Source organism: Thermoleptolyngbya sp. C42_A2020_037, assembly GCF_015272455.1.
Lineage (GTDB): Bacteria > Cyanobacteriota > Cyanobacteriia > Elainellales > Elainellaceae > Thermoleptolyngbya.
The window spans coordinates 1-57,671 of record NZ_JACYLP010000054.1; the positions used below are offsets into that span (position 1 = coordinate 1).

At 57.5% G+C, this 57,671-nt stretch carries 44 protein-coding genes and 1 pseudogene (1 of these 45 running past the window's edge); 26 read left to right on the plus strand and 19 right to left on the minus strand.

Annotated elements, in window-relative coordinates; translation table 11 throughout:
• The first annotated feature begins 90 nt into the window (after window positions 1-90).
• The 4 genes from IGS16_RS19170 to IGS16_RS19185 all read left to right on the plus strand — a co-directional run bounded on the left by IGS16_RS19170 (window position 91) and on the right by IGS16_RS19185 (window position 4,044).
• Complete coding sequence (locus IGS16_RS19170) at window positions 91-582, plus strand: hypothetical protein (protein WP_297088209.1); 492 nt, start codon at window positions 91-93, stop codon at window positions 580-582.
• 144 nt (window positions 583-726) lie between these two features.
• Window positions 727-1,383, plus strand: a complete 657-nt coding sequence (locus IGS16_RS19175) for a V4R domain-containing protein (protein ID WP_297088211.1) — start codon at window positions 727-729, stop codon at window positions 1,381-1,383.
• Window positions 1,384-1,514: 131 nt separating this feature from the next.
• On the plus strand, window positions 1,515-3,482 hold the full coding sequence (locus tag IGS16_RS19180) for a serine/threonine-protein kinase (protein WP_297088213.1): 1,968 nt from the start codon (window positions 1,515-1,517) through the stop codon (window positions 3,480-3,482).
• 205 nt (window positions 3,483-3,687) lie between these two features.
• On the plus strand, window positions 3,688-4,044 hold the full coding sequence (locus IGS16_RS19185; RefSeq protein WP_068509707.1) for a Spx/MgsR family RNA polymerase-binding regulatory protein: 357 nt from the start codon (window positions 3,688-3,690) through the stop codon (window positions 4,042-4,044).
• 60 nt (window positions 4,045-4,104) lie between these two features.
• Here the strand turns inward: IGS16_RS19185 and IGS16_RS19190 are convergent, their stop codons facing one another.
• Window positions 4,105-4,734 carry a DNA-3-methyladenine glycosylase gene (locus tag IGS16_RS19190; RefSeq protein ID WP_297088216.1) on the minus strand — a complete coding sequence of 210 codons (630 nt, stop codon included), beginning with the start codon at window positions 4,732-4,734 and terminating at the stop codon, window positions 4,105-4,107.
• A gap of 884 nt (window positions 4,735-5,618) precedes the next feature.
• On the opposite strand from IGS16_RS19190, the gene IGS16_RS19195 reads away from it, so the two are divergent.
• The 8 genes from IGS16_RS19195 to lysS all read left to right on the plus strand — a co-directional run bounded on the left by IGS16_RS19195 (window position 5,619) and on the right by lysS (window position 15,844).
• A complete protein-coding gene (locus IGS16_RS19195) occupies window positions 5,619-6,695 on the plus strand; it encodes a toll/interleukin-1 receptor domain-containing protein (protein WP_297088218.1) in 1,077 nt (358 codons plus the stop codon).
• Between the two features lie 81 nt (window positions 6,696-6,776).
• Window positions 6,777-8,855 carry a caspase family protein gene (locus IGS16_RS19200; protein ID WP_297088220.1) on the plus strand — a complete coding sequence of 693 codons (2,079 nt, stop codon included), beginning with the start codon at window positions 6,777-6,779 and terminating at the stop codon, window positions 8,853-8,855.
• Between the two features lie 370 nt (window positions 8,856-9,225).
• The gene (gene pgsA, locus IGS16_RS19205; protein ID WP_297088222.1) at window positions 9,226-9,717 is read left to right on the plus strand and encodes a CDP-diacylglycerol--glycerol-3-phosphate 3-phosphatidyltransferase; all 492 of its coding nucleotides are present in this window, start codon (window positions 9,226-9,228) and stop codon (window positions 9,715-9,717) included.
• 124 nt (window positions 9,718-9,841) lie between these two features.
• Entirely contained in the window at window positions 9,842-11,824 is a 1,983-nt protein-coding gene (locus tag IGS16_RS19210; protein WP_297088224.1) for a DUF3685 domain-containing protein, read from the plus strand.
• 36 nt (window positions 11,825-11,860) lie between these two features.
• Window positions 11,861-12,487, plus strand: coding sequence for a hypothetical protein (locus IGS16_RS19215; protein ID WP_297088227.1), 627 nt, complete (start codon window positions 11,861-11,863; stop codon window positions 12,485-12,487).
• Between the two features lie 172 nt (window positions 12,488-12,659).
• Window positions 12,660-13,241 (plus strand): thylakoid membrane photosystem I accumulation factor, encoded by a 582-nt coding sequence (locus tag IGS16_RS19220; RefSeq protein ID WP_367185827.1) that lies wholly within the window; start codon window positions 12,660-12,662, stop codon window positions 13,239-13,241.
• Between the two features lie 207 nt (window positions 13,242-13,448).
• The gene (locus tag IGS16_RS19225) at window positions 13,449-14,273 is read left to right on the plus strand and encodes an ABC transporter permease (RefSeq protein ID WP_367185828.1); all 825 of its coding nucleotides are present in this window, start codon (window positions 13,449-13,451) and stop codon (window positions 14,271-14,273) included.
• Window positions 14,274-14,335: 62 nt separating this feature from the next.
• Window positions 14,336-15,844 (plus strand): lysine--tRNA ligase, encoded by a 1,509-nt coding sequence (lysS, locus tag IGS16_RS19230; RefSeq protein ID WP_297088230.1) that lies wholly within the window; start codon window positions 14,336-14,338, stop codon window positions 15,842-15,844.
• Window positions 15,845-15,936: 92 nt separating this feature from the next.
• On the opposite strand, the gene dps is transcribed toward lysS, so the two are convergent.
• Together dps and IGS16_RS19240 are read right to left on the minus strand one after the other, a co-directional pair.
• Window positions 15,937-16,536, minus strand: a complete 600-nt coding sequence (gene dps / locus IGS16_RS19235; RefSeq protein ID WP_297088232.1) for a DNA starvation/stationary phase protection protein Dps — start codon at window positions 16,534-16,536, stop codon at window positions 15,937-15,939.
• A 203-nt stretch (window positions 16,537-16,739) separates the two neighbouring features.
• Window positions 16,740-16,973 carry a hypothetical protein gene (locus IGS16_RS19240; RefSeq protein WP_068509692.1) on the minus strand — a complete coding sequence of 78 codons (234 nt, stop codon included), beginning with the start codon at window positions 16,971-16,973 and terminating at the stop codon, window positions 16,740-16,742.
• Window positions 16,974-17,271: 298 nt separating this feature from the next.
• Between IGS16_RS19240 and IGS16_RS19245 the strand changes: the two genes are divergently transcribed.
• The 5 genes from IGS16_RS19245 (at window position 17,272) to IGS16_RS19265 (ending at window position 27,791) form a co-directional block, all read left to right on the plus strand.
• Window positions 17,272-19,395, plus strand: a complete 2,124-nt coding sequence (locus IGS16_RS19245; RefSeq protein WP_367185830.1) for an NAD(P)/FAD-dependent oxidoreductase — start codon at window positions 17,272-17,274, stop codon at window positions 19,393-19,395.
• A gap of 748 nt (window positions 19,396-20,143) precedes the next feature.
• The gene (gene hpsA, locus IGS16_RS19250; RefSeq protein ID WP_297088237.1) at window positions 20,144-25,066 is read left to right on the plus strand and encodes a hormogonium polysaccharide biosynthesis protein HpsA; all 4,923 of its coding nucleotides are present in this window, start codon (window positions 20,144-20,146) and stop codon (window positions 25,064-25,066) included.
• Between the two features lie 18 nt (window positions 25,067-25,084).
• Window positions 25,085-25,888: a type II secretion system protein gene (locus tag IGS16_RS19255; protein ID WP_297088239.1), complete on the plus strand. Its 804-nt coding sequence runs from the start codon at window positions 25,085-25,087 to the stop codon at window positions 25,886-25,888.
• A 266-nt stretch (window positions 25,889-26,154) separates the two neighbouring features.
• Window positions 26,155-27,177 carry a type II secretion system protein J gene (locus tag IGS16_RS19260; protein ID WP_297088241.1) on the plus strand — a complete coding sequence of 341 codons (1,023 nt, stop codon included), beginning with the start codon at window positions 26,155-26,157 and terminating at the stop codon, window positions 27,175-27,177.
• 68 nt (window positions 27,178-27,245) lie between these two features.
• The gene (locus tag IGS16_RS19265) at window positions 27,246-27,791 is read left to right on the plus strand and encodes a Tfp pilus assembly protein FimT/FimU (RefSeq protein ID WP_297088243.1); all 546 of its coding nucleotides are present in this window, start codon (window positions 27,246-27,248) and stop codon (window positions 27,789-27,791) included.
• A gap of 16 nt (window positions 27,792-27,807) precedes the next feature.
• Here IGS16_RS19265 and IGS16_RS19270 read toward each other — a convergent pair whose 3' ends face one another.
• From IGS16_RS19270 to IGS16_RS19285, 4 genes are all read right to left on the minus strand, one after another.
• Entirely contained in the window at window positions 27,808-28,488 is a 681-nt protein-coding gene (locus tag IGS16_RS19270) for an HAS-barrel domain-containing protein (RefSeq protein ID WP_297088245.1), read from the minus strand.
• Window positions 28,489-28,681: 193 nt separating this feature from the next.
• A complete protein-coding gene (locus IGS16_RS19275) occupies window positions 28,682-28,879 on the minus strand; it encodes an NAD(P)H dehydrogenase subunit NdhS (protein ID WP_068516242.1) in 198 nt (65 codons plus the stop codon).
• Window positions 28,880-28,983: 104 nt separating this feature from the next.
• The gene (thyX, locus tag IGS16_RS19280) at window positions 28,984-29,709 is read right to left on the minus strand and encodes an FAD-dependent thymidylate synthase (protein ID WP_297088247.1); all 726 of its coding nucleotides are present in this window, start codon (window positions 29,707-29,709) and stop codon (window positions 28,984-28,986) included.
• A 53-nt stretch (window positions 29,710-29,762) separates the two neighbouring features.
• Window positions 29,763-30,131, minus strand: a complete 369-nt coding sequence (locus IGS16_RS19285; RefSeq protein WP_297088249.1) for a hypothetical protein — start codon at window positions 30,129-30,131, stop codon at window positions 29,763-29,765.
• Between the two features lie 55 nt (window positions 30,132-30,186).
• Here IGS16_RS19285 and IGS16_RS19290 point away from each other — a divergent pair, with 55 nt between their 5' ends.
• Complete coding sequence (locus IGS16_RS19290) at window positions 30,187-31,005, plus strand: tetratricopeptide repeat protein (RefSeq protein ID WP_367185831.1); 819 nt, start codon at window positions 30,187-30,189, stop codon at window positions 31,003-31,005.
• Window positions 31,006-31,259: 254 nt separating this feature from the next.
• Here the strand turns inward: IGS16_RS19290 and IGS16_RS19295 are convergent, their stop codons facing one another.
• Together IGS16_RS19295 and IGS16_RS19300 are read right to left on the minus strand one after the other, a co-directional pair.
• Window positions 31,260-31,376 carry a photosystem II protein Y gene (locus IGS16_RS19295; protein ID WP_068509668.1) on the minus strand — a complete coding sequence of 39 codons (117 nt, stop codon included), beginning with the start codon at window positions 31,374-31,376 and terminating at the stop codon, window positions 31,260-31,262.
• A gap of 173 nt (window positions 31,377-31,549) precedes the next feature.
• The gene (locus IGS16_RS19300; protein ID WP_297088253.1) at window positions 31,550-32,848 is read right to left on the minus strand and encodes a sugar ABC transporter substrate-binding protein; all 1,299 of its coding nucleotides are present in this window, start codon (window positions 32,846-32,848) and stop codon (window positions 31,550-31,552) included.
• Window positions 32,849-33,644: 796 nt separating this feature from the next.
• On the opposite strand from IGS16_RS19300, the gene pilM reads away from it, so the two are divergent.
• From pilM to cobD, 6 genes are all read left to right on the plus strand, one after another.
• The gene (gene pilM, locus IGS16_RS19305) at window positions 33,645-34,757 is read left to right on the plus strand and encodes a type IV pilus assembly protein PilM (RefSeq protein WP_172355206.1); all 1,113 of its coding nucleotides are present in this window, start codon (window positions 33,645-33,647) and stop codon (window positions 34,755-34,757) included.
• A gap of 1 nt (window position 34,758) precedes the next feature.
• Window positions 34,759-35,574 (plus strand): PilN domain-containing protein, encoded by an 816-nt coding sequence (locus IGS16_RS19310; RefSeq protein WP_297088256.1) that lies wholly within the window; start codon window positions 34,759-34,761, stop codon window positions 35,572-35,574.
• Window positions 35,571-36,413, plus strand: a complete 843-nt coding sequence (locus tag IGS16_RS19315) for a hypothetical protein (protein ID WP_297088258.1) — start codon at window positions 35,571-35,573, stop codon at window positions 36,411-36,413. The genes IGS16_RS19310 and IGS16_RS19315 overlap by 4 nt, the downstream gene beginning before the upstream one ends.
• 92 nt (window positions 36,414-36,505) lie before the next feature.
• On the plus strand, window positions 36,506-38,722 hold the full coding sequence (locus IGS16_RS19320; RefSeq protein ID WP_297088259.1) for an AMIN domain-containing protein: 2,217 nt from the start codon (window positions 36,506-36,508) through the stop codon (window positions 38,720-38,722).
• A 348-nt stretch (window positions 38,723-39,070) separates the two neighbouring features.
• Window positions 39,071-39,346 carry an HU family DNA-binding protein gene (locus IGS16_RS19325; RefSeq protein ID WP_068509653.1) on the plus strand — a complete coding sequence of 92 codons (276 nt, stop codon included), beginning with the start codon at window positions 39,071-39,073 and terminating at the stop codon, window positions 39,344-39,346.
• Window positions 39,347-39,393: 47 nt separating this feature from the next.
• Entirely contained in the window at window positions 39,394-40,581 is a 1,188-nt protein-coding gene (gene cobD / locus IGS16_RS19330) for a threonine-phosphate decarboxylase CobD (protein WP_297088324.1), read from the plus strand.
• A gap of 50 nt (window positions 40,582-40,631) precedes the next feature.
• Here cobD and IGS16_RS19335 read toward each other — a convergent pair whose 3' ends face one another.
• The 6 genes and pseudogenes from IGS16_RS19335 to IGS16_RS19360 all read right to left on the minus strand — a co-directional run bounded on the left by IGS16_RS19335 (window position 40,632) and on the right by IGS16_RS19360 (window position 48,338).
• The gene (locus IGS16_RS19335; protein ID WP_367185832.1) at window positions 40,632-42,755 is read right to left on the minus strand and encodes a thioredoxin domain-containing protein; all 2,124 of its coding nucleotides are present in this window, start codon (window positions 42,753-42,755) and stop codon (window positions 40,632-40,634) included.
• A gap of 158 nt (window positions 42,756-42,913) precedes the next feature.
• Window positions 42,914-43,627 (minus strand): aspartyl/asparaginyl beta-hydroxylase domain-containing protein, encoded by a 714-nt coding sequence (locus IGS16_RS19340; protein ID WP_068509649.1) that lies wholly within the window; start codon window positions 43,625-43,627, stop codon window positions 42,914-42,916.
• A 63-nt stretch (window positions 43,628-43,690) separates the two neighbouring features.
• The gene (locus IGS16_RS19345) at window positions 43,691-45,388 is read right to left on the minus strand and encodes a GH3 auxin-responsive promoter family protein (RefSeq protein WP_297088263.1); all 1,698 of its coding nucleotides are present in this window, start codon (window positions 45,386-45,388) and stop codon (window positions 43,691-43,693) included.
• Window positions 45,389-45,581: 193 nt separating this feature from the next.
• A complete protein-coding gene (locus IGS16_RS19350; protein WP_297088265.1) occupies window positions 45,582-46,481 on the minus strand; it encodes a transporter substrate-binding domain-containing protein in 900 nt (299 codons plus the stop codon).
• Window positions 46,482-46,678: 197 nt separating this feature from the next.
• Window positions 46,679-47,386, minus strand: a pseudogene (locus IGS16_RS19355) (amino acid ABC transporter permease); the annotation flags it as partial.
• A 121-nt stretch (window positions 47,387-47,507) separates the two neighbouring features.
• The gene (locus tag IGS16_RS19360; RefSeq protein WP_297088269.1) at window positions 47,508-48,338 is read right to left on the minus strand and encodes a basic amino acid ABC transporter substrate-binding protein; all 831 of its coding nucleotides are present in this window, start codon (window positions 48,336-48,338) and stop codon (window positions 47,508-47,510) included.
• A 408-nt stretch (window positions 48,339-48,746) separates the two neighbouring features.
• On the opposite strand from IGS16_RS19360, the gene IGS16_RS19365 reads away from it, so the two are divergent.
• Window positions 48,747-49,535, plus strand: coding sequence for an amino acid ABC transporter ATP-binding protein (locus IGS16_RS19365; protein WP_297088271.1), 789 nt, complete (start codon window positions 48,747-48,749; stop codon window positions 49,533-49,535).
• Between the two features lie 108 nt (window positions 49,536-49,643).
• Window positions 49,644-50,669, plus strand: coding sequence for an isochorismatase (locus IGS16_RS19370; RefSeq protein WP_297088273.1), 1,026 nt, complete (start codon window positions 49,644-49,646; stop codon window positions 50,667-50,669).
• A 41-nt stretch (window positions 50,670-50,710) separates the two neighbouring features.
• On the opposite strand, the gene IGS16_RS19375 is transcribed toward IGS16_RS19370, so the two are convergent.
• The 4 genes from IGS16_RS19375 to IGS16_RS19390 all read right to left on the minus strand — a co-directional run.
• A complete protein-coding gene (locus tag IGS16_RS19375) occupies window positions 50,711-51,391 on the minus strand; it encodes a shikimate kinase (RefSeq protein ID WP_297088275.1) in 681 nt (226 codons plus the stop codon).
• 75 nt (window positions 51,392-51,466) lie between these two features.
• Window positions 51,467-52,888 carry a hypothetical protein gene (locus IGS16_RS19380; protein WP_297088278.1) on the minus strand — a complete coding sequence of 474 codons (1,422 nt, stop codon included), beginning with the start codon at window positions 52,886-52,888 and terminating at the stop codon, window positions 51,467-51,469.
• A gap of 117 nt (window positions 52,889-53,005) precedes the next feature.
• On the minus strand, window positions 53,006-54,286 hold the full coding sequence (gene hisS / locus IGS16_RS19385; protein ID WP_297088279.1) for a histidine--tRNA ligase: 1,281 nt from the start codon (window positions 54,284-54,286) through the stop codon (window positions 53,006-53,008).
• A 207-nt stretch (window positions 54,287-54,493) separates the two neighbouring features.
• Window positions 54,494-57,671: the 3' portion of a GUN4 domain-containing protein gene (locus IGS16_RS19390; protein ID WP_297088281.1), read on the minus strand. Its footprint extends 488 nt past the window's final position; the window shows 3,178 of its 3,666 coding nt (coding positions 489-3,666); its start codon lies off the right edge, out of view — the gene reads right to left on this strand; it ends in the stop codon at window positions 54,494-54,496.

Here is a 57,671-nt window from a genome sequence, read left to right on the forward strand (position 1 = left end):
CTCTTCCCTCTTCGTTCTTCCCTCTTCCCTCTTCGTTCTTCCCTCTTCCCTCTTCGTTCTTCCCTCTTCCCTCTTCCCTCTTCCCTCACCATGCACCCACAAATCGACGCACTCTTCGACGAAGCCGAAAACCGCTACCTCAAGCCCGAAGAACTGGCCGTGCTGAGTCAGTATGTCGAGTCGCTGCCCGCCCGCCTGGATGCCTATTGCAGCCTGCGCGACCGCGAAATCACCATCATGCAGCAAGCCGCCGATCGGCTGGTGGCAGAACTGCCCGGCGAATCGACCGAAACCCTGGAGCGCAGCATCAAAAACGCGCTGCTGGTGCTGCGTCACTGCGCTACGGCCATGCTGATGAACGATGAGCCGTTCCTCAAAGACCGCCTGCAACCCATGGCCCAAATGATTCAGGCCTACGACAGCCAGCGCATCGACTCGGCACTGTTTCGCCTGCTGAACCAATCCCTCAGCCAGCACCTCGCGCCCCAGCAGGTCAAGTTTCTGCTGCCGATGCTGGCGATCGCCCAGAGCGATTTGCACCTTTCGGGCGAAGCACCGCTCACCGCAGCTGCCCTGTTTTAGGCATTAAGAGTCAAAGGGGGCAGCGATCAGATAGTTCAGCTAAAGAATTGCTCCAATCCAAAAATCTTGCGTCCTGCCCTGCGGACTCCCTTTTGACCCCCACCCCCCAGTCCTCAATCCCCAATCCCTGACCCCTACACACCTATGATCTCCGTCGCTGATTTACTGGTTAATAACCGCATTCCCAGCAGCTACTTTGCGACCGATGCCTACGTCCGCAGCGATCTGGAAATGGGGCTGCTGGAAAACCGTCAGGGCGATCGCCTGATTGCCCTTCCCGAAACGCTGATTCAGGCAATCTACAGCGGGCTGGACAAAGAAACTGGCCAAGCCTCTCGCCTAGTGCTGTACAATTGCGGGCGCTGGTGGGGCAAGACTTTCTACAGCCGCTTTTCGGAAGAACTGACCGACTATTACGGCACGCCGCTGTCGAATATGCCGATGGTGGAGTTTTTGCAGAGTCTTCAGCAGTGCTGGATTACTCACGGCTGGGGCAAGATTGACCTGGATCAAACCTATCAGCATCGCGGCTTCTTGGTGGTGAAGACGTGGAACTCGCCCTTTGCGCGATTGGCTCCCCGCAAAGACCAGCCCGTGTGTCATCTGGAAGCGGGTGTTCTGGCCTCTTTCTTTAGCCAGATTACGGGGCGAGAGCTGCATTGCGTGCAAACAACCTGCGAGTCGATGGGCGCAGACTGCAATCGCTTCGTATTGGGGCTACCCAAACGGCTGGAGCCAGCCGAAACGATGGTGACCAATCTCGACCACGAGGCGATTATGCAGCAGCTTTGCAATGTCTAGCGAATGTCGTCCAGCGCTTTATCCGTAACTGATTTGAGAGCCAAAGCTGTTGCAGCCTACCCAGTTCTCCAGGGAACCTGAATCCTCTTCGGGTTCCTATTGTGTTTCAACCCTTCTTTTCCGCGTGATCCGTGGCCAGCTTTTCCAAAAGAGAGCAGCAGCGCTCTAGATATCGCCAGTTAGGGCTGATTGGGCAGGGGCAATTCGGTCGGGTGTTTTGCGCGGTGCATCGGCAAACGGGGCAACTGGTCGCCCTCAAAAACCTGGAGCGAGAGCGCTTCCCGACCCATAAGTTTCTGCGCGAACTGCGCTTTTTGCTGACGCTTCAGCACGAAAACATCGTCACCTGTCAGGCATTGGAACACACCGCCACAGGGCGCTATCTGGTGATGGACTATTGCGAAGGCGGCACGCTCCGCAGCTTGCTGGGTGAAGACCATCGGCTGCATCCGGCTCAAAGCTTGAAACTGGTGGCGGATATGCTGGCGGGGCTGGAACATGCCCACAGCCAGGGCATTGTGCATTGCGACATCAAGCCCGAAAATATCTTGCTTAGCGTCGAGCGGTGGGGCTGGACGGCTCGCATTTCAGACTTTGGCATTGCGCGGCTGCGACAGGAATTGGCAGAGTCGCCATCAGGTGGCGGCAACACAGGGTCGCCCGCTTACATGGCTCCGGAGCGATTTTACGGACAATATTCCCCTGCGGCAGATCTCTATTCCGTCGGCATTTTGCTGTTTGAACTGCTGGCGGGCTATCGTCCATTTTCAGGCACGCCGACGGAGCTAATGTCGGCTCATCTGAATCGGCCGCTGGTGCTGCCGGACTCGATTCCTGCTGTCTTTCATCCGCTGCTGTCGAAAGCGCTGCAAAAGCTGGCAGCAAGGCGATTTCAGAATGCGGGCGAGATGTGGCGATCGCTCGTGCAGGCTGCGACCGATTATGGGTTGGGCAATCTCAACTGGGACGGGCGATTCCCGCAGGGATCGCTTCGCGAATCGCGCTCGATGACGATTTCTCCTGCACTGCCCACCGTTTCCCCCGTCAAGCTCCTAAACCTCCTGCCGTGGCGATCGCGCTCCGTTGTGACCCTGAACCAGCCAACCTCCGCACTGGCGATCGCTCCCAATCGGGGAACGCCACTGTTCCAGCCTTTTCCAGAAAGGGTAGAAACCTACCGAGCCAGTGGCGATCGCGTCACGTTCCAGACCCACCTCACCGAGGTCTGGCCCAGCACCCTGGCAGACGTTGACCCACTGGCTGCTGTGCAATTGCCGCAGCCTATTCGGGCATTGCAGGTGCGGCCGCAGGGCTGTTTTGCGATCGCCGCTCAGGCTATCTATCTGCTAGATGTGCCGTCTGGTGATGCAAATCAGCCCTGGCGTTATCAAACCATTGCCCAGACGGAACAGGACTGTCTGGTGGCAATCGAAGCGGCGGGGCGATGGCTGGCGATCGCCCTGCCGCCAGGGGATGGCGCAGAGGGTTCCCTAGCACTGCGATCGCTGCCTGATGAAGCCGCGTCGGTTCACCGTCCAGCATCTCTGTGGACTGCCCCAAGCCCTATCCGGCTATCAATGCCCACCGATTATCGTCGGCAATTGCTGTATCTGGCGGCGGTGGATGGGCGGCATGTGGTGCTGGTGTCGCAGATTTTGAGAGGCGAGAAGTACCTTGAAACCTGGCTAGAGGTGTTTAACCGACGGGGCGATCGCCTGGGCTGCCTGACGCTACCTGTGCGTTTGGGCTATATCACCGCCGCCTCCGACCCCTATCGCTTGGTCGCTTGCGATGCAGACGACCCCAACGCGCTGCTGATGATCGACCTGAAGCCATTTCGGGTGGTGCGACTGGGTGTGGAAATTGTGCCGAAGTTGCTTGCGGCGGCGAACTGGGGCTATGTGCTGGCCAGCGCTGCGGGCGAGCTGCTGCTGCTGGACGACCTGGGGCAACCCGTTGGACGGTTTCAGGGCCCTGCCTCACCCGTGGCGATCGCCCTGTTCGCCACCACGGGCATCCTGCTGGCAACTCAGACCGAAGCCCAATCCCAACTTCACCTTTTGAACCTGAAGGAAATGGACACTGACCTGATGTTCTGAATGTTCTGAATCTGATGTTTTGCAGAGGACTGCCAGCCGGAGCCTGCTAGTCTAAAATCTTGAACACCATATCAGCGTGGCTGAAAGGCGCTGTGGATAAAATTTGCCGCAGTCCCGAAGACGCTGAATTGGTAATCCAAAATCGATATCAAAGGCACTCAGAAAGTCAAATCGATATCAAAGGCACTCAGAAAGTCAATCAGTAATGGCGCTCCAGGTTTACGGAATTCCCAACTGCGGAACCTGCAAAAAGGCGATCGCCTGGCTCGATCGCAACGGGGTCGAGTATGAGTTCATCAACACTAAGGAAACCCCACCCACCCAAGCGCAAATTGAGGACTGGATCGCGGCGCTGGGGTCAAAACCGATGCGAAATACCTCAGGGCAATCCTACCGGGCGCTGGGCGAGAAAAAAGACACCTGGGGCGACGCAGACTGGGCCAAAGCCTTTGCCGCAGATGCCATGCTGCTGAAGCGACCGCTGTTTGTAAAAGACGGCAAAGCGGTCATGGTAGGGTTTCGGGATGCAGAGGCGGTGGTGAGAGAGAAGTTGGGCGTGTAAAAGAGTAAGGGAGCGGGTTGAAGCAAGCTGCTCAGCATCTCCCTTCCCGATGTGCCGCTATCATGCCTTCCCCATCGCTTTGATATCCACACTGCGCCACAGATACCAAGCGGCGATCGTGCGGTAGGGTCGCCACGGTTCGGCGATTTGCAGCATGGTTTTCTTGTCGGGCAGAGCTGGCAGGGCGTAGAGCAGGCGCATTCCGTTGCGGATGCCCAGGTCGTCTACGGGCAGCACGTCCCAGCGGTGTAGCCGGAAGATCAGCAGCATTTCCGCCGTCCATTTGCCGATGCCTTTAACCTGGGTCAGCGTGCGGATAATCGCATCATCGTCCAGGTGTTCCAGGTCTTCCAGGCTGGGCAGCCCGTCCAGCACCTTTTGTGCCAGGTCTTTGACATACAGCGTCTTGGCACGAGATAGCCCCGCACCGCGCAGCAGTTCGTCTGGGGTAGCCAGAATTTCGGCAGCGGTGGGGTGCGGCGTGTGGGGGTAGAGTGCCAAAAAGCGGCGGTGAATGGTGCCTGCGGCTTTGCCGGAAAGCTGCTGGTAAATGATGGATTCCGCTAGAGATTCCAGCAAATCGCCTGTCTGTCGATCGTGCCAGAGGGTGCAGGGGCCGCTGCGCTCGATCGCCGCTGCCAGGATGGGGTCGGCTGCTTGCAGATGGGCGATCGCCCTTGAATAGTCCATCTTAATAGTTTCCTTGTGTACCAAGCTCGGCAGTGGCAAACCACACGCTGTCCTTACTTGTGCGTATCTACAACATCAGGCAAGAGTATAGAGCAAATGTACTGAGTTGAAAATCTCTGGCTCGAAGTCAAAGCTGTAGATAGCATTTTTTAGTATCGAATTATCTGCTATAGTAAATTTGCGGGCAGCATCATAATTGCAATGTTGCAAGTTGAGAACTGCTTGTTAAAACCAGGACTGATAAGGCAGCGTTACCAGCAAGAAATTATTCCCCCAAAGGGTAATCTTGGCCAGGTTTCCCGAAATAGATGATGGAAAGCAGGTTTTATAGAGCAGGGTCAGACTCGATTTGCTGCTGTCAAATGATTTTTCTGGGCCTGACTGTCAGGTAGCTACCTGTCCTCGCCGAATCATCGGTTTTATCAATGAGGAGCTTCAGTTAAACGCTAGCGCTTTCGATTTCAGCCGCCACGCCAGTCAAATTACTGCGTAATTGTAGAAAATTTGGCTGAAATGTGTTTAGTGGCTTGATGCGCTCAGGAATTTCTTGACTTTTTACGTTTTCAACAACCAATCGCCGCTTGGGAATCAATCGTCGCTTGGGCAATGCCTGGGCGCGAATTCGGAACTTCGGATCATAGCCCTCTCCGAGAGTTGCTCAGCGTGGGCGATCGCCCCTCAAAACCAAAATTATCTTTGGTATAGAAATGTGGCGATCGCCCGCTTTGGCAAACTTCTAAAAATAAAATCAAGTTGGGAGGAATAAATACTCATCTTCCCAACCTTTAAGTTCCTGAAATCAGGGAAACCCGGAGAGCAGGTTTTCGACCGCGAGAACCCCGTCGGAACCGAGTTCGCGTCATGGCACTCCTGGAGAAGTGGACATGGCAGAGGCATCGACCGTCAAATTTGTTCTAAATTTTGCTGACCCTGAGCTAGATGCAGACGAGCGCGAGAACGAAGCGCAACGGCTGCTGATTCAGCTCAGAGATCTGGACGAAGTAGAGTCGGTGGAGCGCCTGCCCGATCCCCACCCGCCTGCTGGAAACAAAGCGTTTGGCGGATTTTTGGCGGGGGCGCTGGCAGCCAATGTCAAGGCAGTAAACCTGGCCCCGATGCTGCAATTTTTGGGCGATCGCCTCTCGCAAAAAGCGGTTGAGCTAGAGATTGAGGTAGACGGGCGCAAGCTAAAACTCAAAGCGGCAGGACAACAAGATTTACTCAGTCTGTTGCCAGTGTTGCAAAAGTTTGTTGCTGGAACGGAAGCAGGCGAGAACCAGCTTGAGAACTCGTTCGAGAATCCATTCGAGAACACATTCAAGAACTCATTTAAGAACTCGCCAGAGAACCTGTTCGAGAACCCGTTTGAGAATGCGTTTCAGACTGCATTTCAGAGCTTTCATGCGAATGCTCTAAGCAACGGCAGCAGCATAAAGCAGACACCTGCATCGGGGGCGATCGCGCCTGCAACTCGAACCCTAGCCTCTCCCGTCAGCCCCACGCCGCGTCCTGTCTCGGTGTTCTTCTCCTATTCCCACAAAGACGAAGATCTGCGCGACGAAATTGCCACGCACCTGAGCCTGCTCAAGCGCCAGGGACTGATCACCGCGTGGCACGACCGGGAGATCACCGCCGGAGCCGAATGGAGCGGCGAGATCGACGCGCACCTCAACACGGCGCAGATCATCTTGCTGCTGGTGAGCGCCAACTTTCTCGCGTCGGACTATTGCTATGACGTGGAGCTGACGCAGGCGATCGCCCGCCATGAGCGCGGCGAGGCCTGCGTCATTCCCATCATCCTCAAGCCGTCGGATTGGACAGGCGCACCCTTTGGCAAACTCCAGGCCCTACCCAAAAACGCCAAACCCATCACCACCTGGGAAAACCGCGACGAAGCCCTGCTCAACGTGGCGCAGGGCATCCGAACAGCCGTACAGCGGATGGCAGCACGCCCGACCTAGCGATCGCCCCTCTAAAATCCAAAATCCAAAATCCAAAATCGCCCCCAACCCCCAATCCCCAACCCCTACCGAGGTGTACCCATGTCCAAGGTCGCCCTGTTAATCGGAGTCACAGACTATCAAGCCGGACTCACCCCGCTGCCCGGTGCCGAGCGCGACGTGCAGGCGCTGCACCAGGTCTTGAAAACGCCAGAGATTGGCGGTTTTGACCAGATCACGCCGCTGATCAACCCGGAACCGCAAGAAATGCAGGAAGAGATCGAAGCGCTATTTCGCGATCGCGATCGCGACGATCTGGTGCTGCTCTTTTTCAGCGGCCACGGCATCAAAGACGACAGCGGCCGGCTCTACTTTGCTACGCGCAAAACCCGCAAAACGCCACGCGGAGAACTGGTGAAATCGACCGCCGTGCCCGCCAGCTTTGTACATGAAATCATGAGCAACAGCCGCTCGAAGCGGCAGGTGATTGTGCTGGACTGCTGCTTTAGCGGAGCCTTTGCCGAAGACATGCGAGCCAAAGACGACGGGCGCGTGGATGTGCAAAAGCAACTGGGCGGCGAAGGTCGTGCCGTGCTGACTTCTTCCACCTCAACGCAGTATTCCTTTGAGCAAGCTACGGCTGATTTGTCTGTGTATACGCGATACCTCATCGAGGGCATGGAAACAGGTGCAGCCGATCGAGATAATGACGGGGCGATCGCCGTAGATGAGCTGCACGAATACGCCAAACAGCGCGTCCAGGAAACCGCCCCCGCCATGAAGCCAGAAATCTTCACGTCCAAAGAAGGCTTTCGTATCAAGCTGGCGCAGGCAATGGTTGGCGATCCGAAGATACGCTATCGGCGGGAAGTAGCTCGCTTTACTGAGCGCGGCGAAATCTCTGAAATTGCCCGACTGGCGCTAGAAGCCCGCCGCCAAGGATTAGGGCTGTCTCGCGAAGAAGCGACGGCGATCGAGTCGGAGGTGCTGATGCCGTCGCGTACCTATCGCTCGAACCTGCGCCAGTATGAACAAAAGCTGCTGGAAGCGGTGATACGCGAGTTTCCGCTGAGTGAAGCCACCCGCAACGACCTGGATTACCTGAAGCTGGCACTGGCGCTGCGTGATGAAGACGTAGAGCCGATCGAAGCCCGCATCGAAGCCCGACAGCACGAATTTGGACAACTGTTTTCGACTGCAAATCCGGTGGTAAGCAACTGGCCAGTCCCCTCTGCGCCAGAGACCATACCAGTTGTGGAAACGGGCACGCCGAAACTGGTCAGGCAGCCAACCCCGAAGGCTGCCCCGCCTACCCAACCGTCTCCTCAACCGCTGTATGCGCCCGTACCTGCCATCCGTAAAAGGGGGCAGATGCTCTGGGGCGTGCTGGCAGCGAGTCTCCTCCTCATCGCCAGTGGCGCTGGCGTGTATGTCTATCGCCAGTTTTCGTGGAGCCACAAGCTGAATCAAGCCACAGAGCTAGCCAATCAGGATAGGCATGGAGAAGCCATTATCTTACTTGAACAGATCCCAGAAAACAGCTCTTATGGAGATAAAGCCCAGGAATACCGAGAAGCCTGGTCAAAACAACTCATTGACCGTGCCCAAGAACGCTACGACGCAGGCAGCTTGGAAGAGGCGAGAGAACTGGCTCAGGCAGTGCCGCTGACTAGCTCGCTGCACGATGAAGCACAAGCAGCGATCGCCCAGTGGGAAGCTGCGTGGAATCGTGACCAGGCACTGCTGGCTGAGATCAATGATGTACTCAGCAACTATTGGGACATCGAAGGCGCAAAGGCACGGATGAGCCAGATCAGCCATCCCAAACTAAAGCAAGACGCGCAGGCGGCGATCGCCGAATATGCCGACAAGGTTACCAAAGATCAGCAAGAAAAACTGCGCCAGGAGCAGATCCTGCGAGAACAAGCCGAGCGCAGACGCATCGAAGCCGAACGTCAGCGTGCCGAAGCCGAGCGGCGTCGCCAGGAAGCCGAGTGGCAACGGATTGAAAGTGAACGTCGGCAAGCCGAAGAAGCCCAACGTGAGGAGCAAAGAAGACGCGAACAGGAGCAACTGCCAAATCAGAACCAGACACCGCACTCACCAGAGACTCCCTCAAATCCGCAGAGCAATAATCAGCAAAGCAATAATCCGCTGATGGATCTGCTCAGGCTACGCTGAGTCCCAGCGAGCAAGGAAGAATTTGGGCTAAAAAATTCGGGCTAACAGTTTGGCCTGGTTCCCCTTTTTTAAGGGCGCTGACATCCTTGAAATGGCAAACTTACTGCCCTCATCCCCCAACCCCTTCTCCCACACGGGGAGAAGGGGAGCCAGACCCTTTCTGGGAAAGGGATTTAGGGTGAGGGCTGAAATTGCTGCGTGAAGTATATTAGTGACCTTTTTAGAGGGGTTAGAGGGGATAACAGGATTTTAAAGCACGCCCTAGCATTGCCTTTGGGGGGAATCCTCGCGCATCTAGCCGCGATACAATCGGCCGCATCGTTTGAAACCTCGTTTGAAACCTCTGTAAGCCCAAAATTCTCCTCCCACCATGAACCTCCCCACCTGGATCACCGTTTCGCGGCTGCTCGGCGTGCCGCTGCTGCTGGTGCTGCTGCATAATCCCACCGAGCGATCGCGCTGGATTGCCCTGGCGATTTTCCTCGTCGCAGCAGGCACCGACTGGCTCGACGGCTACCTGGCCCGCAAGCTGAATCAGGTGACGGATTTGGGCAAATTTCTCGACCCGCTGGTGGACAAGCTGCTGGTGCTGGCTCCCCTGCTCATGCTGATCCAGCTTGGACAGGTGCCCGCCTGGGCGGTGTTTCTGATTTTGGCGCGAGAATTGGCGATCGCCGGATGGCGCGTCAGCCAACCCACGATTTCTGGCGCAAACCTTTGGGGCAAGCTAAAAACCGTCAGCCAGATCGCAGCGATCGCCCTCTTGATCTGCCCGCCGACGATGAATATGCCTGGAGCGGCGATCGCCTTTTGGCTCTCCGTCGTGCTGACGCTGGTATCTGGCGCAATTTATGTGCGGTGAGGGCGTGAGAGAGCGGATGAGCCTTAATCCCGAACTTGTCTCTGCCGAACTGAAACTCGGTAGGGCGATCGCCTAAACTATGCCTTAAAGTTTATTAAGCTTCCCCCATCCTCTCGCCCTGCCCATGACCCCGCGCTCTGCCGATGTGTTTTTCACCCGCCCGCTCCAGCTTGCATTGATCAGCGATGATGCGGTGTTTCGCGGTGGGCTGCGGCTGTGGCTGGAGCAGTTTCCAGAATTTCGGGTGGCGATCGAGTCCAGCACGGGGGAAGATGCGCTATCGCTGATTCGGACGCGCCTGGACACCGGGACGAGTCGGGGCGAAACGGTGGATTTGGTGTTGCTGGATTTGGAATTGGGACGCACGAATCCGGCGCGGGTGCAGGGTTTGGCGTTGTGTCAGCAGTTGCGGGCGACGTTTCCGCAAGTGCCCGTGCTGGTGCTGGGTTCCACGGCGGAGCCGATTTTGGTGGATGCGGTGCGGCGGGCGGGGGCGCAGGGCTTTTGCCTGAAGGGGGCGGAACCTGGGGCGATCGCCAAATGCCTGCGGCAGGTGGCCGCGGGGGAACCCTACTGGATGGCTTCCTCTGGGCTGGCGGGTGGTGGCGCAACGGCAGCTCGCGGGCCGGTGCCGTCGCGTCGCGTGTCCCAAGCTAGCTATCTAAAGCGGACGCTGCGCCAGTCGGGGCTAGAGCAAATCGATCAGGCGCTCGCCCTGATCACTGCACAACTCCGCAGTCGTCGCCTGTCCTTTTTGCAGCGGCAGGTGTTGCTGGGGCGCAGGCGAGAGCTGCGGGCGGCTCGGTGGATCGTGCTGCGGATGCTGGCCACGCCGGAACTGCTGGAAACCGTCTCGGAGCCTTCGCTGCCCACGGTTCCTACCCCCCTGGATGCTGTGTCTCCAGACCCCGTGCCCAGCCTCAGTGTCCCTGCTACACCAGCGGCGATTCGCGAAGCGACCCCTACGGGAATCCCCCGTCCCGCATCTTCGTCGCGCCCTGGCCGCTCCCAGCCCGCATCTGGTGCGTCTGTGGGTCAATCGGTTCCTGAGGGAAATCGCCCCACGGCTCTGGCGGCCACACCCCAGCCCGCGCTGACCACGGCCACGGCCCAAGCCTCTCGTGAAATGCGGGCTGTTTTATTTAACCGGGTGCTGGCGACGCTGGAAGGCAATTTGGACAACCTCACCGATTTGCCCCTGGAAACAGACATTTTGCGGAGCGATCGCAAGCGCGAATTGTTTGGGCTGGTGCTACGCAAGCTGGACGACCTGCTGGATGACCTGCGGGTGGCGGAAGTGCCAGAGCAGCGATTGTCAGATATGCAGCCCCAACTGCTGGCAGATTTGTGGCAGGCGACGACAGTGGAGTTTTTTGGTCGCTATCGGACGCTGGCGCTGTCGGGTCAGGAGGTGGAAATCGCACCCTACCTGCTGGCCGACCAGGCCATTGTGCAGGCGGATATTCTCAGCAAGATTCCGCTATTCAGCGACCTGCTGGCGCATTTGCTGGTGCAGGCTCCGCTGGTCATTGATGGTGTACCTTACACAGCAGGAACCCCCGAAGCCGTGCGCCGGGCCGGCCTGTTGCTCAGCCACACGATGATTCAGATTGCCAATGCCGTCGTGCAGCCGTTGCTCAATCGCTTTGCCGATGTAGAAGACATTAAGCAGTCGTTTTACGACCGTCGGCTGATGTCCAGTCGGGGCATTGAGCGGTTTCGCAATGACCTGTCTTGGCGCTACCGGATGCAGCGCTATTTTGCAGAACCGAAGGATATTTTTGAAAGTCAATATCGCCTGTTTGTGCTGCGGCTGCGGGGCATTGAACAGGAATCGATCTACGCGCCCCGCCGCGACGAGCTAGAACAACTGTCGGGATTGCCCTATGCAGTCACGCTGGCGCTGGAAACGCGGGATGCGATCGCCCCTCGGCTGCGTTCGGTTATCTCTGTGCTGGGCAGCGGCGTGATTTACGTGCTGACGGAGGTGATCGGGCGCGGCATCGGGCTGATTGGGCGCGGCATCATCAAAGGCGTGAACAACGTTGTGCAGGATGGGCGCTATGATCGCCAAGAGCGACGGTATGGACGGAGCCGGGGACGCTAGCTTGGCGAGTTTAAGCAAGATGAGGACGTAACGCATTTGAAAGATATTCCAAGATGGGTAAAAGGAAGCGTGCCGCTGGCGCTGCTGAGCGGGCTGGCGATCGCCGCAACCCTGGTTCCCACGCCCCCCCCTCCAGAGAAAGAGCCGCAGCCAGAGGAAATCGTGCTGACGCTGCCGCCGCCTCCGGCGAATTTGCCGCTGCCGACGCAGGACAGGCTGATTTCCGATGACGGACAGATTGCCATTACGCTGCCATCGGGCTGGGTCAAGGACGATGAGCTGAACGATCGCGCTCAGCTCGAAGCGTCCAACCGGGCAGCGCAGATGTATCTGATTGTGCTGACCCAGCCTAAGGCAGAGTTTCGCGGAATGCAGCGTGAGACCTATGCAGAAATTACTCGCGGCTACCTGACGCGGCGACTGGATAAATCCGAAGTCAGTGGCCCAACAGATGTTTCTCAGGTGGGCGGCAACCCGGCCGTGCAGTATCAGGTACGCGGCTCGCTCAACAACATTGACGTGCTGTATCTGCATACGGTGGTGGAAACGCCGACCCGCTTTGCCCAGATCCTCGCCTGGACACCGCCTACCGATTTCGAGAAAAATCAGCCGACGCTGCAACAGGTAATTCAGAGTTTTCAGGAACAACAGGCAGGTGGGTAAGCAGGGCGATCGCACTTCAAATGCATCACCCCAGACACGCCACGCCCTCGCCGCAGCGTCACGGAACGTCACTCGATGTCACAATAGGACAGGATATTTCGGAACGTTAAAAGACGTTAAACGTGCGATGGGTTTTAGAAGCGGTTTGAAAAGCATTTTGAAAAGCATAATGATGCGTCCGGCAATTGCTCGACTTCGGAGGCTTGTGTGGGCAAAGCGATTGCTCTTACTGGCGCTAGTCTTGGCGGGTGTGCTGCTGCTGGGCGGCAATCCGGCGATCGCCAGCCTCACAGATGATCACTACGACGGCAACATCTTCCCGCTCTACGCAGGCAACGGCTCCCTGGTGCCGCCCAGCCTCAAGCTGTCTGACTCGCTCCGCACCCATACGCCTGCCATCCTGGTGCTATACGTAGACGACAGCGCCGACTGCAAGCAGTTTGCCCCCGTCATTTCCCAACTCGATGCCTTCTACGGCCGCGCTGCCGACATCTTGCCCATCAGCATCGACTCTATTCCTGTCAAAGATCAATACGACCCCAGCGAACCCGGCTATTACCTGACGGGCTATGCGCCCCAAACCGTCGTGTTCGACAAGGCAGGCAAGGTCGTGCTGAATGAGTCGGGGGTCATTCCCTACGAGCGCATTGACGACGTGCTGCGGGAAGTCTTCGACCTGTTGCCGCGTTCCGAATCCGTTGAGCTAAAGCGCCGCATCGTCAACGAAATCAACACCGAGCTAGTTCCTCAGTAAGCTAAGACAATCATAGGAACCGACTAGCAGCCCACCGTTGATGCTCCAGCGGGAAGCGCGATCGGCTCCCGAAACCCCCTGATCACATCGCTGAACGTGCTACAGCGGCTTGGGTTGACAGCCCAAAATCGCCAATCGAAAATCCAAAATCAGATCGGGAAGTCCTAAGAAATGTAAAATTTAGGGGTAACCTTCACCCAAGCTGCTGTGACCGCGCAACCCTCTTTGGAATTTGGGCAAATTCGTAAAACGTCGCTTGCGAGCAATATCTTGCAGGACGCACTCACCGTGTTTTGGGGCGACTGGCTCGATCTGCGAGTCCGGATTGCCCAGGTTGCCGCATCGGGTCTGGTTTCTCCGCTGATCTACATTCTCGCCTTTGGGCTGGGGCTGGGCAGCGCCCTCGACTCGGCAATGAAGCCTCCCGTCGGCAATACCTACCTAGACTTCATCTTGCCGGGAATGGTTGCCCTGTCCTCCATGACCATCAGCTTCGGCGGCACAACGTTTTCCATTTGCGGTGAACGGCTCTACAGCAAAACCTTTGAAGAAATCCTGCTGCTGCCCGTACATCCGCTGGCGCTGTTCCTGGGCAAGATGATGGCGGGCGTGCTGCGGGGGCTGATGACCTCGGCTTCAGTGATTCTGATTGCGCTGCTGTTTACCCGCAATCTGGGCTTCATCAGTCCGCTGTTTTTGCTGGTGCTGGTGCTGAACTGCGCTGTGTTTTCGGGGCTGGGCGTGATCGTCGGGCTGAATGTGAAATCGCTGGAGGGCGTGGGGCTGCTGAATAATTTTCTGATTGTGCCCATGTCGTTTCTCGGCGCAACTTTTTTTGATCCGCAAACCCTGCCTGCAATCCTCAAGTTCATCGTTTATCTGCTGCCGCTGACCTACACGAGCACTGGACTCCGCGCTGCCGCCTATCTGCCGCTGAGCCAGTTTCCCTGGTACAGTATTCCGGTGCTGCTGACGGTGGCGATCGCCCTCTCTGCCATCGGCGCGTACCAGTTCTCCCACCAGCGAGACTAGCGTCTAGAAACAAACGCCACATCCTGAATTCTTTCTCAACCTCCTAACCCCTGTATCTCCTAATGTCGTCCGACGATCTCCGCGCTGCCCGCCTCGAAAAAGCTAACCAACTCCGCGCTCTGGGCTTCAACCCCTACGGCTATCGCTGGGATGTCACGCACCACGCCGCCGAGTTGCAGGAAAAATATGCCGATTTGGCGGCGGGGGAAGAGGCGGAGGTCGTCGTGTCGGTGGCGGGGCGCGTCATGAATCGTCGCGTCTTTGGCAAACTGGCTTTCTTTACGCTGCAAGACGAAACGGGCACGATCCAGCTCTATCTCGACAAGAAGACTATCGAAGCGGGCATGGCAGATATTGACCCGCAGGCGTTTGACCATCTAAAGACTTTGACGGACGCAGGCGATATCCTGGGTGCAACGGGCACTGTCAAGCGAACTGAGAAGGGCGAATTGTCCGTTAACGTGCAGCGCTATTCCATCCTCACCAAGTCGCTGCAACCCCTGCCCGACAAGTGGCACGGGCTGACGGATGTGGAAAAGCGCTATCGCCAGCGCTATGTAGATTTGATTGTAAATCCAGAGGTGCGGGAGACGTTTCGACGGCGATCGCTCATCACCACTGCCATCCGTCGCTTTCTCACCGACCGGGGCTTTATTGAAATTGAAACGCCTGTGCTGCAATCGGAGGCGGGCGGAGCCGAGGCCCGGCCGTTCATCACGTATCACAACACGCTGGAGATGGATTTGTATCTCCGCATCGCCACCGAGTTGCATCTAAAGCGGCTAGTGGTAGGCGGCTTCGAGAAGGTGTTTGAAATCGGGCGCATCTTCCGCAACGAAGGCGTTTCGACCCGGCACAACCCGGAGTTCACCTCCATCGAGGTCTACCAGGCCTACGGCGACTACGAGCAGATGATGACGCTGACGGAGGAGATGATCGTCGCCGCTGCCAAATCGGTTCTCGATGATTTGAAAATTACCTACCAAGGGCAAGCCATTGACCTGACCCCGCCCTGGCGCAGAGTCACGATGCACGAGCTAGTGCAGGAACACACGGGGCTGGATTTTTCCCAGTTCACGACGCTGGAGGAGGCAAAAGAAGGGGCGATCGCCGCTGGTCTCAAAGATTTAGACAAATGCGACTCGATCGGCCGCCTGCTAGTGGAAGCCTTTGAGCAAAGGGTCGAGGCGACGCTGATTCAGCCCACCTTTGTAACCGATTACCCGGTCGAAAATTCGCCACTAGCCAAGGCCCACCGCAGCAAACCTGGTCTGGTGGAGCGATTCGAGCTATTCATCGTGGGGCGCGAAACGGCAAATGGCTACTCTGAGTTGACCGACCCGATCGATCAGCGGCAGCGCCTCGAAGCCCAGGCAGCCCGCAAAGCCGCAGGCGATCTGGAGGCCCACGGCGTAGACGAAGACTTTCTGATGGCGCTGGAATATGGGCTGCCGCCCACGATGGGCATGGGGACGGGTATCGACCGCCTGGTTATGCTGCTGACCGATTCTGCCAGCATCCGCGACGTGATTGCCTTCCCGCTGCTGAAGCCAGAGGCAAAAGAGGAATAGTGGGGAGATGGGGCAGCCCGCGCCATTCTTCGGACACTTGCCAATGCGTCATTGCAAAACTTGGGCAAGTTAGTCCCCGCCTGAACCGCCGCTTACTTTGCCCGTTTCGTCGTTTTCTTGGCTTTGGGTTCCGCCACTTCAGACGCGGCGGTAGCGGACACGACCTCCTCGACCGCAGTTTGCAGGTGGGCTTCCAAGAACCAGAGGCGCTTGTCGATATCCCGCGAAATCTCGGTGTAGAGGTCAGCCGTATCGGCATCGCCCAGATCATCGGTCGCGTCGATGGATTCGCGCACCAGCTTTCCGTAGGCAGCATAGCGCTCTGCCAACGCGATGACATGATCTTTGCCATCTAAAATGTCGAAGGGATACTCTGGCAGAATAGACTGGGCTGCCGCAGTGCGAGCAGTGCCAACGGCTAGCCCGCCCAGCGCCGTGACGCGCTCTGCCACCATGTCCACGTACTCTTCTAGCTCGGACGCCATCTCGTCGAATAGCTCGTGCAGTTGGTAGAACTGCAATCCCTTGACGTTCCAATGAGCCTGCTTGACCTGGGTTTTCAGATCCAGTGTGGAAGCAAGGGAGTGATTCAAAATAGCAATAACTTGCGTGCGGATTTCAGATGAAAGATCAATCCGGGTTGCGTAGAGCGGTTGGCTTTTGCCGTTTGTGCTGCGACCGTTGCTGCCCATAAGCCTGCATCCTGGCTAGAGGTTCAAGCACTCAGCATAGCGTATTCCCTCTGATCACAAACAGAATGTTGCTACAAACAGGTGTTACATACAAAACTTATAAACAGCCTGTGATGTAAACAGCCTGTGAAACAAAATGGCTCTGTAAAACAGAACGGTTATTCCTTAAAGCGCAGGGACGATAGACGAAGCACCTCTGGGCGCTAGGCAAGCTGATCCCATGCCTGCGACACGATATCGCTGAGCCAGCGCCGCAAATCGGTATCCAGCAGTCGATCGTCTGCCATGACCTCGGCAGTGAGATCTTCCAGCGTTTGTCCCTGCGATCGCGCGACGTAGATGACTCCGGCGATCGCCGCTGCCACCAGCTCATCGTCTACAGGCTGCTGGCGGAGGGCAACGACTTCTTGAGAACTACTCGGAATGGGATAATTCATAGTCAGGCAGAAATGCCCCAGGTAATCACAAGGCACGCTCTCAGGCTTGAGGTTCTCAGACTTGAGGTTCTCAGAGCTTAGAAGCTGGATGACGTGCAGCCTTAAATGGCAGGCAGGTCAAAAGGTAAAATGAGAAGTCTTAAACTTTCTTCAAGCGTTCTGATTGTATTGGTGAAGTGTAGCGCAATTTTCAATTCTGTCAACTCTGTCTCTTTAGTGATTCGCCCAGTGAACTTGCCCAGCGGACTCACCCAGTGAATTCGCCAGCCGTTACCAAAATCGTCGGATGAAAGATTCTTTGAGAGAGCTACTTTATCTAGAGGTGCCTACGCCTGACCTGGATGCTGTGCGTCGCTGGCTTCAGCAGCAGTTTCAGCCCACCGTCGGCAATATGATTGCGACCTCGGATGGGTTCCTGATTACGAACGAAACTGTTGCTAGAAGTGGTTCCAGTGGCAACTTGGGAGATGACTTCCTCGATGGGCCGGTGCTGTCTGGATTTGTCTGGTCTGTGCAGCGCACAACGTATCTTAAGGTATTTCGCTGGGGCGATCGCCCCTTTCCCAGCGAGGGGAACCTTTTACAGCAGTTGACCCAGGCGCTCCGGGCCCAGTTTCCCCAGCGCTACCCCGCGCCGCCTCAGGTTGACCTGTCTCATCAATCGATCTTTGAGGCCCTAGCGCCCCACTACCCCCAGACGGTGAAATATTTTCAGCGCATTCCGAATGGGGAGTATGACTTGAACCGGGTCTACTGGTGGGAGCAGCGCTGGCGAGAGAGCGTGCGAAATCCCCAGCAGCCCAAGCAGGTTGTGTTTGCGGTCGAAGCAGTCGAAGCGGTCGAAGATACAGGGACGCAACCTGCCTACGACCTGATTTACATTGGCGGAGCGCTGGGCATTATTCACGCGGCAGTGATGGCGCGACGCGGCTATCGGGTGCTGCTGATCGAGCGGCTGCCCTTTGGCCGGATGAACCGCGAGTGGAATATTTCGCGGGCCGAGTTTCAAAGCCTGATCGACCTGGAACTGTTCACACCTGCCGAGTTTGAGAGCGTAATTGCGCGGGAGTACATAGACGGCTTCAGCAAGTTCTTTGATGCCAACAATCCGCCCCAGGCAAAAGCGCCCGTGCTGCATACGCCGACGGTTTTGAATGTGGGCATTGATGCAGAAAAGCTGCTGAAAATCTGTGGCGACAAACTGCGGGCGGCGGGTGGCGAAATTTGGGACGAAACCGAGTTTGAGCGGGTGGACGTTGCGCCTGGTGGCGTGACGGTTTATGCAAAGCAGTTGCCAACGGGCACATCCCGCACGGCAACTGGGCGGCTGCTGGTAGACGCGATGGGCACAGCTTCCCCCATCGCGTGGCAACTGAATGGCGATCGCACGTTTGACAGCGTATGTCCCACGGTGGGCGCGGTGGTCGAGCGCGGCTTTGAACCAGGCGTATGGGATGCCCGCTACGGCGATGTGCTGTTTAGCCACGGCGACATTTCCCGCGGGCGACAGTTGATTTGGGAACTGTTTCCGGGGCGCGGGGAAGAACTGACCTTCTACCTGTTCCACTACCACCAAGTGCATCCCGACAACCCCGGCTCTCTGCTGGAAATGTACGAGGATTTCTTTACCATCTTGCCAGAGTATCGCCGCTGTGATTTAGATAAACTGACTTGGCGCAAGGCGACCTTTGGGTACATTCCAGGACATTTCAGCGGGATCAAGAGCGATCGCCGCGTGGCCTTCGACCGCCTGATTGCCATTGGCGATGCGGCATCGCTCCAGTCGCCGCTGGTGTTCACGGGCTTCGGATCGCTCGTGCGAAACTTGCCCCGGCTCACGGACTTGCTCGACACTGCGCTGCGCCATGATCTGCTGCAAGCCCACCATCTGGAGCAAATCCGCGCCTTCCAGAGCAACATCGCCGTCACCTGGCTCTTTTCCAAAGGCATGATGGTGCCCACAGGGAAATGGGTCGCGCCGCAGCGGGTCAACGCTATGCTCAATACCTTCTTTGGCATCCTGGCAGACGAAGATCCTGAGGTGAGCGATCGCTTTATTAAAGACCGCGCGGGCTGGGTGCCATTTAACCGCATGGCTCTCAAGGCAGCTCGCACCAATCCTGCCCTCCTGCTCTGGATTTGGGAATTGGCGGGCCCGGCAGACCTGCTGCGCTGGGTCGGCAGCTATCTCAGCTTCACGCTGGCTGCACTCCTAAGCTGGCTATTTCAATGGCTACCAGGGTTTGCCTGCCAGATCCAGCCCTGGCTAGAGCCGCGCTATCCGTCGCTGTGGCTGTGGCTGCTTTCCCGGAGCTACGCACTCACCTATGGGATGGGGCAACCCCTGCCACCCTCTGGCGCTGCGTCCTCATCCAGCGCCCTCCCACTTTCTCTTAAAACGCCAGCCGAGCCAGGGTCATAGCGAAACGGGTCTGCTCTCAAGTTTTCCTCCCCAGACTGATCGTTTTTTACCCTTAGGAGGGTACTCTTTTGCTTGCCAAGCTAAATCGAATGCAGTCCCAAACCCTTTGTGAGAGGGAAATTGCGTGACCTGCATTTGGTGTCTTGGCATTTTCAAAAGAAGTTTGAAACTAGTTCTGTCGTTGTCCCCTAAAGCCCAAAACAAGCTCTAATTGTGCAGCTTAGTTGTGCAATTGACTTGTGCAATTGGCTTGTGCAAGCTGCCCAAACAAGTTTGGAGGTTTCTGCGGCCACATTCCTTAACACTGTCGATTTGATATATTAAACTCTGATATCACTGATGTCTGGTGTTATTCATAACTGGCTTTAGAGATCTGTACTGATGCTCATTCGTGCCTGCATTGGCAAATTTTCGTGTTTTCCCTGTTGATTTTGCGCGGTTCAATTGTTAACACTGTGGTTTCTTGAGTTGTTTTCTAAGCTACCGCTTTGGGCTTGGGGTGTGGTCAAGGGCGATCGCCTAGCCAGCTTTTCTCAGCGCCCAGCGTGTTCCTGGAGTCGCCGTCAGCGTTTCCTAGAGCATGTGTCTCCCTCAGAGTGTTTCCCTGAATGGCTTCCCTCATCCGATTTCTCCACGGCAGCGTCTCTGTTCCTGTCGTCCTCGGCTTTAGGCGCAGTCAATCTCGTTTCGTGAATCCCAATGTTTATCTACCAACCCGTCCCAAAAGGAAGGTAAGAGGAAGGCAGCTATGTCAACCCGCAAATTCACCAGGGCCATCCACAGCGGCTTGAATCAGGTTCATCGTGCCGTCACCCAGCGCATCCAGCGAGGCATTCGGCGCAGTGTCCTCTGGCTATTTCACAACTGGCTCAGCCTAAATCGCGCTTCAGCCAAGGCGGGCTTTGTGTTGCCAACAACTATTTTGCTGTTGCTGGTGGTGCTGTTGACGGTTGGCTCGATTGGCTACCGCACCTACACGCGCACCGTGCAGACGATTGGGGAACGGCAGCAGCGCGTGGTTTACAACGCTGCCACGCCCACGATTGACCGTGCCAAGGCAAAGCTAGAGTACCTATTTGACCCCCGCCGCGACCCCCGCTTCCCCAGTGGTATTCCGTCGGAAACCTGGCTGCTGGGCATGATGCTCAACACAGGTACAACCGTTCCTGGAACGACCGTTACCGTCCCTCGCCATCCTTCCAGCCTGGCGAACCCGACCTTTGACCCCTACACACTGCCGGGTGAAACGCGCATTGACCTGGACGGAGACGGCATTGTAGACAACGCTTGGCGCTATCCCACCGACACCGATGGCGATGGCACCAATGATGCCACAGTTGCCTACTCGATTCTCTACAAGACCGACCTGGCCAATATTCAAGATACCAGCGACACCGCGATTCGCGGCAGCGGTACCAACGTGGGGCGGGCACGTCGCCAGGAGGTTCGCAATGGCCCGCTGAGCAACAACAGTTCTCAAAATAACGCCTGCTCTACCGGAGCCGTCGCTGCAACTGCTGATGGTGTGGGACGGGGCTGGCTACCGGATGGCAACAATACCTCCCTGCTGCGGAAAAACTTTCAGGTTGACGTATATGTCCAGCCCAATACGCCCAACCGACCTGTGGCAGCGCTGGAGTTTCAGCAAGACCGCACAGTGGAGCAGGGCAACAAGTGGGGAGCCTGGTTCCGCAACGACCTAGAAATCTTCCCTGGTCCTGCGTTTAACTGGAACGGCGCGATGCACTCCGAAGGCAACATCATTATTGGCAACGGTAGTTTCCGGAGCTACATGATTAGCTCTCGGTTTTCATGCCTCTACAGCGCCGATGCCTCAGAGGTGAGTACGGTGGAAACCAAAAACGCTGCGGGGCAAATCGATTTTCGGGGGCAATTTTTAGCTGCGAAACTAAACAACAACAGCAGCACTGCTGGAGACACCTCAACGTTTGAACTGTATGAGGGCTATGGGATTAACCCCAGCAACGCAAACCTCACCCCGGGGACGCACTCGGTCAACTTGGGATCAACTGCACCCGTAGACTACGCGCTAGACCCGGTTATCTTGCAGACGGAGGCCCGCTCCGCGTCACGGGGCTTAGCAAACCCCACGGCTTCTCGCCCTGGCTGGGCAGGCACAGCCCTCAACCGCAATGGTCAGGGACGACTGATTCAGCCGCCGCAAGAAAACCCGCCCTATGTGGACGATTCCTATCGCGCTGATGACCGCTATGGGCCCAAGCCAACCTACGGTGGACGCGAGGACGACCCAGCAACCTCAATTCCTGGGTTGATCGGAGATCAGATTCCAACTACCGAAACTCGACTCGTCGGCAATACGCCCGGGGTTGGGCAAGACGAAAGTGCGGTGGGTCTGGATGGCTATTGGGAACGCCGCGCTCGCAACGAGGGAATGCGGATTATCGTCGGCCAGCGACTAGAATTGGGGGATGCCGCAGGTTGGGGTGGCCCATTCCCAAACGATACAGCTAGTTTTGAACCCCTGAAGCCCTGGCCAGGTTGCATCGCGCAGAATGCAGGTCGTTGTAATGAAGCTCGACAGCGGCGATCGCTCTATGACAACCTTCCCGCAGTGCAGGGAGCCGCGATTTACCATCGGGCTGCGGCAGAGACCTCTGCTGATCGCGATCGCCCTGCGGCCTGTCTTGCCCTCACGGTTCATCCTGGCACAGCAGGCACGCTTGACCGCAGTGCCACCTTCGAGAACCTGGCCCTCAATCTTGAGTCCGGATTTTCAGCGCCGTATAACACCCCAGGTTCAGTCATTTCTGACTTTTTGCGAGGGCGTGGCACCAACGGCTGGGAATACAACCTCCCGCCTGCCAATGCATTCAGTGCGCTAAATACGCCGACCATGCTGGCGCTGCAAAACCTAGCCAACTTCGCAGGCGATCCACGCGGCGGCGCACCATCCTTCACGCCTGTTCAAGATCAGCAGGTTCACCCCTACCCCTGGTTCTCGATGTGGGGCGACTTCTCAATTCTGCGTCGAGTCATTGCTCGGATGGCGGCAGGTACGTCCTTCGCCAACCTTAGCCCGGCAGATAAGTCTACGCTGTATACCTCTGCCTGCACGATGGGGATGCTAGCCTATCAGCTTGACTATTTAGAAAAATTTGATCCGAATGCGGCGGGCGTGCCACTGGGGAATGCCTATGCAACTCAGGCAGACGAAGACACGGCCTTCACCAATCCAGCCTTGTCTGCCCAGTTCTACGCGGGGCTTCGGGGTGTTATTCGCGCCCTCGATCGCGGAGTCAGCCCCTTTGGCCCGCTTTCGGCAGCCAATAGCAACGACTTTATCATCATGGTGAAGGATCGAGGCAACCTCGACCGTCCGCGATCGCCCGAAACCGTCATTGCCCTGATGCAGCAGTGGCGCGATCAGATAGTTGCATCTGGAACGCCCTACAGCTTCCCCAATGGCGGTGGAACTCTGACGGCTGACCAGATGAACGACTACATCCGGCTGGCTCAACTGATCATCTCCAAAGAACAGGTGGCGCGCGATCGCCAGTGGGGCTTCTTTGGTTACGATAATCTGGGTGATGCGAACGTAGCCTATGCCACTCGGACACCGGCTACAGCCGTCCAGGTTGCAGGCTTCTACGGGGATGGCAAAACCTGCCGGCAGATGTGGGAGAACAGCGGGGTTGGCTCTGGTGATCCCATCAAGTATCTCTGTTCAAATCGTCCCTTCTACCCTGCACTTTATAACCTGTTTCCAGCACCGCGCGAGGAGCAGCCTGGTACAGGTGCCCATCCCGACGCAGCAGGGACACTGGCCAGCGGCGGGGGCAGAGCAGCCCGCGACCACGCCGACGCAGCAAACGATGCCTATCTATTAGCTCGCAACGCCAGCGTAATCTATCAGCCTGTACGCCCAGAAGCGGTGCGGCTGCTGCCTCGTCCGCCTGCAACTTGGGTGCTGCCCTTTGAGAACCTGACTGCGGCTCCTGCGGGCAGCACGGCTGAATCAACGCCGAACAACAACCGCGATACGCTGATTAAGGTCTGCATAACGGATAATTGCTCTCGCTACAGCTTGGGAGGCAATCCGACCAACGGCACTTTCCGCCGGGTTGGCTTCAAAGATGCTGCCCTGATGAACGGTCGTGAGCTGCTCAGCGTGCGCGTGCTAGATGTCAATCTGGATCTGCTGCGTCGTGCCGGGAACGGGTTGACGGGCGATCGCTGGCTTCCTGCTGCGGGAATTGTCTACGCTTTTCGTGAAGATGCGGTCTCGGAAGCAACCATTGTTCGTCCGTCCCCGGCTGATTGGCCAAGCTGCAACACTGAAGAAAGCCTCCGTACAGAAACCACTTGCCGGATGAATACAGGGGATGTGAGTGCTTTCGGATCAACTGACCCGCCATTAAATGAAAGCAACTTTGTAACACCTAAACCTGTGGACTATTACCCCGACCCCGATCGGCGTCCCAATGGGTTTCGTCTCAAAAACGGTTCTCGGCTCGATCGTCCTGGGGATAATGGGCGCGGCTTGTCCTTTATCTCCGACAACCCGGTTTACATCCAAGGCAACTTCAACCTGCATCAAAATGCTGCTGGAACTGAACTTCAGGAGTTTACGACCCTGTTGACTTATGACGGACAGCAGCGGTACGCCAACTTCCACAGCCGCACCTTGGCTCAAATTGATACCAACTTCGCCCGTGCAGGGGATCTGTGGCGGCCCAGCGAGGTTCTAGCAGACGCAATTACCATCCTGTCGGACAACTCCTGTGATGGCAGTATGCAGGATGTCTTCTTGACTGTTGGGGTTGCACAGACCGCAACCCTGGCTGATGCGCGTAATGGTGTAAGAGTAGGTGCGACCTCTGCCCGATATGGCTGCCAGGGAAATGGCGATCGTACTACTTACCTCAACTTCTCACGCCCTAGCGACGCAGGAAACGCATCTGCCCCTTTCCAGACAGGTACCACAGACCCTGCACCCAATACGCGAGATGTGGTTCGAGATCAAAACGGCAACCCAACTGCACGCTGGATGCGAACCAACTACGCAGACAGCATGTTTAGAACGTTGACAACAGCCACTTTGAAACCCCAGGAAGGAGATTCTCCGATTATCGTAGGACGTAACGGAGTACCTCGTCTTCCTCGAATAGCAGCTAGCAGCAACTCACGAAACTACACTGGAGCCTACTATCCGATTACGAGCGACCGTCCGCTGATTCCAGCCTTGCCAAATACGCGGGTAAACTCCATCATCATCAGCGGTCTGGTGCCCTCTCGTGCAAACCAGTCTTACGGAGGATTGCACAACTTCCCCCGGTTTAATGAAGACTGGACGAACAACTCGCCGCTATTCATTTCGGGTTCGCTGCTCCAGTTGAGCTTTAGTCAGCAAGCCACTGGCCCCTACGATCAGGATGCTTGGGAAGTTGGGACAGACCCAGTGGTCAATGAGGCAATTCGCTATTACGTACCGCCTCTGCGACGCTGGGGGTATGACGTGGGTCTACAGCTTGCGCCAGCCGGGCCAATCGCCCAGCGATTTGTCACCGTTCGCTCGATCCGCAGCGAGTTCTATAGCGAGCCGCCCGCTAACGACCCTTACATTCGGCAACTTTGTGGTGCGATTCAAGGCGCATTGCCCCCTACCAACCGTCGTTCTTGCCCTGCGTAATTGAGAGGTCAACCCCCTATGAAATTCTCAACTGCGAACTCTCCGACGCTCGACTCCAAAAAACCGACCGCAACAGTTCGCTGGTCTGCTAGAGCGCTGAGCAGGCGGGGTCGGCTAGCACAAGCAGCAGTTCCCTCGAACTGCTCCTCCGAATCGGGCGTGACGCTGCTGGAATGCCTGATAGGTGTTGCGGTGATTGCGATCACAGCAACCCTGATCTTACCGCCGCTGTTCATTGCGTCGGCATCGCGGGTGCAGAATCGTCGGGCTGAGCAAGCCTTCCAAATTGCCCAGGACGAAATCGATCGCATTCAAACTCTGGTCGCCAGTGGACAACACAATGCCACAAATCTGCCTGCCTCAGCGGGAGCATTTACAAACGGTGCAACCGTTGTCCCGCCAACAGGGGTTGCGGGTGTGCGGAAATGTGTCAATACGGGCTTGGCCAATCAATATACTGGCTCTGGGGTAGGTGCACTCCAGGCTATCCCGATAGATATTGACGGCATCACGGTGAACGGCGACCCCTGTGCGCCTGAGTTCTATATGCAGGTATTTCGCAGCGTCAGCCCTGGCGACACTGCTCCCGGCGGCACAAGGCAAAACAGCTTCATTCTGGGCGTTCGGGTTTATTCAGTCATTGCTCAGCCAAACTTTGGCAGCATGGTGACTCCGGTGCAGCCTGCGGCGCTCAACATCACCTCTGGCACGGGCAGTCAGCGGGTGCGTCCGCTGGTGGCGCTATATCCGCGCATGACCTGGAGCGATCAGGGGACGACGCTTTGCCAGCTTCATCAGCAGGGAGGGACTCCCTGCCCCTAACGATATCGAAATGAAACCTGAAACCGACCAGATTTGCTAGGCGTTCACAGCGAGCATTTATAACTAAGCCTAGACGCAGAGTTTAATCTCAGATTTTTGATTTCAGGTTATTTCAGATTATTCAAGGAAGATTGTCGAGGTCTCCTGGTTGAAGTTTCCTAAGTGTGTTCGTAGGCAGGATCGCTCGGCTGAAGTTGGACAACTTATGTGTCACGTTGGGGATGCTGGGTTAAAGGCAACCAAACGGTTTGAGAAGGGCAGCAACTATGGTAGGAACTGGAGCAAGAACTGTGATGGGCGACCGGCTGGTAGAACGAGTCAAGGAATTGCTGAGGCGGCGGCGAAGTCAGTCAACGTTTTCGACGGCGGGCTTTACCCTTACAGAACTGCTCATTGTCGCGATTATCAGCAGCATTATTATTTCTGGGCTGATGTATCTGGTGGTGGAGTTGCTGACCGCTGATCAGCGCGAGGCATCCCGCTCTGAAACCCAGCGAGAAATGCAGCAAGCGCTGGATTACATCGCTGCGGAACTGCGAGAGGCGACGTTTGTCTATCGGGGACGCTGTTTGGGCGCGGGTATCGCGGCCAATCCGGCTGCTGTGCCACCGGAGCCGGGCTGCCCTGGGCTGCAAAGTGCGCTAAATGCTGTGCTGCCGGCGAATAGCACCCCCGTTATCGGCTTCTGGAAGCAAGACCCCCTGCCCAATGCTCTACGGGAGCGCTGCCGTACTACTCAGGTGGCAGCAGGCAATTATCCGGTGCCTTGCGTGACGGGTAGTTCCTATTCTCTGATTGTGTATGCACTGACGACGAGCAACACAGGAATTTGGCGGGGGCGGGCGCGAATTGTGCGGTATGTGCTGCCAGAGTTTACAGGTTCGGGCGCGAACTGGAGTAAAACAGGGGGCTATACGGCTCCAGCCAGTGGCGCGTTTGCTTCGTGGCAGCCCGCTACTGGAGAAGCACTTGGGGGCAATTGGGCTGTTCTGGTGGATTTTGTGGACGATGGGCAGGCGGCGAATGCGTTGGGTGTACCTGCACCGAACTGTCCGACTGGATATAACATTTCTCCAGAAACGGCGGCTACAACCTACCGGGGCGGGCTGTATGCCTGTGTGACGAATGAAACGTTGACCAGCCAATTCCGAGACGTTTCGCTGTTTATTCGGGGGAATGCCTTCGGGCGACCAGGCATTAATTCAGACCGTGAGTTTACAACGACATTGCAAACGCGTGTGTTGGGTCGTGCGGTGCTGGAACGGAATCCGTCTGGTGCGGGGCCTTAGCGCAAGGTTTGTTCTGTTTTCTCAGTTCGGTTCAGTGTGAGCGGTATCCCAGTCTCAGGAGGCGCGTGATGAATTGGTTTTTGCAGCGGTCTTTTGGGCGATCGCCCTCAAGGTCTAATCAACCGGGTTGCCACGCAACAGCAGGGTTTACCCTGACTGAAGTGCTTGTAGTTGTGATTATGATTGCAGTCTTGGCGGCGATCGCTGCTCCGAGTTGGGTGGCCCTGCTGAATCGTCAGCGCCTGAGCAATGCCACCAACGACGTGCTGCAAGCGCTCCGACAGGCGCAGGATGAAGCCATTCGGACACGCTATCCCCAGCAGGTGACGCTGACTACAGGGGCTAACCCAACTATCAACGTGCTGAATGAAGTGCGAAGGGTTGGTCAGGGCAATGTGGGAATGCAGGTGACACCCACTGCTGCAACCACGATTACGTTTGGGGCCACAGGTGGCCCCATTACGGGCCCTCAGGACATTACACCTGCTGCCAACTTGCCCATTTCGATTGCGGTGACAGTGCCCGCGACTGGGGGAATACGGCGTTGTGTGGTAATTGAAACGCTATTGGGCGCAATGCGGACGGTCAATCAGGGCGAGAACGGCTGCTCTTAGTCGCTTTATTATCCCCTCATTCTGTGGGTTGCAGATAGATCTGGCTGAGGATAATCCGCAGGCGATCGTAGTCATCTTTTAAGATTTGGCTGAGGCTGCGGCCGGCTTGCACTAGCCAAGGGCGATCGCCCTTTCGCAGTTGGTAAATATCGCGGATGGCGGCGGCGATCAGCGCTTCGACGGGGGCATTGCTCACTTGCAGCAGCGTCCGCAAAAAGTCGAACTGTTCGCTGAAGTGGATGATTTCTGCGGGTGTGCAGGCATAGACCGCTTGGTGAATCTGGGGCGGGCGTGGCGGCAAATGCTGATAGACCGTCTCGCTGAGGCGGGTCTTGCCATTGCGACCGGAGGCGCGGGGACGAAAGCCAACAATCGCCGCTCGAAATTCCGTTTTTAGCATGGCGAAGATCTGCGGCTGCTGCTCGCGCAGGTCGGCGAGCGACAGGCCCAGCGCCCGCGCCCGGTGGACAGAATCGATGGGGCTGGTAGTGGCGTGATAGACCACCGCGTAGATTTGGTTGCCCGATTCTTCGTCGCTGGACTTGACCCAACTGCCGAAGGGCGGCATGACGGCAAAGTTCAGATCATCCGGTTCCAGGCATTGGGCCAAAAACTCCGTCGTGGCGGTTTCGATGACTTCGGCCAGGTAATCGGGCGATCGCGTTTGATTGGCAGCATCCGGCAGCGGCAGGCGCATCGGTCAACTATCCAGATTTCAAGCATGTGCGACAAGTCTGGACTTTTGCCCAGAATCTCTTTCATTCATACCGCAACTGGCGTACAAATGCACTTGATTTCGGTTGATTTTGTGCAGAATTTGGGTAAGGTTTCCATCACTTCTGCGCCACGGCTGCCCAGTTCTGAAACAACGACTGCAACAAATACTGCGCCTACTTCCCTTTTTTGCGGCCTGCTGTTGCGTCTACTAGCTCCAACTCCGACAGGCGAAAGGTAATGAGCTTGTCCCAGTTTCCGCCTTCAAACAGCACCGCTGCCTTGCCGTCGCTGATGCGCTGCACCAATCCCTGAAAGCCGTAGTAAGTGTCGTCTACATTCGTTACGCGAACCGCAGAACCCGGCAAAATCAGCATCGTAAAAAATCCCAATCTGAAGTTAACAATCTGATATTCAGGTTAAAGGATTCTGTCCCCAAACGCTGTTTGAAATCGTAATCGTTGCGATTAGGAAATCCTCAGGGCGATAGCTTGGCTTTGCCCCAGCGGTTGGTTTTGTACCAGTGGGCGATCGCCGGAACCCAGGCTTCAAAATGGGGCCAGACCAGTTCACAAAGCTGGCGAATTTCGAGTTGGGCATCGGCTTTGGAGCGCAGGTCGAGCAGATGACAGAGCGATCGCACGTTGAAGCTCATGACCCAGTGCTGGCGCGTGTCCATCGGCAGCAGCCCCGCAGCATGTTCTTCGGAATAGCCTGCATCTATCTTGCGGGCGTAGTGCTGGAGCATTTGGGTGGCCAGTTCCATGTCGGCCTGGCGATCGCCCTCGGTGTAGGTGTAGCGCTTGCCCTGGCGATCGCGGTACTCGCCCACCGGGCGAAAATACACGAGCGATTCCAGGACTTCTACGGTAGGATTTTGAGCAAATTCGCAAAACCGGACGCTAGTATAGCGGAGGCTTTGCACCGAAAAATGCACGCCGACGCGGTGGCGGGTAATCTGCTGCATCGTGCGATGATTGAACCCGATGACGTTCAGCGAAATTTGGGGTGCTTCAAAGGGACTCCAGTGACCGCGATCGCCCGCCAGGAGGTGCTTTACGGCATATTCCCCGGCTTTTTCTTCGTCGGGGGCAGGGTCGTCAATCGCTGGGCCCTCGCAAACGCATTGGTGAGCCGACCGCCAGATGAGGCGCTGGGGGTTGGGGGTTTGCTCCAGCAGATCGATCCGAAAGTATTTATCCATGAGCGCAGGTATGCTTGGTCAAAACTGCATTATAGGCGATCGCACCGGGCTGCTCAGGGGCGTTCCCCGTCAAGATTTAAGCTTTGATCTGGGTGCTGCTTGATTAACCCAAAAGATGGTTTTAGCCCTTTTAAGCTGAGTCCAAAGAATGATTCATCAAGGCTGTTCCCCAATGTCTGTGATCCTGAGAACATTCCCTTTGTATGGTCTAAGCCTATACCTTTAGACGGAACGATTTGAGATAAAACCTTTAGGGTGCTTTCTGCTTTCTGTTTAGAGTTTGTAACTATGTGTGTTTCCTCGAGATCAATCAGTTTTTTTCTAGGCAGTTTCCTGTGGCTGGGTGCGACATCTACAGGTGCGGCATCTACAGGTTTGGAATCACTAGGTTTGGAATCACCAGGTTTGGAATCACCAGACACGATATTCCTAGGTGCGACATCCACAGTGGTGCAAGTGCGCCCCATACAGCGCTCCATCCAAGCTCCGCAGCAAACCCCACAACAAATCGCGCAAGCCGAGGCAGGGGTCGCGGAGCTAAACCGGGGACTGCAACTGATTCAGGCGGGGCAGGTGGAAGGGGCGATCGCCGCCTTTCGGCAGGCAGTGCAGGTCAATCCACAATTGGCTCCCGCGCACTATAACTTGGGTCTGGCGCTGCGACAAACGGGACAGCTTCAAGCGTCGGCGGAGTCGTTCTATCGCGCTGCTCAGGCCGATCCTGGCTTTGCGCTGGCCTTTGCAAACCTGGGTGCGGCGCTGCTAGAAGGCAACAATCTCGACATTGCCAATCAGTATCTCCAGCGGGCGGTGCAGCTTGATCCAAATCTGGGGCTGGCGTATTACAACCTGGGACTGGTGCAGCGGCGACGGGGCAATGCAGCAGCAGCGATCGCTAGCTTTCAGCGGGCTGCCCAGCTTACCCCTACCGCGCCAGAACCGTCCTACTACCTGGGGCTGACGTATCAGGATCAGCAGCAGCTGGCGCTAGCAGCCCAGGCCTTTCAGCGAGCGATCGCTATCAACCCCCGCTATGCCGAAGCTTATTACAGCCTGGGTTCCGTCCTCATGCAGCAGGGCGACCTCGGCAGCGCCCTCAACGCCTTCCGCCGCTCGACCGATGCCAATGCTACCTACGCCAATGCCTACTATGGCGCAGGTCTAGTGTTTCTTCAGCAGCAAAACTATGCCGAAGCCCAGCGCGTCTTGCAGCACGCCCGCGATCTCTACAGTTCTCAGGGCAACGCCCAGTGGGCCAACAGCGCTGCCCAACTGCTTCAGCAGGTGCCGCGTTAGCAGGGGAGATTCTCGATTTTGGATTGGCGATTCAAGCTAAACGGTAAACAAAAGAGGCACAAACAAAAGAGGCAACTGCCTCAGAATTTGCAGCTACCTCTTCTGATGGGTGATTCAAAGTAATGGGTGGCTCAAAGAATTGAGCAAAGCTTAGAGCGAAGTATAGACAGGTTTCTAGCGGAAACTCATGATAGACAGGTTTCTAGCGGAAACTCATGTCTAAAGCTCACCCGCTAAAGCTCACTTGCTAAATCTTACTTGCTGGCCATGAACCCCTTGACTTGACGGAGGGCAGCTTGGCCAATGTTGTAAACCGCCCAGCTACCAGCAAGAATCACAGGCAACAGCACAATCAAAACACGCCAATCCATAGTCGATATCCTCCCCTATAAGTTTTGTGAAAGGCTCTCATCTTTGTTTTCTATTTTGCGATGAACTGACGCAGATTGCTAGGGTTTAGGCGAGGTTTTGATTGCGAAATGTTAAGAATTTCGACTATTCTTGAGTGCCCATTTGCTGCGTTTCAGTTCTGGATTGCCACTCCCTATGACCGGGCATCCCAAGCCGCAGCTGCATCATTGACTGCCTGATCGACCGATTTTTCGCCCAGCATAGCAGCTTGAAGCTGGTCGTAGATAATCTTTTGCAGCTCCTTGATATCCTCCATTCGGGGCAGCAGCACTTCGGCAGACTGCATCTGGCGGGCACTGACGGCGCGGGCAGTGTCGAGTGTAGAGGCAGATGTTTCAGCGGCAGTGCTGAAGTAGGGATCGGTCAGCGAGGTCGCCGTGGAAGGCAGCACGTTTGCAGCTTTGGCAAAGGCAAGCTGATTTTCGGGATTGGTGACGAACAGGGCAAACTTGACGGCAGCTTCGGGGACATCGGTGCTGCGGGGGATGACGAGGTTCATCACGGCGACGTTGGTTTTGCCCGTATCGCCGGTGATTTGGGGCGCAACAGCGGAGACTTGGGCGATCGCCGGTGCATTGGTTTCCACAGTCTTCAAAAACTGCGGGCCGGAGTTTAAGATGGCGATTTCACCGGCCTGATATAGCTCAATAGCACGGCGGTGTCCCTGGGTTAGCACTTCCTGGGGCAGCAGACCTTCTTTATATAAGTCCACCCAATACTGGAAGGCGGCGCGTCCTTCGGGCGTATTGAAGGCTGCCTTGCCGCTGTCGTCTACCAGCGTTACGCCCATCTGAATCAGGGATTGCAGGACTTCTGCTGAATCAGTCGGCACGAAGGTCACAAAGGTGGCGTACTTGCCTGTGCGCTCTCTGACTTGGCGAGCAACCTGGGCCAGTTCTGCAAAGTTTGCCGGGGGCTGCTGCACGCCGGCCTGATTAAGCAAATCCTGGTTGTAAATGGCGATGCTGGTGGTGAGATACCAGGGTAGCCCAAAGGTTTTGCCATCGAGCGTGTTTGCCTGCCAGATCTTGGGCAGATATTGCTGACGGGCTGTGGCGGGCACCTGTTCATCGAGCGCCATCCAGGCGTTGCGTCCGGCAAGCTGCGCCGCAAAGTCGGGGTTGAGGTTAACCACGTCGGGCGCAGTGCCTGCGGAAACGGCCGTTAGAATTTTGCTCTGCATGTCGCCCCAGGGCACGTCTACCCACTTGACCTTAACGCCGGGGTTTTCTTGCTCAAACCGGGCAATCAATTCATTGAAGTAGTCGGTGAACTGCGGCTGGAGCTGCATGGTCCAAAACTCGACTTCGGGCGATCGCGCGGTTGGCGGTGCGCCGGGGCTACAGCTAATGACCCAGGTCAAAACCAGTCCAAACAGGGTCATCAGGCTCAAAGATTTCCAGGGTTTTCGCCAGGGGTGTCGTAGGTACATGGTCATTCAGGGCAGTGGTTTAGAGCGGTTTTCGATTGCTGCATTGCTCACCCTATCGTAGATTGCGCTACCGTAGCAAAGTTCCTGGGCGATCGCCCCTTGCAGGGTGAGCTAGCGTAAGCGCGATCGCCAGAAGCGCCCCTTGCCGCGTACCGAATCTGCCCTGCCGCCACTGCCACCCCAGCAAAAATCGCGCACAAACTCCCAGGAAACAGCCCTCTGAAAGCGTTCTGGTAGTTTTTTTCTAAACCTTTGCTCAAAATATAGCCTGTCGTTTCCGCAGGTTTTCCACAAATCGTAGATAAACTGTGCCATTTTTCTAAATTGCGTGTACCATTGCTGGCTAAGTGTAGCTACATTCAGGAGATTTCTCCGCTGTCGATTGGGAGGCGGGTTGGGGCCTTTGTCAGGCGATCGCCAACTTGATTCAAAAATTTCGTTCAGCAGGTCGGTTTGGGTTAGCCGATTCAACAATTCAGGGTGTCGGTTTGTGTGGGTCGTTGCTGCTTGAACGATGAAGGGCAAGCTATAAGAGAGGTTTAACTGGGGTACTTAGACCCAGTTCTCTGGCTTGATCGGCAATCTTTTCAGTTTTTTAGCTTGAAAGCCTATATTCTTGTGTTCGGCTGCATGATTCTGAATTAAATTGGGTAGCATGTGTGTTCAGGATCTCCAAACTTAGTCTCAGTTAATAGTCCAGGTTGTGTTCGTTTTCGGACACAGTTTTGCAGTTTGATACGGTCTAAGTTTGCAGGCACTTTCCATACTCACCTTCTCCACCCTCATTCCTAAAACTGTGTTTAGCAACGTCAAGGGATTATTTTCAAAAAAGACAAAGGGTGTCGGCATTGAATTGACCCCTGAGCGCGTCAACGTTGCCCGCCTGAAACGAAAGGGGCAAGGCTTTCAGCTTACGACGCTGGCCTCTGCCGAGGTGCCAGAGGGGATCTATCAGGAAGGGCAAATCCTGGACACTGCCGCCATGTCTGAAATCATTCAGTCTGTGCTGAGTGAAAGCAAACTCAAGGTCAAGAACGCGGCGACCGCAATTCCGGGCGGACGAGACACGGTAACCCGCATCATTCCGGTTCCCGCTGAGCTAGACGACCGGGAATTGCGCGAAATGGTGCTAAACCAGGAAGCTGGGCTATACCTGCCCTTCCCCCGCGAAGAAGCAGATGTAGATTATCAGAAGCTCGGTTTTTTTGTGGATGAAGACGGCATCGAGAAGGTGCAAGTGCTGCTGGTGGCCACCCGCAAAGAAGTGACCGACTCGTACTTGACGACATTTCAGCAGGCAGGGCTGGACGTGGATGTTCTGGAAATTAGCAGCTTTGCGCTAATTCGCACGATCCGAGAACAGTTGCGTCAGTTCACGCCCCAAGAGGCAGCTGCCATTGTCGATATCGAGTTTGAAAATACAGAAATCTCGATTGTGGTGGATGGCGTTCCCCAATTTTCCCGCACGGTTCCCATTGGCACTTACCAAATCCAGTCTGCCTTGAGCCGCGCCATGAACCTGCCCCCCTCGCGCAATACGGAATTGCTCCAGGGGATGACGGTGCCAATTGCTCCGATGGACAGCATGGGCACGCCCAAGGCACCCGGAACCAATCCTGGCACGGCGGCGATGCTGCGAGTGTTGGGCGAACTGGCGGACGAGCTGCGCCGCTCCATCGACTTCTATCTGAATCAAGGTGACAACCTGGAAGTGGCTCAACTGCTGCTGGCGGGGCCAGGCGGAGCAATTGGGCAGCTTGACGAGTTTTTCTCGCAGCGGCTCAGCCTGCCAGCCAGCCAGGTCGATCCGATTTCGGCGCTGTCGCTGGAGGTCGATCAGGAAATTCCTGAGTTGCAGCGTCCGGGATTAGGAGTGGTGTTGGGCTTGGGCTTACGGGAGGCGTGGTGAGATGTATAGTCTGGATGTCAATTTTCTCAATGACCGCATAGAGCGCCCGACGGATGGGGGTGGGGTTGCTGCCCGCAGAGCCGTTGTGCAGGATGACCCGCGTCCGATGTATGTGGGGGCGGCGATTGGGGTGCTGCTTCCGGCGCTGGTGGGCGGGTTCTGGCTCTTTTTGCAAAGCCAGACAGCCTCGCTGACGGCTCGACAGGCAGAATTGGATAGTCAGCTTGCAACGCTACAACAGGCGATGCAGGAGGTGCAGAATGTCGAAGCCCAGGTCGCACAACTGAATGCTGAAAACCAGGCGCTGGCTCAGGTCTTTGACCGGATTATCCCCTGGTCGGCGATTTTGCAGGATATTCGCGGCCGGGTTCCAGCGGGCGTGCAGTTGACCAACGTGACGCAGTTGGCTCCGGAGGCTGTTCCGCCGCCGCCCCCGCCCGCTGACCCCAGCCAGCCTGCTCCGCCGCCGCCAGAGGTGCCGCCTTCTCGATTGGAAATTTCGGGTAATGCCCGCACCTTTGCTGAAGCCAATGACTTTATGCTGCTGCTTCAGCAGTCGCCGTTCTTGGACAGCCGCGAGGTGAGGCTGGTGGATGCGCGGCTGGTGGATAGCCCGATTCAAACGGAGTTTGTGGGGGAGGGCGATCGCCCTGAGGGGCTAGAGGTGCAGCTACCCAAGGTCGTTCAGTATAAAATCACCGCTGGACTCACGCCCCGTCCCTCTTCAGAACTGCTGCAAGATATGGAGAACACGCTATCGGTAGGCTTGCCTGCTCGGATTGATCAGCTTCGCAAACTGGGGGTTGTGACACCATGACCGTGGGTGGAGATTACATTCCTGGAGAAGAGTACGGCGCTCTCGAAGAGCCGAATTATCCCGTTGTTTTTGGAGTGCGGCTGACACCCCGTGTCAACGGCATCTTGCTGGCACTGGCAGGTTTATTGGGTGCGACTTACTTGTTGGTCAATGCAGTAATGCCCAAGTGGGAAGAAAATGCGGCGCTGCGGGCAGATATCGCCGCCAAAGAGCAGCAGTTGGTGAACCAGGGGCAGGCGCAGCAGCAAATTGAAGAAGCCCGCGCCAAGCTGGCCGAGGCAGAGCAGCTCCGGGCTGATGTGCTGGCGCTGTTTGCCGATGAAGAAGGGCTGGATACGCTGCTGATTGACGTGAACGAGCGGGTACAGGCGGCAAATGCCCGCATTACCGATCCCGATCGTCGAGCCACCCTGTCAAAGTTTGAGCTAGTGCCTCCCCCGGCTGGGCCGGATGGTCAGCCCAGCGATCTGGTGACCGATGGTTCTCTGGGTGCTGCGGTCAACAACAAGCTGCGCCAGCGTCTCTACAACGTGGAGATGGAGGGCAGCTTTGCTCAGGCGCAGTCGGTGATTCGCAACATTGAGCGCTTGCAGCCGCTGCTTGTGCTGCGGAACTTTAGCTCTACCCCAACTGACCCACCCAAGCTGCGGCTCAATCAGCAGGGGCGGCCGCTACCCAATCAGGATGCAGAGCCTCGGCTGAGAACCAGTTTCCAGGTGCAGGCGCTCATGCCTGCTCCGATCCAGCCGCCCGCCCCGCCTGCGCCGCCTGCTGATCCAAATGCACCTGCTGCCGATCCGAATGCACCTACTGCTGATCCAAACGCGCCCCCGCAGTAGCGTTTGCTGGACTGCCCCCTGCTGATGCCTGCTTTTGTTGTTTTGAAGACTAGATGCTTAGAATTCGCCTGTTTGTTAAGGAGGAGTGACCTGTGAAACCGCATCTTGGATTGGCTGGATTGGTGACAAGTGGTGCAGTAGTGCTGATGGCGAGCCAGCCAGCCCAAGCTGCTGCGACCCAAATTACGGGTGTGCAGGTGTTTCAAACCGCCGTTGGGATGGAGCTGGTGCTGCAAACGCGAAATGGCGATCGCCCCCAGGTCTTTGCCGTCAATCGCGGCAACACCCTCGTTGCAGACATTACCAACGCCCAGCTACGCCTCCCCGAAGGCAACGGCTATTTGCAAAACAACCCCGCCCCTGGCATTAGCTCCGTCATGGTGACGCAACTCGACCCCAATAGCGTGCGCGTCGCGGTCATGGGTACGGCGGCTCCCCCAGCCAACCAGGTGCGGCAAGATGGCACCGCCATCGTGTTTAGCCTGACCGCTGATGGCGCGGGTGTCGGCAGTCTGCCCAGCCAGCCTAGTTTCCCCTCGGCCCAAGTTCCGCCGCCAACACTCCCCGGCGGCAGCACCTTCCCGTCTAACCCCGCCATTCCGCCCTCTCAGGTACTCGTACCCAACCCGCAGGTTTCGATCAATGGCACGCCTGTCAGCCCGTCTGGCGCGTTCCCAGGGCAGGTGCCGCCGCTGTTGCCTCGCGCTGTAGCGCCCCCCGTCGGGGATATTGCCGTCGCCACGACCGATGTTTCGCCCACAGTTATTGATCTGGGCACTTCAGAGATCGTGCCGCGCCTAGTGCTGCGGGATGCGCCCGTGCGGGATGTGCTATCGCTGCTGGGCCGCGCTGCGGGGCTAAACGTAGCGTATCTAGATCGACCGTCTCAAACTGAAGGAGTAGATGCCCAATCAGCCCAGGAGACCTCTGCCGCTGCCGATGCCCGCATTTCACTGGACATCGAAAACGAACCCGTGCAGAACGTGTTTAACTATGTGCTGCGGATTAGCGGGTTGGATGCCAATCTGGTCGGACGGACGGTATTCGTTGGCACACGCCTGCCCAACTCCGCCCGTTCCGTCGTATCGCGCACCCTCCGGCTCAACCAGGCCAGCGTCGGCGCGGCCCTGAATTTCTTGGTGGGCTTGGGCGCAGAAACTGCCGTCAGCCGTCGTCGTCAGGTGGTTACGGCGCTGGCAGTTCCCGTGCAGGGCAGCGATATCGGCGCTGCGGCCGCTGCTGGCCCGACTCAGGTGCAAACAACTGAGGAAGACCGGATCGAAGTGCAGCGGGTGGATTATCAAGACGCAACGCCGCTGCTGCGTGGACTACAGGTGATCGGTGACGAGCGGACGCGCTCCATTACGCTAGTGGGCACGCCCCGGCAAATTGAAATTGCCACGGCTCAACTCTCGCAGCTTGATGTTCGCCAGCGGCAGGTTGCGATTAATGTCCGCGTGATCGATGTGAACCTGCTAGGAATCGATCGGGCTGGAACCAGTTTCTCTTTTGGTATCGATGACACTCGCGTCATTCAAGACGGCGGACAAGTGGTTATCAACTTTGGCTCTGGTGGGCCAAATACTGGCAGCACGCCTGGCAGCATTTTGAGTCCGGTCTCTGAAATTACTGGGTTGGGAGGACTGATTGTCGGTCAACCAACCAATGCATTTGACTTTACACGAAACTTCTTGGCGCAGTTGCGTTTTGCGGTGACTAGCGGCAACGCTAAGATTCTGACTGACCCAACGTTGGTGGTGCAGGAAGGACAAGAAGCACAGGTTCAGTTGACAGAGGACGTGGTTACAAACTTCGAGATCGAGACAGAAGGGATTGGTAACCAACGAACTCAAACCTTGACGGTGGAAACTACACCTGCGGGGTTGATTTTAAACGTGCGGGTTGAAGGCATTGATGATAATGGCTTTGTGACGCTTTCGGTTGGGCCAACGATTTCCTCTCCCTCTCGGGTAGAAACCTTCGAGATTCAAGACTCTGTGCTGCGAGTGACGCTGCTGGCTATTCGGCGACTGTCCTCTGGCTTGGTGCGGGTGCGGGATGGGCAGACGTTGATCTTGTCGGGGATTATTCAAGACAGCGATCGCGCTGAAGTAACGAAAGTCCCCATTTTGGGCGATATCCCCATTTTGGGTGCGCTGTTCCGCCGAACCCAGCGAACGAATCAACGGCAGGAAGTGATCGTCATGCTCACGCCGCAGATTATCGACGACTCGGACACCTCTACCTTTGGCTATCGCTATGTGCCCAGCCGCGATGTCCAGCAGATTTTGGAGCGGGGGAGACGCTAGCGGTGAATACCGAGTTTTCGGCTTGTTTGGAGGGGGTGCATCGGTTCCCTAACCCGCCTCCAGGATTGGTTTGACTGCCTTTCGAGCGATTTGCAGGATGAAAAACCCAAAAAAATCCTTCAAATCCACATAAATTAAAGGTTTCAACGATCCAGAACCCCTGAGTTGCCCTTAGAATAGGGCATTGAAAATTCGAGTTGACAAGGGTTTCAGCGATTTTTCCTGAAACCGATCGAGTCTATCTACTCAGTCTCCAGATGAGAGTTGTTCAGATTGCACCTGCTCAGGCTGCATCTGCGAGATTTGAGAGATTTTGAATCCTGGATAATCTAATCGAAGGAGATTCTCATGAATAAAGGTGAATTGGTTGATGCCGTAGCCGAAAAGGCAAACGTGACGAAGAAACAGGCCGACGCAGTGCTGTCTGCCGCGATTGATTCGATCATGGAAGCGGTGTCGAAGGGCGAGAAGGTAACGCTAGTGGGGTTTGGGTCTTTTGAACCCCGCGAGCGAAAGGAGCGGGAAGGTCGCAACCCCAAAACGGGTGAGGCGATGAAAATCCCGGCGACCAAGGTGCCTGCCTTTTCTGCTGGCAAACTGTTCAAAGACCTGGTGGCAAAATAGCAAGCGGTCTAGTGCAAAATTCGTTGCAAGATTGGCAAGACCTCAATCTGCCAGCATCCAAGTCGCAGCGCTCAGATTCTCAACATCCTGGGGCTGCCCAACCTGCACATGGGGGGAACATTGCCTGGGCTGCGGCTCTGGCGGGTTGTTCTCCCCATTTAATTTTGGACTTTTCGGCCAGCATTAATCCGCTGGGGCCGCCTCAGTCGGCGATCGCCGCGATCCAGGCTCACCTGGGCGACCTGTGCCATTATCCTGACCCCAGCTATACTGACCTGCGAGGGGCGATCGCCGCCTTCCATCACCTCTCTCCCGACTGGATCTTGCCCGGAAACGGAGCCGCTGAGCTGCTCACCTGGGCTGCCCGCGACCTGGCCACCTTGGACATCGTGCATTTGCTTACGCCTGCCTTTGGCGACTACCTCCGCGCCCTGCGGGCCTTTGGGGCCAACGTGGAGAAAATCCCTCTAGCGGTGGATCGCCTGATGGTAGCTCGCCTGACGATGGATGGAGCCTTAGAGCAAGCCATCCCCATGCCTCTAAGCCCCCGCTCTCACTCCGGCTGGCTGCTCAACAGCCCCCACAACCCCACCGGAACCCTGCTATCCCGCGAGAGAATCCGGGCGCTGCTGGACGAGTCGCCGCTGGTGGTGCTGGACGAGGCATTTATGGACTTCTTACTGCCGGAAGCACAGTCCCAAGCGAGCCTGCTGGCGTGGGTAGAGCAATATCCGAATTTGGTGATTGTGCGATCGCTCACAAAGTTCTATAGCCTGCCAGGGCTGCGCCTGGGCTATGCGATCGCCCATCCCGACCGACTGCGCCACTGGCAGCAATGGCGTGACCCCTGGAGCGTGAATTCTCTCGCCTCCGCAGCGGCGATCGCCGCCCTGGCCGACACGTCTTTTCAGCAGCGCACCTGGGACTGGCTGCCTCCTGCTCGTCAGCAGCTTTTCGACGGACTCGCGGCTCTGCCGGGTCTGCATCCCCTCCCCGGCGCTGCCAACTATCTCCTGGTGCAAACCGATGGCTCTGCCACCGACTTGCAAACCCACCTGCTCCAGCAGCACCAGATTTTGATTCGCCACTGCACCAGCTTTCCCGAACTGGGCGATCGCTTCTTTCGCGTTGCCGTGCGAACGATGGAGGAGAACCAGCGATTGCTGGAAGCCCTAGGGAGTGGGGTAAAAGGAAGAGAGAAGAACGAAGAACGAAGAATGAAGAACGAAAAATGAAAATTAAAACGTTCTTCTCTCTTCATTTTTCTCTCTTCGTTCTTCGTTCTTCATTTTTCGTTTTTCATTTTTCGTTTTTCACTTTGCCGAAGCTGCTCCAGCAGTTGCTCCATGTTGCGGGCTGGCTCATTGCAGCTAAGCCCCTGGCAAACGAGACCGATAGACTCGCCGGGCAGGTTGAATTCTGCGGCAAACATCGTTGTGGGATGGTACTGGCTTAGCAGGAATGGGAGGCGATCGCCTGATGTTTTGACCAGCGTATAGGTGTGCAGCCAGTCCAGCGCAATGAACAGGCTAGGGCAGACCTGCGGTGTTTTTTCCATAACGCTACCAAAGCTCTGGAGTGACCGTTGTGCTTTCTCCAGATAGTCCAGCCGCCCGGCGCGGAGGAACAGGCGGATCAGGTTGGCGATCGCCACGCCGTTGGCCGCAGGAATGGCGCTATCGTCATAGCTGCGTTCGCGAATGACCAGATCATCGCGGGCATCGGTGTTGTAATAGCCGCCTTCGTCGCTGCCCAGGTGCGCGTCAAATTCAGCTTGCAACGTCAGGGCGCGATCGAGAAAATGGGCAGGCAGGTCACCAGAGGCAATGGGCGCAAGGGCGATATTGCTCCGCGAGGCTAGTGCCAACGCCGCCTGATCCAGATCCAGCAGCGCCTTGATCAGCAGGGCATAGTCTTCGGACTGAGCCAGCACGCTCACCGCGCCGTCATAGTTCAGCCGATGCAGGCGATCGCCGACAATTTGATGCTGCCAGATAAAGTCGGCGGCACGGTTGGCCAGGTGAAAGTAGTCCTCTCGCTGAAGCACCGCCGCCGCGCGGGCCAGCCCAGAAATCATCAGGCTATTCCAGGCGACGATCATTTTGGTGTCGGTGACGGCGGGAATGCGGCCCGGCCAGGCATGGGTTTTGGCTTCTTCGTTGTTGCGGGCGGGCGGAAAGGCGGCAACGCCCGGAGCGCTGCCATAGCGAACTGCAAACAGCGTTGCCAGCGATTGCTCAACCGACTCAGGTAGCGTTCCCGGTTGTCGCCGCTGGAGGACGTTTTTCCCCTCAAAGTTTCCCGCTGGCGTGATCGTGAAGTATTCCGCCAGTTCTAGCAGGGACGTTTCAGAGAGATGCGCTTCCAAATCGGCATAGCGCCAGACGTAAAATGCACCCTCTTCGGGTTCAGCATCGTCTGGGGTCACGAAGCTATCGGCATCCTGGGCAGCGTAGAAATAGCCCTCCGGCGCGGTCATTTCCCGCTGGAGCCACTGCACCGTGAGGGCGATCGCCCGCTCAAAGGCCGGCTCCTGCATTCCCGCCGCCCACAGGTTCGCCAGATACTCCACGATCTGCCCATTGTCGTAGAGCATCTTTTCAAAATGGGGCACTGTCCAGGTCGGGTCTACGGTATAGCGATGAAAACCACCCGCCACATGGTCAAAAATGCCGCCCAGCGCCAGATCCAGACCCCGCTGGCGGCACTGCTCTCGCGCATCATAGCGGACGGTTGAACCTTCCAGCGGCTCCGAATCGGCAAACCGGATGCCCCGCAGGGCTGCCTCTGCATAGGGAATCATCGGAAAGCTAGGGCCCATGTCTCTGGCCGACAGGATGCCCGCGCAGTATCGCAAGCCCTGTTGCAACAGCGCATTGTCTAACGACTCCGCCGCCGACACCGTTGCCGTTTGCTGGAATCGCGCCCGGATCTCTGCCTGAACTGATTGCAGCCGAGGGCGATCGCTCTCATAGATCCGCTTCAACTCCTGCAACACCCGCAAAAAGCCCGGCCGCCCATAGCGCGGCTCCACCGGAAAATAAGTCCCACCATAGAACGGCAGCAGCGTTTCTGGGTCGAGAAACACATTCAGCGGCCAGCCGCCCGCCCCCGTCATCATTTGCAGCGCCTGCATGTAGATGCTGTCTACGTCTGGCCGCTCTTCCCGATCGACCTTAATGGCAACGTAGTGGGCATTCATATAGTTGGCAATTTCCAGGCTAGAAAACGCCTCGCCCTCCATCACCGTACACCAGTGACAGCTTGAGTAGCCAATCGACAGGAAAATCGGTCGATTCTCCCGCCGCGCTAGGGCGATCGCCTCCTCACACCACGGCCACCAGTCAATCGGATTCTCCGCGTGCTTCCGCAGATACAGGCTTTGGGCGTTTGCAAGTCGGTTCATCAGAAATTGGGAGTATTAGAACACCGGGGTCGTCGATTCCCCTCCCCCATCATCCCACCCTCTTCCCTTTTCCCTCTTCGTTCTTCCCTCTTCCCTCTTCCCTCTTCCCTCTTCCCTCTTCGTTCTTCGTTCTTCCCTCTTCCCTCTTCCCTCTTCCCCTCTTACTTCAACATCTGCTCAAACTGCTTCTCCCAGGTCTGATGGTTGCCCCGCGCTACCTGAATGACGGGTGTGTAGCCGAGAATGCTGTTCACTGTCCAGTTCACCAGAGACATGGGGAAGCGCAGCGGGCGGGCAATGTCGAGAAACAGCACCACGCGATAGTCATCCGTGTCGTTCCAGACCTGGTGATAGTAGGTGTCGTCGAAAATCAGACTCTTGCCTTCTTCCCAGTAGGCAGTTTGCCCATTAATCTCAATGCGGCAGTTTTCGCGGGGTTCGGGCACCTTTAGCGCCAAGTGATAGCGGATCAGTCCCTTATGCTTGCCCCGGTGCAGCGGGATGTGCTTCCCTGGCGCGAGAATCGAAAAGAAGGCGACCTTCAGCCCCGGAATGGTTTCTAGCAGCTTCACGGTTTCTGGGCAGCGCTGACAGTTTGGCTCCGAGCGAAAGCCAAACGCCCAAAAGAAAAAGGTCTTCCAGCGGTCGTCGTTGGCGATGCGGTGCTGCCGGGGCGAAATGTCCTGAAAGTTGGGCAGTACATCAGCATATTCCATCACCTGATCCAGTTCTTTGCGGATCACCTGCCAGTTTGCCTCCAAGCGCTCGGCCCAGGGAAACTGCTCTTTGCTAAAGAACACCGACTCGCCGACGATCGAGTACTCCGGAACCTTGCTCTCGATAAATTTGACGACTTCCGTTAACGCGCTTCCCATAGTGATGGTTATAGTGATGGTTAATCTTTCCTTTGTGACTGACCTTTGTGACTGACTCCGCAGCTATCCTCTGAGGCCGACTCGTTCTTCCGCCATGCGGATTTCGCGCTCTACGGTTAATCCTGCCAAATATTGGCGGTCTTCGGTGATGTGGGGAAACTTGAGATGGGCTTCGGGAATCCCCCGCTGGAGCAAGCGCTGACGCAGCGTTTCAAAGCTGCCCGGTGCCAAAATCCGCAAGCGCGGCGGCGGCACTATATCTGCCCGCTTTTTGGCATAGGACAGATGCACCTCTTTCAAAATTTCGTCAAACCGTTGCAAGAATCGCTCTGGATCGGCGAGGGTCTGCCCCGGTGCCAGTTCTACGTTGACCAGATAGTGGGGCGGCACTTCATGCTCGGATAGCGTGATGCAGAAGTTTGCCAGCGACAGGTCGAATTCGTGCTGGAGGGTTTGCATCACCTGGATCGCGTGAAACTCGGTTGTTTTTTCGGTCGTAGAAGACAGCAGCCCGCCCAGCCGATGGCGAAAGATGACGATCGGGGCCTGGTTGTAGAAGCCGAGAATTTCCACGACATCGCCATTGTCGTAGCGGTATAGCCCGTTGTAATTGGTGACGACAATGCGATAGCGCTTGCCCAGCAGCACCTCATGGGGCAGCAGGGTTTGAGGATTTTCCAAGCCCCACTGGTCTTCGGGGAGAAATTCAAAAAAGCCGCTTTCGATGGCCAAGACGGTGCCATCGCGGTCGATGTCGTGATACACGCCGTAGGTGGCCTCAGCGGAGGAATAGATGCCGCCAAAGACGGGCGTATTGCCGAAGTAGTGGGGGAAGCGCTCCATGTAGAAGCTGGAGGTGCCGCCGCGTGCAGTGACAATCAGGGAAAGCCTAGGCCAGGCAAGTTTTGGCGTGAGCGTGCCGTGGGTTTTGAGGATGGCTCTCAGTTGGGCAGCGCGTTTGGGGGCAGGCTTGATCTGGCGTTCTAGCTGGGTGCGGAGATGCGGTTCTAGATCCAGCCAGGGGGCGATCGCCCCTTTGTCCAAATCTTCAACCAACTCTGCGCCGTAGCACTCCAGATAATCGCACAGTTGCAGCGCCGTCACCGGGAACGTCGCCCCCAGCAGCGACAGGTTTGCATCCCGCAGCGCAAATAATAGACAGACATAATGCCGCGCTGTGCTGTCGCCGATGAGCAGCGTTTCGTAGGGATGGGCAAAAATCTGCTTGTACAGCCAGCCGCTATGAATCACAGTGCCTGCACTGATGGGGCCATAGGGAATGCCGCCTTCGGTGGTGCCAAAGATCCGCGCCGAACTCGTCATCAGCATTTTGCCCAAGGGTAGCCTGCGTTCTTCTGCTGCTGCCACCATAAAGCCCGTGCTAACCTGGTTTGCCTTCGAGAGCATTCGGCGAGAGCGCTTCGTGGCCGGAATCAGCTTTTGCCGTCCTGTGGTGCCGCTGGTCATGTTGATGTACACCACGGGGTCGGGCGTTAGCACATTGGGAATGCCCTGAGCCACACGCTGAGCGTAGGGTTCATAGACCGTGTAGGGCGAAATCGGCACCTGCTGTCGAAATTGCTCTACGCTTTTGATAGTTGCCAATCCCAACTGCTGCCCCAGTTCCGTGTCTTGATAGCAGCGTAATAAGTCCAGTAAAAACTTCTCTTGAACTGCCGCGACATTCTTGGTTTGCTGAACAAACCGATTTTTCTTCCGACGCGCAGCAGCCTTCACCAACGACAGCAAAAGACTCCCCATGAATTCGCAACTCACACCACGTTACAAGTATTCATCCCGCAGGATGCAGGCCAATCTACCATTCACAAGACTTGGAAATTGACACAACTGTTCCACTTTGGGCAGAGCCACAAAAGTGGGCATTGCGCCATTCAAATTTGAATGGTCAGATTCTATGAATTGGAACGCAGTGGCGATTCATGCAAACGGGTGATTAGGCCGCTTTGGGAATTGTCCAGCGGGCGGGGCGGCTAGGCGAGGGAGGTTCGGGTCCGCCGTCCGAGCCAACGCCTTCAATCTTTTCGGGCAGCGGGCGTGGCTCTCGGTCAAACCATTTGCGATAGATTTCGGCGTATTTGCCGCTGTCGATGAGCGACTTGAGTCCATTGTTGACGAATTCCCGGTTGGGGGAGCCTTTAGGCAGGGCGATTCCCAAGAATTCATCGGTAAAGGGTTCGCCGGCTAGCTTCATGCCGCGCACGCTGCCGGTTTGGATGGCGTAGGAGGCTGCGGTTTCGCCGCTGATGACCGCATCGACCTTGCCTTGCAGCAGTTCGCTCCAGGCGGTTTTGCTGCTGTCGTAGCCGACGACCGTGGCATCAGGAATGGTGCGGGCGATGCTGGCCTGAACGGTTCCCGTTTCGACCCCAATGCGCTTGCCTGCTAGACTGTCGAGGTTGGTGATGCGGGTTTCGCCTTCGCGCACGGCGATCGCCATGCCGGATTTGAAATAAGGTCGGGAAAAATCAGCGACGCGCTGCCGTTCGGGGGTGATGGTGATGGCGGCGATCGCCATATCCACATCGTTACCGTATAGCTCCCGCATCACATCGTCGAAGAACGGCAGCGGCACATATTCCACCTGGGTTTGGGTGGCTTCCGCAAAGGCATTCATCAGGTCAATCTCAAAGCCCTGAAGTTGTCCGTCAGCCGTCTTAGAGGCAAAGGGCGGATAGTTGGGCACAACTGCGACGCGCATGGCTGAACCGGGTGCAACGGCCTGGGGGGTGGGGGCGCTACAGGCAGCAATAGCCACGGTAAACGTTAGCCCCAGGAGGGCCAGGCAGAGCGATCGCGCGAATCGGGATAACCGGATGAACTCAGGAAAAACCATTGCAACAAAGTCTCCTGGCGCTGGGGGGCTGAAAGCGGGATTTTGGATTTTGGGCAGAGATTTTGCAACGGCAACCTCGCGCCCTGTCTAAATTTTGGAGTGGGTTCTGTTCAAATTATCAAAATTGCCAACATTTTTTAAGCTGTTGCAAAAAATGTTGAAACACTCTCCGAAATGCCCAATGCCCTCAGCCTTGCTCAGCCTTCTTGCTCCTGAACCCGCATTGACTGTCGCTTTAGCTTTTCCGCCGGATTCATCCAGCGCTCCAAAAAACTGAAGAACTGCGACGAGAGGAGCGTTAGCACCAGGTAAACCAGCGCCACGGCAAAGTAAATTTCAAATGCCCGATAGGTCTGCGCGACGACCAACTGCCCCCGCCGCAGCAGTTCTTCAAAACCAATGACTGCCACTAGGCTCGTGTCTTTTAGACGGCTGATAAACTCATTCCCCAGCGGCGGAATCATCCGGCGAAACGCCTGCGGAAACACCACATAGCGCAGGGTTTGCATGGGGCCCAGCCCCAGCGATTGCGAGGCTTCTCGCTGCCCCAGCTCGATCGACTGGATGCCCGCCCGCACGATTTCGGCAATGTAGGCGGCTCCATTCAGGCTGAGCGCGAGGATTGCCGCAGTCCACTGGTTGAACTTTAGCCCGATGCCCATGCCTTGCAGCAGACTAGGCAGCCCGAAATAAATCATGAACAACTGCGCCAGCAGCGGCGTGCCCCGGAAGAAGTCGATATAGGCGATCGCCCCCAGCCGCACCAAGCGCGACGGCGACAGCCGCAGGATCGCCAGCACCGACCCCAGCACCAGCCCCAGCAGAATCGAGACGATGGTGAGTTGGAGGGTGGTAATGGCTCCGAGATAGAGGCTGGGGAGCGCGTTGAGAATGACTTCGAGCGATCGCTGCACGGTTTTTCCTAAAGTTTTTCCTAAAAACAAGTAAACGAATCACAGTACACGAATCACTGGGAATCTAATGGTGAATCGCGGACGCGATCGGCCCACGATTCACCTGGAGCGACTAAATCGGTGCGGCTTCAGGCAACACCGGCGGTTCGCCATCAAACCATTTTTGGTAAATCTCTTTGTATTTGCCGTTGGCGATGATGGTTTGCAATCCGGCGTTGATTTTCTCCAGATTGGGCGATCCTTTAGGCGTGGCGATGCCGTAGAACTCTTCGGTGAGCAGTTCGCCAACGACCTTCACACCGCGCACGCCGCCGCTTTTGATGGCGTAGAGAATGGCCGGCGCGTCGCTGATGGTGGCATCGACGTTGCCATTCGACAGTTCTTGCAGGGCGATCGGCGTGCTGTCGAAGGTGCGGACTTCGCTTGCGCCGGATTTGCGGGCTTCGGCTTCGCCCGTCGTACCAATTTGGGCCGAGATTTTCTTACCGCCCAGCGCGTCAAAACCTGTGATGTCGGTGTTGCTGTCTTGAACGGCGATCGCCAGACCTGCTTTGAAATACGGCCGCGAAAAATCCACCACTTCCGCCCGCTCTTTGGTGATAGTCATGGTGCTGATGGTGGCATCAATCGTGCCCGCCTGGAGTGCCGGGATAATGCCGTCGAAGGGTAGCCCTTCCATGTTCATCGTGAAGCCGCCCGCCTCGGCTACGGCATTCATCAGGTCAATATCAAAGCCCTCAAACTGGCCCGCGCCCGTTTGGGATTGGAATGGCGGAAAGGTGGGGTCGAGCGCCACTTTCAGGGGAGCCGTGTCGGCGGTTGACGGAGAGCCGCTGTCGGCGGTTGGCGCACTGCCCCCGCAGGCCGCAAACAGCACTACACAGACCAGGCTCAGCAGCCCTAGCCCCAGCGCCCGCCAGCGAATACGAGTGAATCTCAGCATGAAAATCGAACGCTCCTAAACTTGCCTAAAGTTACTAGCCTAAAGTTACTAAACGTTACAGGATTCCCCAAAGCAGGGTTCCAAAAATTACAAAATCCCAATGGGATAGGCGGATTGTCGTTTGCCTTGAGAGACTGAAATTGTACAGGCGATCGCCCATTTCTCGCGCAAAGATGGTACAGATCGTTAAACAATTTGCTCAAAAGATTTAGCCAGAAACATAACCAGATCAGACCTAAATCAGACCTAAAATCAGACCTGAAAAAATAGCCGACCGTAGCCGTGGCATCTACGTAGATGCGATCGCCCGTGCTAGAACAGCATCGTCTACCGACTCCTGACGAAATTCCGTTGCCTACAGCACCATTTCTGTCCCCTTAGCTCTGTTACCCATAGCCCACGCCGCCCATGAACGACAGCCTGCTTGCGCCCAATACCACCGCCATGCCCGCTATCGAGTTTGATCAGGTTGAGAAAAGCTTCGGTCAACTCAAGGTGCTGCGCGGCATCAGCGGCCATATCAACCCTGGCGAAGTGGTGGCGGTGATTGGCTCGTCGGGCTGCGGCAAAAGCACGCTGCTGCGGTGTTTTAACCATCTTGAAACGATTAACGGCGGACGGTTGGTGGTGAACGGAATTGACCTGTCGGCGGGCAGCGCCCTCAGCGCAGCAGACCTGCGCCTGCTCCATGCCCAGGTGGGGATGGTGTTTCAGCAGTTCAACCTGTTTCCCCACATGACGGTGCTGGACAACCTGACGCTGGCCCCGCGCAAGGTGCTGGGTCTGTCTGATAAAGAGGCGCGGCAGACGGCGCGGATCTTGCTGGAAAAAGTGGGACTGGGCGAAAAAGCCGAGGTCTATCCCGAAATGCTCTCTGGCGGGCAAAAGCAGCGGGTGGCGATCGCCCGCGCCCTCTGCATGAAGCCCAAAATCATGCTGTTTGATGAACCCACCAGCGCCCTCGACCCGGAACTGGTGGGCGAAGTGCTATTAGTCATGCAGCAACTCGCCGAAGAGGGCATGACGATGGTAATTGTGACCCACGAGATGCAGTTCGCCCGCGAAGTGGCCGATCGCGTCCTGTTTCTCAATCAGGGCCAGGTCGAAGAAGAAGGCCCGGCGCGACAGGTGCTAGACCATCCCCAGAGCGATCGCCTGCGGGCGTTTCTCAGCCGGATGTCGTTTGCCCGCGTATAAGAGTTTCGCGTGATAGAGTGACGGCATGACGGCGGATGATCACTTTTTATTCTGCATTCCGCTCTCATACCCCAAAGCTTTGATCCCTCGATGTCTTTAACCCCTCCCATGTCTTCTGCCCTCCCTGTTCCAACCTTCTTTGACCCGCAGCGCGTTGGTGAAGTCTGGCGTGTACCCTACGAAATGCGGGCGGCCCAGGCGGCGCTGTGGGCCAAAGAGCATGAATTAACGCCAGCGGTGATGGATGAGAAGCGGGTGTGTCTGCTGGCGATCGATGTGCAAAATACGTTCTGCATCCCTGAGTTTGAACTGTTTGTGGGCGGGCGATCGGGCCGGGGTGCGGTGGAAGACAATGTGCGGCTGTGTGAGTTTATCTATCGCAACCTGGGCAGCATTACGGCGATCGCCGCCACGATGGATACCCACACCGCAACCCAGATTTTTCACGCAGTGTTTTGGATCAATGAGGCTGGCGAGCATCCGCCCGCGATGACGATGATTTCGCTGGAGGATGTGGAAACGGGGGTGTGGCGCGTGAATCCGGCGATCGCCCCCAACATCGCCTACGGCACCGCAGACAGCCTGCAAGCCTACGCCCTCTACTACGTCCGCAAGCTGAGTCAGGATGGCAAATACCCGCTCACCATCTGGCCCTATCACTCTATGCTGGGCGGCATTGGGCACGCGCTGGTGTCGGCGGTAGAGGAGGCCTGCTTTTTTCACAGCATCGCCCGCCAAGCGCAGACCTTATTTGAACTCAAGGGCGGCCATCCGCTGACGGAAAACTACTCGGTGCTAAAGCCCGAAGTGACTGAAGACGCGCAACAGCGGGCGATCGCCCAAAAGAATCTGCCGCTGATTTCTATGCTGCTAGACTTCGACGCGGTGCTGATTGCCGGACAGGCCAAGAGCCACTGCGTCGCCTGGACGATCGATGACCTGCTGACGGAAATTCAGGCGATTCACCCCAAGCTAGCCGACCGGATTTATCTGCTGGAAGATTGCAGTTCGCCTGTCGTCGTTCCTGGCGTGGTGGACTTTACCGACGCGGCCGATGCCGCCTACGAGCGCTTTGCCGCCGCAGGAATGCACCGCGTAAAATCTACCGAGCCGATGGCAAGCTGGCTCCAGTAAGCGGAAATCTTTCGGTAATGGGAAAATCGGGCAGGGCGCATCTATTCTGCTCCGGCTTCGGGGTCTTGAGCTTCAGGGTCTTCAGCTTCAGGACGGATAGCCTGGGCGATCGCCTCTAGCACTCGTGCCGTTACAAATTCGGGCGACTCGCGGCCACGAAGCTGGACGTGGACATCTGCCTGAGCATAGAAGGGGCGGCGCTGATCGAGCAATTCCTGGATGCGCTGGCGCGGGTCGGGGTCTTGCAGCAGCGGGCGCGTGGTGCTGTGGCGCAGGCGATAATAGAGCGGCTCAGCGGGCACGTCCAGCCAGATGACAATGCCGTGGTGCAGGTAGCTCCAGTTTTGGGGACGCAGCACCGCACCGCCGCCTGTGGCGATCGCCAGACTGCCGTAGGCATAGGACGACAACTCTGCCAAAATTTGCGTTTCCAATTCACGAAATCTATCTTCGCCCTGCTCAGCAAAAATCTGGGCCACAGTCTGATGGGTCGCCGCTTCGACCAGCGCATCGGTGTCAAAAAACTGGTAGCCCAGCTTTTGCGCCACCAAGCGGCCGACGGTCGTTTTGCCACAGCCCATCATCCCCACCAGATAGAGGTTTGTGCGCCGCAGCCGCCGCACCGTCGTTTCGGCATCGGCAGGAACGGTGTGATCGGTGGACAGGTGAACCAGCAGCGATTCCGATTCGGTGGGTTTGCCGTTGGGCGGCGTGTCGTTCATGGCGTGAAAAGGGCGGCGAGAAGTCGGCGAAGATGACCCGCAAAAATTCCAGCAGCGACTCTGTAAACATTAATCTTATCCCAACCGCAGCGGTGGGTTGCCCTCTGGCGATCGCCCCGATCCCCCAGAGCGAGGAGGCGTGTCCCCGTCGTCATTCTCTTCGTCCTCGTCATCGTCCCAATCATCCCAAATTTCTCGATCCAGCGACCCGCGCCTTGCCACAGGCTCATCTGCCCCGTCGCCCCAGCTTTCGTCGCCCCAGCTTTCGTCGTCCCATACTTCGCCGCCATCGCGGCTGTCAGAGCGGCTGTAGGGGGCAACGGGGCGATCGCCGTCTTCCTCCCAGTCGCCTTCATCCTCCGCTTCGGCCGGGGCGAGCGGCTCTTCCTCTGGATAATGGGGGGGAGCAACGACCCGAAAGTCTGCCTCGTAAATCGAACCGGGCTTTGTGGACTCCTCGCTGAGTGAATCGAGTGAATCGGTCATAGCAGAATCGGCTGGGCGATCGGTCGCAGTGCCAGCCGACCTTGCCGCAGGAGCATCGGATGAAGCCTCCCCAGCAGAATTCTGGGCGGCACTCTTGGGCGACTCGTCTGGCGGAGCCTTGATGTTGTCGGTGGGGGTGTCTGGCTCGGCGCGGCGATAGCTGAAGGAGTAGACCGTGCCTGCTCGATAGCCCGTCTCTGGCTCTCGGTTAATCTCCACAATGGGGCGGCGAGGCTCGGCGGGCGGCTCCTCTGGCGAAGGCGACGAGGTGGGCTGGGCGGGCGGCTCTTCCTCCCAGTCGTCCCAGACCTCGCGCTCCTCCTCTGGCTCCTCATCCAGGTAGGGGCGATATTGATAGCCAGCGGAATCATCGGCCTCTGGCGGCTCCTCGACAACTTCGTAGGGGCGATATTGATAGGCCGACTCTGCCGCTGCATCTGCCTCGTAGGGCCGATATTGATACGCCGATTCGGTTTCGTAGGGGCGCTCTCGATACGTGGGTTCTGGCTCGGTGGGCGGCGAAATTTCCCGATAGGGTACGTCTTGAATCACCGTGCGGCTGCCTGCTGTCGAAGCACGCGGCGCGTCGTCCCAGTCGTCCCATTCGTTGCTGGGGCGGGGATTTTCCCAGTCATCTTCGGCGGCGGCCCAGGCGGCTTCGCTAGGGCGAGGAGCGTTGCCTGCTCGATCAACGGGTTCTGGGTCAAGCGGCTTCGTCCAGCCGCCTGTCCAGGGAGGCGGGGTCCAGGGTTCGCCCTGCGTGCTGGAGGGTCGGCGGCTGGGGCGGCGGGCCTTGCGGCGGGGCAATCGCCCGTTCGCCAAAAACCGAATCAGCGTGGCCACCAAGACCGTTGTGATGGCCCCCGCCAGCACCGCCCCCACCAGCCACACCGCCAGCGGCAGTGCCACCGTCTGCATTCCCAAAAACGTCAGCGCCACCGAAGGCGAGAGGTTTTGCAGCACCACGATGGCGAGTAGGGCAATGAAGAGGAAAAGCAGGATCGGGCGCATGGGCAGGAGAGGAGGGGTTGGGGGTCAGGGAGAACCGGGGTAGAGGGCTGGCAGATTCATCATAGCGAGTGTATGGGCGACTGTTTTGCTGGCGGAAGTCTGGCAAGGTGGGCACCTCTAACTGCGTAGGTTCTGTAAGCGCTGACGCAGCAAGTCGGCCCTAGAGGCAAGGTCGGACTGGGCGATCGCCTCTTGCTCCCCCGATGCCAGCCATTTCACTTGCACCGTGCCGGTTTCTGCTTCTTCATCGCCCAGAATCAGGCAGGCGGCCGCGCCGCTGCGGTCGGCCCGCTTCATCTGCTTGCCAAAGGCGCTGCCGCTCAGGTCAAGATCGACCGAAAAGCCGAGCCGACGCAGCGTTTGGGCAATCTGGAGGGACTGCGCTTCGGGGCGATCGCCCTTAGACACCACATAAAAATCGACGCGGGCTTCGGTTGCCGGATGCAGCTTTTGTAGCAGCAGCACCAGCCGCTCCATGCCCAACCCCCAGCCGACCGCGGGCGTTTCGGGGCCGCCCAGTTCTGCCACCAGCCCGTCGTAGCGGCCACCTCCGCAGACCGTTGCCTGTGCGCCCAGATCTGCCGACTGAATCTCAAAGGCGGTGTGGGTGTAATAGTCTAGCCCGCGCACCAGACGGGGATTCACCTGGTAGGCGATGCCCAGGTCAGTGAGGCGTTGCTGCACCGCCTCGAACCGCTGCTGCGACTCAGCGCTGAGATAGTCGAGAATGCTGGGTGCGTCCTGGACGATTTCCTTGGTGCGGGCATCTTTGCTGTCCAAGATTCGCATTGGGTTGCGCGTCAGTCGATCCTGGGAATCGGGATCTAGCTCGGCTTTGAACGGCGTGAAATAGTCCACTAGGGCGGCGCGATACTGCTGGCGGTCAGCGGGCGTGCCCACCGAGTTCAAATCCATCGTCAGCGTTTTTAGCCCCAGATGTTGCAGCAAATCTGTTGCCAGGGCAATCACCTCGGCATCGGCGCGGGGGTCGGCGCTGCCCATGACTTCTACATCCAGTTGGTGAAACTGGCGCTGTCGCCCGGCCTGGGGCCGCTCGTAGCGAAACACGGGGCCGACGCACCAGAGTCGCTGGGCGTTGCCCGCTGCGTAGAGTTTGTGTTCGATGAGCGATCGCACTAGGCCCGCCGTCATCTCTGGGCGCAGGGTAATCGAGCGATCGCCCCGATCGGTGAAGGTATACATTTCCTTGCCCACGACATCGGTGGCTTCGCCAATCCCGCGTTCAAATAGCTCGGTTTGCTCAAAAATCGGCGTGCGGATTTCGCGATAGCCCGCATTACCCAGGATTTGTCGGGCTGCCGCCTCGATCTGCTGCCAGTAGCCCACTTCCTCCGGCAAAATGTCTCGCGTGCCCCGAATCGCCTGAATTGCGCTCATGCCCTTTGTTCTGGTTAAAAATGCTGCTTACACGGATCGCTGGAAAGTGCGGCTTGCAAAGTCCCAACTTCCAAGCATCACAGTGTAGCAGGCTTCGGGGGACAGGGTTGAGGGGTTGACCTAGCAGGACGGGAAACCCCCTCATCCCAATGTTCTTGCGGCAGATGCAAATGCGGCAGACGCATCTGCTCAGATTGCCTGCGCTGTCTAGCGAATGTTGCAGTCCGACAGTCGCCCCATCAGTGCCGCCAGCATTTGGATTTCGTCCTCGCCGCCAAAATCGCGCATCTTGCCCAGGGAACCAGAGCGGAACCCAGACCAAAGACCCAGCTTCCAATACCACAGCGCGGGCAAATGTCCCGGTGGCGCGTGGAGTCCAAAAGTAAGCTGGCCGTAGGGCTTGAACATCGCGTAGGAGCCGCCCACGCCTTTCCAGGCCCAATCGACCAGCACCGCAAAGTCCAGCGCCCGCCGCGAGTGGGGCAGCCCAGCGCCCAGTCCTTGATAGATGCGCTCCTGCGTCGTAAAGCCAAAATGACCGTTGCTATACTTCTGCCACAGGCCGTTGATCGTGTTCAAATCCACGCAGGGAAACCGAGCCAGGGACTCTGGGCTGAGCCAGTCCTGCTTTTGGCGGCCTGCGGCTAAAAGCATTAGATGATAGGTGTGTTTATCTGCTTCCAGCCAGAGCCGTTCCTGCAATAGCCCTTGCAGCCGGGTGTAGTCGATGCCGCACTCGGAGGGCAGCAGGTCGGCCGGAGCCTGGACGGGCTGGGGCACCGGAGCCATGCCGCCCCCCGTTATGATTCCTGGCGGTGGGTCGATGGCCGTGATGACCTGGCCCGGCGGCATGGGGACTCCGCCATTGCCCCAGGCTGGGATGCCTGCGGGCGGCATCGCGTTGTCGGGATGATTCGGGGCGGGGCCGTCTGTAATGGGAGCGCCTGCAAAGGGGACCTCTGCAATGGGGGCCTCTGTAAGGGGGCGATCGCCATTCCCAGACCCCCCTGGGGGAACCAGACCCGGTGGCGCTCCGGCCGACCATCCTTCGGGCAGCGGCAGTTCTCCCAAGTCCTCTGGCTCATCCTCTGGATAGTCGGCAGGCGGGGCGGGGGTATCCACGCTGCCGTCGATGCGATTCACCAGATCGGGCGGCGGCTGGGGGGTGTGGGTGGCAATGTCCTCCAGCCAATCATTGGTTGTGGCGAGTGCGGTTGCGGATTCCGTTGCAGGATCAGGAGCAGCAGGTTTGGAGGTCGCAGGTTCCGGGGCGGCAGGCTCCGGCGGTTCCGCTGGCGGCGAGGCAGACTCTGGCGGTAACGGCGCTTCGGGGTCTGGAGGGGCTTGTCCTAGCCCTTCGACCACAAACGCCTCGACTTGAAGCTGAGGTTCCGGCAGGTCAGACAACGACGCTCCGGGGTCGGGCGGCGGGGGCGGCGGGGACGGAGGCACACTGCCATTTTCCGCAGGTGTGGCTGTGGGCGAGGATTCTGGGGTGGACTGGGATTCGGCGGCGGGCGGGGGCGGGTCGCTGGCCGTGGTTTCGGTGAATTCTGCTGGAAAAGGTGGCGCTGCGGTTGCCTCGGACTCTGCGCTTGCGTCTGCACCCTTGTCAGTCGTCGCCTTGGACTTCGCGTCGGTGGGCAAGTCTTCTGGTGAGGTTTCCCAAGGATCAGGCAGCAGGGGGGATGGCGGCGGAGCTGTCGCAGGCTTTGTGGGTGAATTAGCAGACGGAACAGCGGGGACGACGGTGGGTGGTTTGGTAGACGCTTCTGTAGACGCTTCTAATGAGGGCGGGGGCAGCGGGGCAATTCGCGAAGTGATCCCTGTGGGAATCGTCCCCAAATTCGCCTCCAAATTCAGCGTTTCTGGGGCAGCCGAACCGGGCTGCGGCACAAAGCTCTGGGGCGGCGCGGGCTGGCCCGTGGGCGGGGGCAGCGGCGAGGATGGGGCGGGCGCAGCGGCCGACGGGGGACTGGCAGAATTGCCCCCAGCGGGCGACACGGGCGGCGCACCAGTGGCGAAAGATTGGGGTTGCCCCTCCACTTGGGCGCGGCGCTGGGCTTCGGCCAGGGCCGTTAGCTTGCGCTGAATCGCGGCAATTTCCTCATCCGTCAGCATGAGAGACTCCTGAATCAGTTTTAGTTCAGATAGGCTCGACTCGTTTAAGGGACACTCTAGCCTAAGGCGTTGGGTCACTGCCTGCTCGTAGCGTTGCAGATTGTGCTGGTGCTGCTGCTGGCGCTGGTGGTGCAGTGCGGCCTGCTCGATCACTTCAACATCGGCATCGCTAAGCTGGAGGCGCGTTTGCAAGATCTGGAGGCGATCGCGCTCGGATTTTCGCAGGGTCGGCTCCTGGGCGATCGCCTGCAAAAACGCCGCTCGATATTGCTGCCGTCGAGCCTCCTGTTCAGCCCGTTCCTTCTGCAAACGAGCCTGCACGCGCTGTTCTGCCTGGTCGATTTGCACCTGGCGCAGGTCGAGCGCGTGTTGCAGCTTGTCCAGTTTGAGCCGATCGGCGGGGCCGAGGGTTTCGCTAGCCCGCAGCGCCGCTTCATACTCCTGTTCGTAGCGCAGCAAATTATGGCGATCGCGCTCACGTCGTTCCTGAATTTGCTGCTGCACGCGCCGTTCGATGGCGGCCACGTCTGCGTCGGCCAGTCCCCAGATGGATTGCTGCTGTCGCAGGCGATCGCGCACCGCATCACTAGGCGGGTCGGCTTGCAGCAGCGCCTTGGTCAGGGCTTGCTCATACTGAATCAGATGGGTACGGTAGGCGGCTTCGCGCTCGGCGTAGGGCTGCATCAGCGCCTCGTGGATCGGCTCTACCTCGTCGTCCGACAGTTCCAACACCTGCTGCAATTCCCTTAGCCGCTCTAGTTGTGCTGGAGACAGCGGATACGCCTGGGCCAGTTCGGCGCTGAGCGTCTGGCGATAGTCTTGCAGGCGCTCGGCGTGTTCTCGAAACGGCTGCATCAGTTCTGCCTCGACGCTGAGCGCATCGGCATCCGACAGCCCAAACTGCGATCGCCGCCGTTTCAGAATCGCCACCGACGCAGGAGCCAGCCGCCCGTCGGGGCCAAGCTGCCGCTGCACGGCTTCCCGATAGCGCTGGCGGGGGTCTTGACGAAACACGCGGGTGAGGGCGATCGCCCCGTCTTCGTCCCGCAGCGCGATTAGTTCCGGCTGCATGGTGGGCAACACCAGCCGCACGCGATCGCTCGTGTAGGTGTGCAGCTCCTTCACCGACACCTTGCCGTCGTGATCCTGATCTGCCGCACCCGTGGTCATACCCTCTACCAGATGATGCGTATACAGCGACAGATCCGGATCGCAGTCATCCAGCACCACGGGCGCATCGTCCGCTGCCAGCAAAATCGCCCGC

Bases quoted from the DNA above. Each gene is read 5' to 3' on its own strand.
- IGS16_RS19185 (WP_068509707.1), top strand. From the start codon at position 3,688: ATGGCGCTCCAGGTTTACGGAATTCCCAACTGCGGAACCTGCAAAAAG.
- thyX (WP_297088247.1), bottom strand. From the start codon at position 29,709: ATGGATAAATACTTTCGGATCGATCTGCTGGAGCAAACCCCCAACCCC.
- IGS16_RS19325 (WP_068509653.1), top strand. From the start codon at position 39,071: ATGAATAAAGGTGAATTGGTTGATGCCGTAGCCGAAAAGGCAAACGTG.
- IGS16_RS19340 (WP_068509649.1), bottom strand. From the start codon at position 43,627: ATGGGAAGCGCGTTAACGGAAGTCGTCAAATTTATCGAGAGCAAGGTT.
- IGS16_RS19270 (WP_297088245.1), bottom strand. From the start codon at position 28,488: ATGCGCCTGCCGCTGCCGGATGCTGCCAATCAAACGCGATCGCCCGAT.
- IGS16_RS19365 (WP_297088271.1), top strand. From the start codon at position 48,747: ATGAACGACAGCCTGCTTGCGCCCAATACCACCGCCATGCCCGCTATC.
- IGS16_RS19260 (WP_297088241.1), top strand. From the start codon at position 26,155: ATGGTAGGAACTGGAGCAAGAACTGTGATGGGCGACCGGCTGGTAGAA.
- pgsA (WP_297088222.1), top strand. From the start codon at position 9,226: ATGAACCTCCCCACCTGGATCACCGTTTCGCGGCTGCTCGGCGTGCCG.
- IGS16_RS19195 (WP_297088218.1), top strand. From the start codon at position 5,619: ATGGCAGAGGCATCGACCGTCAAATTTGTTCTAAATTTTGCTGACCCT.
- IGS16_RS19310 (WP_297088256.1), top strand. From the start codon at position 34,759: ATGTATAGTCTGGATGTCAATTTTCTCAATGACCGCATAGAGCGCCCG.
- hpsA (WP_297088237.1), top strand. From the start codon at position 20,144: ATGTCAACCCGCAAATTCACCAGGGCCATCCACAGCGGCTTGAATCAG.
- hisS (WP_297088279.1), bottom strand. From the start codon at position 54,286: ATGAGCGCAATTCAGGCGATTCGGGGCACGCGAGACATTTTGCCGGAG.
- IGS16_RS19360 (WP_297088269.1), bottom strand. From the start codon at position 48,338: ATGCTGAGATTCACTCGTATTCGCTGGCGGGCGCTGGGGCTAGGGCTG.
- IGS16_RS19380 (WP_297088278.1), bottom strand. From the start codon at position 52,888: ATGCGCCCGATCCTGCTTTTCCTCTTCATTGCCCTACTCGCCATCGTG.
- IGS16_RS19265 (WP_297088243.1), top strand. From the start codon at position 27,246: ATGAATTGGTTTTTGCAGCGGTCTTTTGGGCGATCGCCCTCAAGGTCT.
- IGS16_RS19345 (WP_297088263.1), bottom strand. From the start codon at position 45,388: ATGGGGAGTCTTTTGCTGTCGTTGGTGAAGGCTGCTGCGCGTCGGAAG.
- lysS (WP_297088230.1), top strand. From the start codon at position 14,336: ATGTCGTCCGACGATCTCCGCGCTGCCCGCCTCGAAAAAGCTAACCAA.
- IGS16_RS19370 (WP_297088273.1), top strand. From the start codon at position 49,644: ATGTCTTCTGCCCTCCCTGTTCCAACCTTCTTTGACCCGCAGCGCGTT.
- IGS16_RS19255 (WP_297088239.1), top strand. From the start codon at position 25,085: ATGAAATTCTCAACTGCGAACTCTCCGACGCTCGACTCCAAAAAACCG.
- IGS16_RS19175 (WP_297088211.1), top strand. From the start codon at position 727: ATGATCTCCGTCGCTGATTTACTGGTTAATAACCGCATTCCCAGCAGC.
- IGS16_RS19350 (WP_297088265.1), bottom strand. From the start codon at position 46,481: ATGGTTTTTCCTGAGTTCATCCGGTTATCCCGATTCGCGCGATCGCTC.
- IGS16_RS19240 (WP_068509692.1), bottom strand. From the start codon at position 16,973: ATGAATTATCCCATTCCGAGTAGTTCTCAAGAAGTCGTTGCCCTCCGC.
- IGS16_RS19220 (WP_367185827.1), top strand. From the start codon at position 12,660: ATGCGTCCGGCAATTGCTCGACTTCGGAGGCTTGTGTGGGCAAAGCGA.
- IGS16_RS19210 (WP_297088224.1), top strand. From the start codon at position 9,842: ATGACCCCGCGCTCTGCCGATGTGTTTTTCACCCGCCCGCTCCAGCTT.
- dps (WP_297088232.1), bottom strand. From the start codon at position 16,536: ATGGGCAGCAACGGTCGCAGCACAAACGGCAAAAGCCAACCGCTCTAC.
- IGS16_RS19295 (WP_068509668.1), bottom strand. From the start codon at position 31,376: ATGGATTGGCGTGTTTTGATTGTGCTGTTGCCTGTGATTCTTGCTGGT.
- IGS16_RS19190 (WP_297088216.1), bottom strand. From the start codon at position 4,734: ATGGACTATTCAAGGGCGATCGCCCATCTGCAAGCAGCCGACCCCATC.
- IGS16_RS19315 (WP_297088258.1), top strand. From the start codon at position 35,571: ATGACCGTGGGTGGAGATTACATTCCTGGAGAAGAGTACGGCGCTCTC.
- IGS16_RS19170 (WP_297088209.1), top strand. From the start codon at position 91: ATGCACCCACAAATCGACGCACTCTTCGACGAAGCCGAAAACCGCTAC.
- IGS16_RS19200 (WP_297088220.1), top strand. From the start codon at position 6,777: ATGTCCAAGGTCGCCCTGTTAATCGGAGTCACAGACTATCAAGCCGGA.
- IGS16_RS19300 (WP_297088253.1), bottom strand. From the start codon at position 32,848: ATGTACCTACGACACCCCTGGCGAAAACCCTGGAAATCTTTGAGCCTG.
- IGS16_RS19375 (WP_297088275.1), bottom strand. From the start codon at position 51,391: ATGAACGACACGCCGCCCAACGGCAAACCCACCGAATCGGAATCGCTG.